General features: G+C 69.0%; 51 protein-coding genes, 3 rRNA genes, 1 pseudogene and 1 riboswitch (1 of these 56 only partly in view). Of the genes and pseudogenes, 19 read left to right on the top strand and 36 right to left on the bottom strand.

Going from position 1 to position 56,005, the window contains the following annotated elements:
- Both K8Z49_RS35910 and K8Z49_RS35905 read right to left on the bottom strand, forming a co-directional pair.
- A protein-coding gene (locus tag K8Z49_RS35910) for a sensor histidine kinase (RefSeq protein WP_412516255.1) crosses the window boundary here: on the bottom strand, window positions 1–790 show its 5' portion. 203 nt of this gene lie to the left of the window's left edge; only the first 790 of its 993 coding nucleotides appear in the window; it begins with the start codon at window positions 788–790; the stop codon falls past the left edge of the window.
- A gap of 155 nt (window positions 791–945) precedes the next feature.
- Window positions 946–1,608, bottom strand: a complete 663-nt coding sequence (locus tag K8Z49_RS35905; RefSeq protein WP_075024723.1) for a response regulator transcription factor — start codon at window positions 1,606–1,608, stop codon at window positions 946–948.
- Between the two features lie 183 nt (window positions 1,609–1,791).
- On the opposite strand from K8Z49_RS35905, the gene K8Z49_RS35900 reads away from it, so the two are divergent.
- Genes K8Z49_RS35900 through K8Z49_RS35885 form a run of 4 tightly spaced genes read left to right on the top strand, consistent with a single transcriptional unit; the run spans window position 1,792 to window position 5,274 of the window.
- Window positions 1,792–2,727 (top strand): ATP-binding cassette domain-containing protein, encoded by a 936-nt coding sequence (locus K8Z49_RS35900; protein ID WP_075024674.1) that lies wholly within the window; start codon window positions 1,792–1,794, stop codon window positions 2,725–2,727.
- Window positions 2,724–4,253 carry an ABC transporter permease subunit gene (locus K8Z49_RS35895; protein ID WP_412516254.1) on the top strand — a complete coding sequence of 510 codons (1,530 nt, stop codon included), beginning with the start codon at window positions 2,724–2,726 and terminating at the stop codon, window positions 4,251–4,253. The genes K8Z49_RS35900 and K8Z49_RS35895 overlap by 4 nt, the downstream gene beginning before the upstream one ends.
- Entirely contained in the window at window positions 4,250–5,008 is a 759-nt protein-coding gene (locus K8Z49_RS35890; RefSeq protein WP_412516253.1) for an ABC transporter permease, read from the top strand. The genes K8Z49_RS35895 and K8Z49_RS35890 overlap by 4 nt, the downstream gene beginning before the upstream one ends.
- A 26-nt stretch (window positions 5,009–5,034) precedes the next feature.
- Window positions 5,035–5,274, top strand: a complete 240-nt coding sequence (locus K8Z49_RS35885) for a hypothetical protein (RefSeq protein WP_412516252.1) — start codon at window positions 5,035–5,037, stop codon at window positions 5,272–5,274.
- 155 nt (window positions 5,275–5,429) lie between these two features.
- Here the strand turns inward: K8Z49_RS35885 and K8Z49_RS35880 are convergent, their stop codons facing one another.
- From K8Z49_RS35880 to K8Z49_RS35865, 4 genes and pseudogenes are all read right to left on the bottom strand, one after another.
- Complete coding sequence (locus K8Z49_RS35880) at window positions 5,430–5,777, bottom strand: Tn3 family transposase (RefSeq protein WP_412521241.1); 348 nt, start codon at window positions 5,775–5,777, stop codon at window positions 5,430–5,432.
- Window positions 5,778–5,817: 40 nt separating this feature from the next.
- Window positions 5,818–5,955 (bottom strand): hypothetical protein, encoded by a 138-nt coding sequence (locus K8Z49_RS35875; protein WP_412521239.1) that lies wholly within the window; start codon window positions 5,953–5,955, stop codon window positions 5,818–5,820.
- A gap of 53 nt (window positions 5,956–6,008) precedes the next feature.
- On the bottom strand, window positions 6,009–6,725 hold the full coding sequence (locus K8Z49_RS35870; protein WP_412516251.1) for a Tn3 family transposase: 717 nt from the start codon (window positions 6,723–6,725) through the stop codon (window positions 6,009–6,011).
- 43 nt (window positions 6,726–6,768) lie between these two features.
- A pseudogene (locus K8Z49_RS35865) lies at window positions 6,769–6,966 on the bottom strand (DUF4158 domain-containing protein); the annotation flags it as partial.
- A 335-nt stretch (window positions 6,967–7,301) separates the two neighbouring features.
- Between K8Z49_RS35865 and K8Z49_RS35860 the strand changes: the two are divergent.
- Entirely contained in the window at window positions 7,302–8,954 is a 1,653-nt protein-coding gene (locus K8Z49_RS35860; RefSeq protein WP_021597756.1) for a DNA repair helicase XPB, read from the top strand.
- Between the two features lie 136 nt (window positions 8,955–9,090).
- Here K8Z49_RS35860 and rrf read toward each other — a convergent pair.
- The 7 genes from rrf to groL all read right to left on the bottom strand — a co-directional run bounded on the left by rrf (window position 9,091) and on the right by groL (window position 18,536).
- Window positions 9,091–9,207, bottom strand: a 5S ribosomal RNA gene (rrf, locus tag K8Z49_RS35855).
- A 154-nt stretch (window positions 9,208–9,361) separates the two neighbouring features.
- Window positions 9,362–12,481, bottom strand: a 23S ribosomal RNA gene (locus K8Z49_RS35850).
- Between the two features lie 434 nt (window positions 12,482–12,915).
- Window positions 12,916–14,431 (bottom strand): 16S ribosomal RNA (locus K8Z49_RS35845).
- The 16S, 23S and 5S rRNA genes sit together here, the layout of an rRNA operon.
- Before the next feature lie 711 nt (window positions 14,432–15,142).
- A complete protein-coding gene (locus K8Z49_RS35840; protein WP_021596197.1) occupies window positions 15,143–15,499 on the bottom strand; it encodes a hypothetical protein in 357 nt (118 codons plus the stop codon).
- A gap of 59 nt (window positions 15,500–15,558) precedes the next feature.
- Window positions 15,559–16,149, bottom strand: coding sequence for a phospholipid scramblase-related protein (locus K8Z49_RS35835; protein WP_021596198.1), 591 nt, complete (start codon window positions 16,147–16,149; stop codon window positions 15,559–15,561).
- A gap of 76 nt (window positions 16,150–16,225) precedes the next feature.
- A complete protein-coding gene (locus K8Z49_RS35830) occupies window positions 16,226–16,810 on the bottom strand; it encodes a phospholipid scramblase-related protein (protein WP_075024963.1) in 585 nt (194 codons plus the stop codon).
- A gap of 94 nt (window positions 16,811–16,904) precedes the next feature.
- Window positions 16,905–18,536 carry a chaperonin GroEL gene (gene groL / locus K8Z49_RS35825; RefSeq protein ID WP_024936450.1) on the bottom strand — a complete coding sequence of 544 codons (1,632 nt, stop codon included), beginning with the start codon at window positions 18,534–18,536 and terminating at the stop codon, window positions 16,905–16,907.
- 677 nt (window positions 18,537–19,213) lie between these two features.
- On the opposite strand from groL, the gene K8Z49_RS35820 reads away from it, so the two are divergent.
- Complete coding sequence (locus K8Z49_RS35820) at window positions 19,214–19,489, top strand: hypothetical protein (protein ID WP_412516250.1); 276 nt, start codon at window positions 19,214–19,216, stop codon at window positions 19,487–19,489.
- A gap of 177 nt (window positions 19,490–19,666) precedes the next feature.
- On the opposite strand, the gene K8Z49_RS35815 is transcribed toward K8Z49_RS35820, so the two are convergent.
- The 3 genes from K8Z49_RS35815 to K8Z49_RS35805 all read right to left on the bottom strand — a co-directional run bounded on the left by K8Z49_RS35815 (window position 19,667) and on the right by K8Z49_RS35805 (window position 22,381).
- On the bottom strand, window positions 19,667–20,230 hold the full coding sequence (locus tag K8Z49_RS35815; protein WP_075024964.1) for a dihydrofolate reductase family protein: 564 nt from the start codon (window positions 20,228–20,230) through the stop codon (window positions 19,667–19,669).
- A 787-nt stretch (window positions 20,231–21,017) separates the two neighbouring features.
- A complete protein-coding gene (locus K8Z49_RS35810; protein WP_152564124.1) occupies window positions 21,018–21,386 on the bottom strand; it encodes a hypothetical protein in 369 nt (122 codons plus the stop codon).
- Between the two features lie 596 nt (window positions 21,387–21,982).
- On the bottom strand, window positions 21,983–22,381 hold the full coding sequence (locus K8Z49_RS35805) for an SgcJ/EcaC family oxidoreductase (RefSeq protein WP_412516249.1): 399 nt from the start codon (window positions 22,379–22,381) through the stop codon (window positions 21,983–21,985).
- A 207-nt stretch (window positions 22,382–22,588) separates the two neighbouring features.
- Here K8Z49_RS35805 and K8Z49_RS35800 point away from each other — a divergent pair, with 207 nt between their 5' ends.
- On the top strand, window positions 22,589–22,720 hold the full coding sequence (locus K8Z49_RS35800) for a hypothetical protein (protein ID WP_276330338.1): 132 nt from the start codon (window positions 22,589–22,591) through the stop codon (window positions 22,718–22,720).
- Window positions 22,721–23,019: 299 nt separating this feature from the next.
- On the opposite strand, the gene K8Z49_RS35795 is transcribed toward K8Z49_RS35800, so the two are convergent.
- The 3 genes from K8Z49_RS35795 to K8Z49_RS35785 all read right to left on the bottom strand — a co-directional run bounded on the left by K8Z49_RS35795 (window position 23,020) and on the right by K8Z49_RS35785 (window position 25,774).
- On the bottom strand, window positions 23,020–23,298 hold the full coding sequence (locus tag K8Z49_RS35795) for a MoaD/ThiS family protein (RefSeq protein WP_021596204.1): 279 nt from the start codon (window positions 23,296–23,298) through the stop codon (window positions 23,020–23,022).
- A 15-nt stretch (window positions 23,299–23,313) separates the two neighbouring features.
- Window positions 23,314–24,558 carry a threonine synthase gene (gene thrC, locus K8Z49_RS35790; protein ID WP_075024967.1) on the bottom strand — a complete coding sequence of 415 codons (1,245 nt, stop codon included), beginning with the start codon at window positions 24,556–24,558 and terminating at the stop codon, window positions 23,314–23,316.
- 16 nt (window positions 24,559–24,574) lie between these two features.
- Window positions 24,575–24,716, bottom strand: a riboswitch (SAM riboswitch).
- 98 nt (window positions 24,717–24,814) lie between these two features.
- Window positions 24,815–25,774, bottom strand: coding sequence for a cation diffusion facilitator family transporter (locus K8Z49_RS35785; RefSeq protein ID WP_075024968.1), 960 nt, complete (start codon window positions 25,772–25,774; stop codon window positions 24,815–24,817).
- 110 nt (window positions 25,775–25,884) lie between these two features.
- Between K8Z49_RS35785 and K8Z49_RS35780 the strand changes: the two genes are divergently transcribed.
- Window positions 25,885–27,387, top strand: a complete 1,503-nt coding sequence (locus K8Z49_RS35780; RefSeq protein WP_033333856.1) for an alpha,alpha-trehalose-phosphate synthase (UDP-forming) — start codon at window positions 25,885–25,887, stop codon at window positions 27,385–27,387.
- Between the two features lie 47 nt (window positions 27,388–27,434).
- Here K8Z49_RS35780 and K8Z49_RS35775 read toward each other — a convergent pair whose 3' ends face one another.
- Window positions 27,435–28,460 carry a sulfotransferase family protein gene (locus K8Z49_RS35775; RefSeq protein WP_412516248.1) on the bottom strand — a complete coding sequence of 342 codons (1,026 nt, stop codon included), beginning with the start codon at window positions 28,458–28,460 and terminating at the stop codon, window positions 27,435–27,437.
- 91 nt (window positions 28,461–28,551) lie between these two features.
- On the bottom strand, window positions 28,552–29,103 hold the full coding sequence (locus tag K8Z49_RS35770; protein ID WP_021596209.1) for an RNA polymerase sigma factor: 552 nt from the start codon (window positions 29,101–29,103) through the stop codon (window positions 28,552–28,554).
- Here K8Z49_RS35770 and K8Z49_RS35765 point away from each other — a divergent pair.
- On the top strand, window positions 29,097–31,136 hold the full coding sequence (locus tag K8Z49_RS35765; RefSeq protein ID WP_412516247.1) for a serine/threonine-protein kinase: 2,040 nt from the start codon (window positions 29,097–29,099) through the stop codon (window positions 31,134–31,136). The two genes, K8Z49_RS35770 and K8Z49_RS35765, sit on opposite strands and share 7 nt — an antisense overlap.
- A 708-nt stretch (window positions 31,137–31,844) precedes the next feature.
- A complete protein-coding gene (locus K8Z49_RS35760; protein WP_021596211.1) occupies window positions 31,845–32,423 on the top strand; it encodes a PadR family transcriptional regulator in 579 nt (192 codons plus the stop codon).
- A gap of 10 nt (window positions 32,424–32,433) precedes the next feature.
- Here K8Z49_RS35760 and K8Z49_RS35755 read toward each other — a convergent pair whose 3' ends face one another.
- From K8Z49_RS35755 to K8Z49_RS35745, 3 genes are all read right to left on the bottom strand, one after another.
- Window positions 32,434–33,177 carry a hypothetical protein gene (locus K8Z49_RS35755; protein WP_075024970.1) on the bottom strand — a complete coding sequence of 248 codons (744 nt, stop codon included), beginning with the start codon at window positions 33,175–33,177 and terminating at the stop codon, window positions 32,434–32,436.
- A gap of 494 nt (window positions 33,178–33,671) precedes the next feature.
- Window positions 33,672–34,505: a trehalose-phosphatase gene (otsB, locus tag K8Z49_RS35750; protein WP_024936447.1), complete on the bottom strand. Its 834-nt coding sequence runs from the start codon at window positions 34,503–34,505 to the stop codon at window positions 33,672–33,674.
- Window positions 34,506–34,524: 19 nt separating this feature from the next.
- Window positions 34,525–34,920, bottom strand: coding sequence for a DUF3263 domain-containing protein (locus K8Z49_RS35745; RefSeq protein WP_021599769.1), 396 nt, complete (start codon window positions 34,918–34,920; stop codon window positions 34,525–34,527).
- A gap of 273 nt (window positions 34,921–35,193) precedes the next feature.
- On the opposite strand from K8Z49_RS35745, the gene K8Z49_RS35740 reads away from it, so the two are divergent.
- Window positions 35,194–35,811: a MarR family winged helix-turn-helix transcriptional regulator gene (locus K8Z49_RS35740; RefSeq protein ID WP_021599770.1), complete on the top strand. Its 618-nt coding sequence runs from the start codon at window positions 35,194–35,196 to the stop codon at window positions 35,809–35,811.
- An 8-nt stretch (window positions 35,812–35,819) separates the two neighbouring features.
- On the opposite strand, the gene K8Z49_RS35735 is transcribed toward K8Z49_RS35740, so the two are convergent.
- The 4 genes from K8Z49_RS35735 to K8Z49_RS35720 form a co-directional block, all read right to left on the bottom strand.
- A complete protein-coding gene (locus K8Z49_RS35735; protein ID WP_218163944.1) occupies window positions 35,820–36,107 on the bottom strand; it encodes an SHOCT domain-containing protein in 288 nt (95 codons plus the stop codon).
- Between the two features lie 118 nt (window positions 36,108–36,225).
- Window positions 36,226–38,421: a S8 family serine peptidase gene (locus tag K8Z49_RS35730; protein ID WP_143118872.1), complete on the bottom strand. Its 2,196-nt coding sequence runs from the start codon at window positions 38,419–38,421 to the stop codon at window positions 36,226–36,228.
- Window positions 38,422–38,654: 233 nt separating this feature from the next.
- Entirely contained in the window at window positions 38,655–38,939 is a 285-nt protein-coding gene (locus K8Z49_RS35725) for a GlsB/YeaQ/YmgE family stress response membrane protein (protein WP_021595539.1), read from the bottom strand.
- A 30-nt stretch (window positions 38,940–38,969) separates the two neighbouring features.
- Window positions 38,970–39,617: a TetR/AcrR family transcriptional regulator gene (locus K8Z49_RS35720; protein ID WP_021595538.1), complete on the bottom strand. Its 648-nt coding sequence runs from the start codon at window positions 39,615–39,617 to the stop codon at window positions 38,970–38,972.
- 94 nt (window positions 39,618–39,711) lie between these two features.
- On the opposite strand from K8Z49_RS35720, the gene K8Z49_RS35715 reads away from it, so the two are divergent.
- On the top strand, window positions 39,712–40,908 hold the full coding sequence (locus K8Z49_RS35715; protein WP_075024973.1) for an FAD-binding oxidoreductase: 1,197 nt from the start codon (window positions 39,712–39,714) through the stop codon (window positions 40,906–40,908).
- A 17-nt stretch (window positions 40,909–40,925) separates the two neighbouring features.
- The gene (locus tag K8Z49_RS35710; protein WP_075024974.1) at window positions 40,926–42,392 is read left to right on the top strand and encodes an MDR family MFS transporter; all 1,467 of its coding nucleotides are present in this window, start codon (window positions 40,926–40,928) and stop codon (window positions 42,390–42,392) included.
- On the opposite strand, the gene K8Z49_RS35705 is transcribed toward K8Z49_RS35710, so the two are convergent.
- Together K8Z49_RS35705 and K8Z49_RS35700 are read right to left on the bottom strand one after the other, a co-directional pair.
- A complete protein-coding gene (locus K8Z49_RS35705) occupies window positions 42,379–43,617 on the bottom strand; it encodes a cytochrome P450 (protein ID WP_412516246.1) in 1,239 nt (412 codons plus the stop codon). The two genes, K8Z49_RS35710 and K8Z49_RS35705, sit on opposite strands and share 14 nt — an antisense overlap.
- A 289-nt stretch (window positions 43,618–43,906) precedes the next feature.
- A complete protein-coding gene (locus K8Z49_RS35700) occupies window positions 43,907–44,587 on the bottom strand; it encodes a hypothetical protein (protein ID WP_021595534.1) in 681 nt (226 codons plus the stop codon).
- Between the two features lie 564 nt (window positions 44,588–45,151).
- On the opposite strand from K8Z49_RS35700, the gene K8Z49_RS35695 reads away from it, so the two are divergent.
- Window positions 45,152–46,285, top strand: coding sequence for a serine hydrolase domain-containing protein (locus tag K8Z49_RS35695; protein WP_412516245.1), 1,134 nt, complete (start codon window positions 45,152–45,154; stop codon window positions 46,283–46,285).
- Window positions 46,286–46,548: 263 nt separating this feature from the next.
- Here K8Z49_RS35695 and K8Z49_RS35690 read toward each other — a convergent pair whose 3' ends face one another.
- Window positions 46,549–47,430, bottom strand: a complete 882-nt coding sequence (locus tag K8Z49_RS35690; RefSeq protein WP_111833615.1) for an NAD(P)-dependent oxidoreductase — start codon at window positions 47,428–47,430, stop codon at window positions 46,549–46,551.
- Between the two features lie 49 nt (window positions 47,431–47,479).
- Between K8Z49_RS35690 and K8Z49_RS35685 the strand changes: the two genes are divergently transcribed.
- Window positions 47,480–47,863, top strand: coding sequence for a MerR family transcriptional regulator (locus K8Z49_RS35685; protein WP_412516244.1), 384 nt, complete (start codon window positions 47,480–47,482; stop codon window positions 47,861–47,863).
- Window positions 47,864–47,916: 53 nt separating this feature from the next.
- Here the strand turns inward: K8Z49_RS35685 and K8Z49_RS35680 are convergent, their stop codons facing one another.
- Together K8Z49_RS35680 and K8Z49_RS35675 are read right to left on the bottom strand one after the other, a co-directional pair.
- Window positions 47,917–48,429 carry a hypothetical protein gene (locus K8Z49_RS35680; protein ID WP_024936441.1) on the bottom strand — a complete coding sequence of 171 codons (513 nt, stop codon included), beginning with the start codon at window positions 48,427–48,429 and terminating at the stop codon, window positions 47,917–47,919.
- Window positions 48,430–48,825: 396 nt separating this feature from the next.
- Window positions 48,826–49,671 (bottom strand): NAD(P)H-binding protein, encoded by an 846-nt coding sequence (locus K8Z49_RS35675; protein WP_412516243.1) that lies wholly within the window; start codon window positions 49,669–49,671, stop codon window positions 48,826–48,828.
- 80 nt (window positions 49,672–49,751) lie between these two features.
- Here K8Z49_RS35675 and K8Z49_RS35670 point away from each other — a divergent pair, with 80 nt between their 5' ends.
- Both K8Z49_RS35670 and K8Z49_RS35665 read left to right on the top strand, forming a co-directional pair.
- On the top strand, window positions 49,752–50,687 hold the full coding sequence (locus K8Z49_RS35670; RefSeq protein WP_412516242.1) for an AraC family transcriptional regulator: 936 nt from the start codon (window positions 49,752–49,754) through the stop codon (window positions 50,685–50,687).
- A gap of 70 nt (window positions 50,688–50,757) precedes the next feature.
- Window positions 50,758–50,991: a hypothetical protein gene (locus K8Z49_RS35665; protein ID WP_412516241.1), complete on the top strand. Its 234-nt coding sequence runs from the start codon at window positions 50,758–50,760 to the stop codon at window positions 50,989–50,991.
- On the opposite strand, the gene K8Z49_RS35660 is transcribed toward K8Z49_RS35665, so the two are convergent.
- Window positions 50,981–51,949, bottom strand: a complete 969-nt coding sequence (locus tag K8Z49_RS35660) for a zinc-dependent alcohol dehydrogenase family protein (protein ID WP_412516240.1) — start codon at window positions 51,947–51,949, stop codon at window positions 50,981–50,983. The two genes, K8Z49_RS35665 and K8Z49_RS35660, sit on opposite strands and share 11 nt — an antisense overlap.
- A gap of 100 nt (window positions 51,950–52,049) precedes the next feature.
- On the opposite strand from K8Z49_RS35660, the gene K8Z49_RS35655 reads away from it, so the two are divergent.
- Complete coding sequence (locus tag K8Z49_RS35655; RefSeq protein WP_111833609.1) at window positions 52,050–52,448, top strand: winged helix-turn-helix transcriptional regulator; 399 nt, start codon at window positions 52,050–52,052, stop codon at window positions 52,446–52,448.
- A 131-nt stretch (window positions 52,449–52,579) separates the two neighbouring features.
- On the opposite strand, the gene K8Z49_RS35650 is transcribed toward K8Z49_RS35655, so the two are convergent.
- Entirely contained in the window at window positions 52,580–53,233 is a 654-nt protein-coding gene (locus tag K8Z49_RS35650) for a helix-hairpin-helix domain-containing protein (RefSeq protein ID WP_111833608.1), read from the bottom strand.
- Between the two features lie 1,142 nt (window positions 53,234–54,375).
- Here K8Z49_RS35650 and K8Z49_RS35645 point away from each other — a divergent pair.
- Window positions 54,376–54,663 carry a DUF6247 family protein gene (locus K8Z49_RS35645; protein WP_412516239.1) on the top strand — a complete coding sequence of 96 codons (288 nt, stop codon included), beginning with the start codon at window positions 54,376–54,378 and terminating at the stop codon, window positions 54,661–54,663.
- Window positions 54,664–54,807: 144 nt separating this feature from the next.
- Here the strand turns inward: K8Z49_RS35645 and K8Z49_RS35640 are convergent, their stop codons facing one another.
- Entirely contained in the window at window positions 54,808–55,284 is a 477-nt protein-coding gene (locus tag K8Z49_RS35640; protein WP_412516238.1) for a hypothetical protein, read from the bottom strand.
- Window positions 55,285–56,005 lie beyond the last annotated feature (721 nt).

Here is a 56,005-nt window from a genome sequence, read left to right as displayed (position 1 = left end):
GTCTTTGGAAGGGGTGAAAGAGGCGCTGGATCTGGTTGCCGGGGATGACCGGCCCGCTGTTGGTGACCGTCAGGACCACCTGCGTGCCGGAGGTCTGAGTTGTGATCTCTACGTGCCCGCCTGCGTGGTTGTGGCGGATGGCGTTGTCCATGAGGTTGGCGACGAGGCTTTCGATCAATTTCGGGTCCCCGGCCGCCACCGCGGGCGTTAGGTGTTCGGCGAGGTCAATGCCTCTCGCCGTTGCTTGGTCGCGGCGGGAGGCGAGCGCTCCTTTGACGACTTGCGCGAGGTCGAGGGTGTCCCAGCGGGTGACGCCGCGCTCGCTGGTGGCCAGAGCGAGCAGTGCTCGGACGAGCCGCTCTTGGTGTTCGCCGAGGGCGAGGGCCTCCTGGCAGGCCGAGCGCAGCGTGTCGGTGTCGGCATTGGGGTCGGCGAGAGCGACTTCGAGGAGGGTGCGCAGCCCGGCGAGGGGGGTGCGCAGCTCGTGGGAGGCGTTGGCGACGAAGTGGCGTTGGGCGTCGAAGGAGGCTTGAAGGCGGGCGAACAGGTCGTCGAGGGTGTGGCCGAGTTCCGTCAGCTCGTCTGTGGGCTCGCCGAGGTCGAGGCGCCGGTGGAGGTTGCCGGTGGAGATGTTCTTGGCGGTGGCGGTGATGGTGCGCAGCGGGTGCAGGAACCGGCCGGCGACGAACCAGCCGAGAGCCAGGGCGACGGGAATCAGGATGACCAGGGCGACGGCGGATCCGGTGAGGAGCTGGGCCAGGCTGATCCCGCGCCCGGCTCCGGTGGTCACGCTCGATGAGGGTCGGCCCTTGGGCGTGGCCGCATCGACGCTGGCGAGTGGGACGAGTACGAGGACGAGCACGAAGACCCCGGCGGCGTAGATGCCCGCCGCGTAGGCGAGCGCGAGCCGTGTTTGCAGGGACCTTCCGGCGGGCTGCTGGGAGGTCATGTCGACCCGATGCGATAGCCGCCTTGGCGGATGGTCTCGATCACGGGCGGGTCGCCGAGTTTGGCCCGCAACCGGTGCATGGTGTGCTTGACGGCGCTGCTGAAGGGGTCGGCGGCCTCGTCCCAGACGCGTTCGAGTAGTTCCTCAGCGGAGATGACCAGGCCGGGTGCGGCGAGCAGGCATTCGAGCAGGGCGAACTCCTTGGGGCTCAGCTCAAGGCGCCGGCCGGCCCGGAACGCGGTGCGGCGGGCCGGATCGAGGGTGATGTCTCTGCATGCCAGGGTGGGCGGTAGCGGCGGGGTGGCGCGGCGCGCCAGAGCACGGACGCGGGCGACCAGTTCGGCGAACGCGAACGGCTTGGGCAGGTAGTCGTCGGCGCCGAGGCCGAGCCCGTCGACGCGGTCCTCGATCGTGCCGGAGGCGGTGAGCATCAGCACGCGGGTCTCGCGGCGGCCGTGGGCGAGTTGCCGGCAGATCTCGTCCCCGTGGACGCCGGGCAGGTCGCGGTCGAGGATCACCACGTCGTAGCGGGTGACGGCCAGGCGGTCGAGGGCGGCGGTTCCGTCCAGGACGACGTCGGCGGCCATGCCCTCGCGGCGCAGCCCGGTTCCGAGGGAGCGGGCGAGGACCTCGAAGTCCTCGACGACGAGGACCCTCACCACCACTCACCGCCGGCCGTCGTGCGGGCGGGGCGGCCGATCCGTCCACGGGGTCGAGGTGCCATTCGTCAACGATGCCAGATCCCCGGTCTCAGCCCGGTCGCAGCCGCTGCGACCGGGCTGGAACCGGGTGCCGCGTACAACCATCGGCATGAATCCATTTCGAACCGTGAGCTCGCTGCGATGAGCGCACCAGGGATCGTCGTCACCGGACTGCGCAAGCGGTACGGGGCCACGCTGGCCCTCGACGGCATGTCCTTTACCGTCCGTCCGGGTGTGGTGACCGGCTTCGTGGGGCCGAACGGGGCCGGGAAGTCCACCACGATGCGGGTGATCCTCGGCCTGGACGCGGTCGAGGAGGGCACCGCGCTCATCGAGGGGAAGCCGTACCACAGTCTTCGGCGGCCGCTGAACCATGTCGGTTCCCTGCTGGACGCGGCGGCGCTGCACCCCGGCCGCAGCGGGCGTAACCACCTGCTGTGGCTGGCGCATTCGCAGGGCCTGGCCGCGCGGCGGGTGGACCAGGTGATCGAGCAGGTCGGCCTGGCCTCGGCGGCCCGGCGCAAGGCCGGCGGCTACTCGCTGGGCATGCGGCAGCGGCTCGGGATCGCCGCGGCCCTGCTGGGCGACCCGCCGATCATCATGCTCGATGAGCCGTTCAACGGCATGGACCCCGACGGCATCGTCTGGATGCGCGGCTTCCTGCGGTCGCTGGCCGCTCAGGGCCGCGCCGTGCTGGTCTCCAGCCACCTGATGAGCGAGGTGCAGGACACCGCCGATCATCTCGTCGTGGTCGGGCGCGGCAAGGCCATCGCCGACGCCGGCGTGGCCGACCTGATCGCGGCCGCCTCCAGGAACCGGGTGGCCGTGCGGACCACGGTCGGGACGCACGCGATGGGGGTGCTCGCGCATGCCGGCGCGACCGCGACGGCCACCGGACGCGACACCATCACCGTTTCGGGCCTGCCTGCGGATCGGATCGTGACGCTGCTCAGCCAGAGCGCGGTGCCGTTCTCCGAGGTATCAGCCCACCGCGCCACCCTTGAGGACGTCTACCTGGAGCTCACCCGCGAGGCGGTCGAGTTCCGCGCCGCGACGCCCACGGAGGTCTCGCGGTGACCCCCACTGTTACGTCTCACCGCTCCAGCCAACGGGTTGGGCGGGACGGCTTCCCCCAGGTGCTGCACGCGGAATGGACCAAGTTCCGAACCGTCCGCGGCTGGCTGATCGGCATGGTGGCCGCGGCGCTGCTGTTGGTGCTGTTCGCCGTGCTCGCCGGGTTCAGCAGCGATCAGAAGGGCGCACCGCCCGTTCCGATCGGGCCGGGCGGTGCGCCGGTCACCGACAGCTTCTATTTCGTGCACCAGCCGCTGGCCGGGAACGGCGGCATCACCGTCTCCGTCTCCGAGCTCAAGAGCAGCATCCCCGAGGGACCCGGGGACCTGCGGCCCGGCACCGTGCCGTGGGCGAAGGCCGGGCTCATCATCAAGGAGAGCACCCGCCAGGGATCACCCTACGCGGCGATCATGGTCACCGGCAGCCACGGCGTGCGGATGCAGGACGCCTACGTCAACGACACGGTCGGCCCTCCCGGCCCGGTCTCCGCCGAGTCCCCCCGCCGGCTGCGGCTGGACCGCTCGGGCGACACGATCACCGGCTATGCCTCCACCGACGGCACGAGCTGGACCAAGGTGGGCACCGCGCGGGTGAGCGGGCTCGGATCGACCGTGCAGGTCGGGCTGTTCGTCGCGTCCCCGCCTGCCGTGGACGGCATGGGCACGCGCGGCAGCGTGTCGACGGCCACCTTCGGGGATCTTCGCGTCCAGGGGGGCTGGGCCGGGGGTAGGTGGACCGGTGACCAGGTGGGAGCGGAGTCCCCCGGCTTCGCCGGCTACCCGGAGAACACATCGGGTTCGTTCACGGGATCCGACGGCAGGTTCACGGTGACCGGTGCCGGCGACATAGCGCCCGCCATCCGCGAGACCCTGCCGACCGGCGGCACCCTCCGGGACATTCTCACCGGCACGTTCGCCGCGCTGATCGCGGTGATCGTCGTGGGGGCGCTGTTCATCACCACGGAGTACGGGAACAAGATGATCCACCTCACCCTGGCCGCGAGTCCGAGGCGGAGCCGGGTGCTGGTGGCCAAGGCGATCGTGCTGGGGGTCGTCACCTTCGTCGCCGGGCTGGCGGGGGCGATCCTCGCGACTCCGCTCGGTGAGCGGCTCGCCCGGGACAACGGCGTCTACATCTTCCCGGTGTCGTCCTCGACCGAACTGCGGGTGGCGCTCGGGACCGCGGCGCTGCTCGCGACCGCCTCGGTCCTGGCCCTCTCCGTCGGCGCCATCTTCCGGCACAGCGCCGGCGCGGTCACCACCGTCATCGTGGCCATCGTGCTGCCCCACATCCTGATGGCCATCCCGTTCATGCCCGCGAGCGTGGCGAACTGGCTGGCCCGGGTGACACCGGGGGCGGCCTTCGCCGTCCAGCAGACGCTCGTGGAGTACGACCAAGTCGCAGCCCATTACACGCCATACAACGGCTACTACCCGCTGGCGCCGTGGGCCGGGTTCGCCGTCTTGGCCGCCTACACGGTGGTGAGCCTGGCCGTGGCCGCCGTCCTGCTCCACAGGAGGGACACGTGAGACTCGCCCTGCACGCGGAATGGACGAAGATGCGGACCGTCGCCGGCCCGCTGTGGCTGCTGCTCGGCACCGTCGCGGCGACGGTGGCCCTGAGCGCCGGGGCGACGTCGGTGGTGAACTGCACGGCCGACGGCTGCGGCGGCGACACGACCGAGCTGACCCTCATGGGCGTCCACCTCGGCCAGGCGCTGGTCGCCGTCCTGGCGGTGCTGATCATCAGCAGGGAATACGGCTCGGGCATGATCCGCACCACCCTGACGGCGGTGCCGCGGCGGGCGACGGTCTTCGCGGCCAAGGCCGTCACTCTCACCGGCGTCGTGGCCGTCGGCGGGACCGTCGCCGTCCTCGGGGCGGTGCTCGCCGGGCGGCTCATCCTGCCCGACCTCGGCGACCGGGCCCTGTCCCTGGCCGACGGGCCGACGCTGCGCGCGGTCGTCGGGACGGTCCTCTACCTGATCCTGATCGGCCTTCTAAGCCTCGGTGTCGCGACCGCGGTGCGGGACTCGGCCACCAGCATCGGCGTCGTCCTCGGCCTGCTCTACATCGTCCCGATCGTCTCCCAGACCATCAGCGACCCGAACTGGCAGCGCCTGCTGGAGAAGATCGCGCCGATGAGCGCCGGGCTCGCCATCCAGGCCACCACCGATCTCGGCAGCCTGCCCATCAGCCCCTGGGCCGGGCTCGGTGTGACCGCCGGGTGGGCCGCCGCGGCGCTGCTGACCGGCGGTCTGCTCCTGTGCACGCGCGACGCCTAGCACCTGGTTGCCAGGCCCCTTGAGGGATGTCTGCGCGGGATGCCGGTGCTGGTCGCGCCGTCATCTGCTGGACCACCGAGTACTGCAGCCTGGCGATCGACGAACTGCGCGGCCAGGGCCGCGACATCCGCGACGAACTCTGTCAGAAAAGGTTCGGCAGCCCCGCCTTCGACCGCCGGCTCCGGCAAGCCCGGGGCGGTGATCTGGCGGGGTGGCATGCCTCCAGCGGAAGGCTTAAGTACGCGCCCACCATGCGCCAGTGGTGAACGTCGCTGTCGACGGCGCATACTGGCGCCTTGCCTCTGGACTGCGGGCTATTGATCCCCTCGGCCGCATTCTGCTTAATTCCATTCAACCTGGCCGTGGACTTTGGCACGGCGAAGCGGTGCCGTTGCCACGGACCGCCGTTGAAGTCTTGAACTCACAGGTTGAGCATGAAGGCGGAGCCGGACTCGTTCACCGACGTTGCGCGCAGGGGCCGCCAGCCGTCGGCAAGTTCGGCTTCGTAGTCGACGTTGATGGTGCCGAAGTTGGTCAGCAGGGTGAGGCACCAGGCCTGCTCGGTCTGGTCGGCCAGGTGGGGCCGGACGATGGTGCCCTGCTGGGCGTAGTGCAGCTCGCGGCGCAGCGCGTGCAGGCTCTCGCCCTTGTTCAGCTGGCGGGAGATCTCCCTGCGGTACAGCGGGTCCGACAGGTAGCGGGCGGCGTGGATCGTGCGTTTGATCATGCCCCACTCCTTGAGCGCGGCGGCGAGGGTGTTCTGCGGAATTCGTCCAGCGTGTAGTGGGCTTCACGGGCGGTCGGCACGATCACCTTCGTCCGTACGTCGACCACTGGTCGGACACGTGCGTGATCGTGGACAGGACCTTGCCGCCGTGGATGTTCGTCTCCCGGGCGGTGTTCGACTTGCCGCGCACCGGGAACCGCTGTCCGTCGCTGGAGGACATGGTGCCGCCGCCGAACTTCTTGGCCAGGCCGAGGGTGTAGTGGCGGTTGACGATCAGGTTGTGACCCCGCGGAGCGTCTCCTCCCGCACGTACCACTCCTGGGTCCAGGCGAGCACGTCGTACGGCACGCCGCAGGCCTCGCTCATTCTTGCCAGGCCCAGGTTGGTGCCGCCTGCGATCAAGACGGCGAGGATGTTGCGTTTCAGCTCCGCCGACTGTTTGGTCTTGCGGCCGCCGCCGTGGGTGAAGGCCTTCAAGAACCCGGTTCGCCCGTCGAGTTCGACCAGCAGCGCTTCTTCGCCCGCTCGACCAGCTCCTCGTCGGTCTTGGCCTTGGCCCGCGACTCGCGCGCCGACACCGCCTGGTCGAACAGAGCGATGACCATCGTCCATCTGGTCGACCGCCGATTGGGCCACCAACGCCAGCAGGATCGGGTAGCGGCGTTCCTCCCGCCGCATCAGCGCCTGCACCGTCGAGCGGCGGCCGACGGTGGCCAGGAAGCGGCGCCGCTCTCGCGGCGGCATCGACAGGTCCAGCTCGTGGGCGTCCATCCGCCGTAGGTACTTCAGCTTCTCGATCCCGGTCTTCACCGACAGCGCGGTCGCCTCGATCGCTGGCCGGGCCAGCCACGCCAGCCGGGTCATCCCGGTCTCGGGGTCGTCGTCCAGCAGCCGGTCGAGGTCGCCGCGCATCTGCCCGCCCAGCAGATGGTCGACCCGTTCCGAGGTGAGTGCGCTGGCGGCGTTGCGGGCTGTGCCGACCATCTCCATCAGCGTGACCGCGCCCGGGCGGATCACCTGCGCGCCGGATCAGATACTCGGCCGCCAGATGGAACAGCAGCGACGGCGAGTCGTGCTCCATCGCCCGGTCCAGCAGGAACTGCTCCAGCTCCTTCAGCTCCTCCGTCCCGGGCGACGCGGTCCTCCACCCCAGGTACTTCATCACCTGCTTCAGGTGGTCACTGACGGTCTGCTGCCGTTTGCCGTAGAAGTCCAGCACTCCCGGATGCACCGCCAGTCATCAGTGAAGAACCGGCTCCCCAACGCCACCAACCCCTACAGACGCACCTGAAGATCGCCAGAGGTCTCAGGAACCTGAATAATCGCAGGTCAGGGGCATCTTCGTCGGATTTTCGCCAAATGCTACGGGGACCCCGGGACGCACCGAGACGCGCCTGCGCGCCGGGAGGCCAGAGCGCGCAATAAAGGCGGCGGGCCGAGCGTTGAACCCTGCGGTCCGGCCCGGAACGCGCGACGCGCCGTCGCGGCTCGGGTAGCGTGCGGCAGCGGATGCCCGGCACCCGGACAAGGCATCGATCACCACTTTCCCGACGGGGGCTTTCTGCTGTGACCGACGGTCCGCTCATCGTCCAGTCCGACAAGACGCTGCTGCTGGAGGTCGACCACGACCTGGCCGACGCCTGCCGCAAGGAGATCGCCCCGTTCGCCGAGCTCGAACGGGCGCCCGAGCACGTCCACACCTACCGGGTGACGCCGCTCGCGCTGTGGAACGCGCGGGCCGCCGGGCACGACGCCGAGCAGGTCGTCGACACGCTGATCCGGTACTCCCGCTACCCCGTCCCGCACGCCCTGCTCGTGGACGTCGCCGACACGATGGCGCGGTACGGGCGGCTGCGGCTGGAGAAGGACCCCGCGCACGGGCTCATCCTGTCGTCCTCGGACCGCTCGGTCCTGGAGGAGGTGCTGCGCGCCAAGAAGATCAAGGGCATGATCGGCGACCGGGTCGGCGCGGACGCCGTCGCCGTCCACCCGAGCGAGCGCGGCGCCCTCAAGCAGGCACTGCTCAAGCTCGGCTGGCCCGCCGAGGACCTCGCCGGATACGTGGACGGCGAGGCGCACGCCATCTCCCTCGCCGAGGACGGCTGGGCCTTGCGCTCCTACCAGCGGGACGCCGCCGAGACGTTCTGGCACGGCGGGTCCGGCGTCGTCGTCCTGCCCTGCGGCGCCGGCAAGACCATCGTGGGGGCCGCCGCCATGGCCCGCGCCCAGGCCACCACGCTGATCCTCGTCACCAACACCGTCTCGGCGCACCAGTGGAAGCAGGAGCTCCTGCGCCGCACGTCCCTCACCGAGGATGAGATCGGCGAGTACACCGGCACGAAGAAGGAGATCCGGCCGGTCACCATCGCCACCTACCAGATCATGACGACGCGCCGGAAGGGCGCCTACACGCACCTGGAGCTCTTCGACGCCCGCGACTGGGGCCTGGTCGTGTACGACGAGGTCCACCTGCTGCCCGCGCCGATCTTCCGGATGACCGCCGACCTGCAGGCCCGCCGCCGCCTCGGCCTCACCGCCACCCTCATCCGGGAGGACGGCCGGGAAGGCGACGTGTTCTCCCTCATCGGCCCGAAGCGCTACGACGCGCCCTGGAAGGACATGGAGGCGCAGGGCTGGATCGCGCCGGCCGACTGCGTCGAGGTACGCGTCACGCTCACCGACTCGGAACGCCTGGCGTACGCGACCGCCGAACCCGAAGAGCGCTACCGGTTCTGCGCGACCACCGACACCAAGACCAAGCTCATCCAGGCGCTCGTCGACCGGCACCGCGGCGAGCAGACGCTGGTCATCGGCCAGTACATCGACCAGCTTGACGAACTGGGCGCCCTGCTGGACGCGCCCGTCATCAAGGGCGAGACGCGGGTGCGGGAACGGGAGCGCCTGTTCGACGCGTTCCGCTCCGGCGAGATCGACGTCCTGGTCGTGTCGAAGGTGGCGAACTTCTCCATCGACCTGCCCGAAGCGTCGGTCGCCGTACAGGTGTCGGGGGCCTTCGGGTCACGGCAGGAAGAGGCTCAGCGGCTGGGACGTCTGCTGCGTCCCAAGGCGTCCGGCGCGGGGGCTCGCTTCTACGCCGTCGTCGCCCGCGACACCCTGGACCAGGACTACGCCGCCCACCGCCAGCGCTTCCTCGCCGAACAGGGCTACGCCTACCGCATCGTCGACGCCGACACCGTCCTCGCCGGCGACGACTTCTGACCCCCGGCATTCCCGCGACCACACGACTTCGGCAGGGCAGGCTGCGCTACAAGCCGGCTGCCCGGACTTGGGGTTGCGGGGCATGAGAAATGAGAAAAGGGCCCCGCCGTGATGGCGGAGCCCTTTTCTAATATAGGTCCGGCGGTGTCCTACTCTCCCACACAGTCTCCCATGCAGTACCATCGGCGCTGAGAGGCTTAACTTCCGGGTTCGGAATGGGACCGGGTGTTTCCCCCTCGCCAAAACCACCGAACGCCTCAACGCACCACCCCCAGCGGGGGTGTGCAAGCCTCAACGTCCGAGCCAGGCTCGGTATTCACTTGATTAATGCGGGTTCCCGGTTGTTTTCCAGGAACCACACAGGGACGCGAACAACTCACAACAGCGATTCGGTTTGAACGTCATGTGTGTTCAAGCCACTCGGCCTATTAGTACCGGTCGACTCCACACGTCACCGCGCTTCCATCTCCGGCCTATCAACCCGATCGTCTACCGGGGGCCTTACACCCACAAAGGGGTGGGAGAACTCATCTCGAGGAAGGCTTCCCGCTTAGATGCTTTCAGCGGTTATCCCGACCGAACGTAGCCAACCAGCCGTGCCCCTGGCGGGACAACTGGCACACCAGAGGTTCGTCCGTCCCGGTCCTCTCGTACTAGGGACAGACCCTCTCAATTCTCCTACGCGCACAGCGGATAGGGACCGAACTGTCTCGCGACGTTCTAAACCCAGCTCGCGTGCCGCTTTAATGGGCGAACAGCCCAACCCTTGGGACCTACTCCAGCCCCAGGATGCGACGAGCCGACATCGAGGTGCCAAACCATCCCGTCGATATGGACTCTTGGGGAAGATCAGCCTGTTATCCCCGGGGTACCTTTTAGCCGTTGAGCGACACCACTTCCACACGTAGGTGCCGGATCACTAGGCCCTGCTTTCGCACCTGCTCGACACGTCCGTCTCACAGTCAAGCTCCCTTGTGCCCTTGCACTCGCCACCTGATTGCCAACCAGGCTGAGGGAACCTTTGGGCGCCTCCGTTACACTTTAGGAGGCAACCGCCCCAGTTAAACTACCCACCAGGCACTGTCCCCCACCCGGATCCACGGGTGCGGGTTAGACGCTCAAAACGACCAGAGTGGTATTTCACCAACGACTCCACCGACACTGGCGTGCCGGCTTCACAGTCTCCCACCTATCCTACACAAGACGCTTCAGGCGCCAATGCCAAGCTGTAGTGAAGGTCCCGGGGTCTTTCCGTCCTGCTGCGCGAAACGAGCATCTTTACTCGTACTGCAATTTCACCGGGCCTGTGGTTGAGACAGCGGGGAAGTCGTTACGCCATTCGTGCAGGTCGGAACTTACCCGACAAGGAATTTCGCTACCTTAGGATGGTTATAGTTACCACCGCCGTTTACCGGCGCTTAGATTCTCAGCTTCGAGAAACAAAGTTCCTCTAACCGGTCCTCTTAACGTTCCGGCACCGGGCAGGCGTCAGTCCGTATACAGCGTCTTACGACTTCGCACGGACCTGTGTTTTTAGTAAACAGTCGCTTCCCCCTGGCCTCTGCGACCCCACCCAGCTCCCCGTGCAAGACGGTTCACCAGACGTGGTCCCCCTTCTCCCAAAGTTACGGGGGCAATTTGCCGAGTTCCTTAACCACAGTTCACCCGATCGCCTTGGTATTCTCTACCTGACCACCTGAGTCGGTTTAGGGTACGGGCCGCCAGTACACTCGCTAGAGGCTTTTCTCGACAGCATGGGATCACTCACTTCACCTAAAACGGCTCGGCATCACATCTCACCCTTCACACGCCACGGATTTACCTATGGCGCGGGCTACATGCTTACCCCAGGACAACCATCGCCTGGGCTGAGCTACCCTCCTGCGTCACCCCATCACTCACCTACTACCCCCTCGGGTCCCACGCTCGCCGAGCAACAGGCCCGAAGGCCCACAACCCGGTTCAGGTGGTTAGCATCAGAGGGTTCAGCGTTGGCGCATACCAGCGGGTACGGGAATATCAACCCGTTGTCCATCGACTACGCCTGTCGGCCTCGCCTTAGGTCCCGACTTACCCTGGGCGGATTAGCCTGCCCCAGGAACCCTTGGTCATCCGGCGCACACGTTTCTCACGTGTGATTCGCTACTCATGCCTGCATTCTCACTCCCGCAGCCTCCACCACTCGATCACTCGGCGGCTTCGCCGGCTACAGGACGCTCCCCTACCCATCACACCCCCCGAAAGGGATGCAATGCCACGGCTTCGGCGGTGTGCTTGAGCCCCGCTACATTGTCGGCGCGGAATCACTTGACCAGTGAGCTATTACGCACTCTTTCAAGGATGGCTGCTTCTAAGCCAACCTCCTGGTTGTCACGGCAACTCCACATCCTTTCCCACTTAGCACACGCTTAGGGGCCTTAGCCGATGATCTGGGCTGTTTCCCTCTCGACTACGAAGCTTATCCCCCGCAGTCTCACTGCCACGCTCTCACTTACCGGCATTCGGAGTTTGGCTGACGTCAGTAACCTTGTAGGGCCCATCAGCCATCCAGTAGCTCTACCTCCGGCAAGAAACACGCAACGCTGCACCTAAATGCATTTCGGGGAGAACCAGCTATCACGGAGTTTGATTGGCCTTTCACCCCTAACCACAGGTCATCCCCCAGGTTTTCAACCCTGGTGGGTTCGGGCCTCCACACCGTCTTACCGGCGCTTCACCCTGCCCATGGCTAGATCACCCCGCTTCGGGTCTACAGCATGCGACTAAAACGCCCTATTCAGACTCGCTTTCGCTACGGCTACCCGCCACCGGTTAACCTCGCCACACACCATAACTCGCAGGCTCATTCTTCAAAAGGCACGCCATCACGAACAAAGGAAAAACAAGTTTCCCCTTGAGGACGCTCTGACGGCTTGTAGGCACACGGTTTCAGGTACTATTTCACGACCCCTCACCGGGGCACTTTTCACCTTTCCCTCACGGTACTAGTCCGCTATCGGTCACCAGGAAGTATTCAGCCTTACCACGTGGTCGTGGCAGATTCACACGGGATTTCACGGGCCCCGTGCTACTCGGGAACACACCCAGAAGCCACTCGAATTTCGTCTACCGGACTCTCACCGTCTACGGTCGGCCATCCCAAGCCGTTCAACTATCCGAGCAGTTTGTAACTCCTCGCCAGCGCGGCAGCACTGACCGGATGGTCCCACAACCCCGCACACGCAACGCCTGCCGGCTATCACACGCGCACGGTTTAGGCTCCTCCGCTTTCGCTCACCACTACTCACGGAATCACTATTGTTTTCTCTTCCTGCGGGTACTGAGATGTTTCACTTCCCCGCGTCCCCACCAACCTGCCTATACATTCAGCAGGCGGCGACACCCCATGACGAGTGCCAGGTTTCCCCATTCGGAAATCCCCGGATCAAAGTCTGGTTGCCGACTCCCCGAGGCATATCGCAGGCTCCCACGTCCTTCATCGGCTCCTGATGCCAAGGCATCCACCGTATGCCCTTAAAAACTTGAACACACAAAACGATCAAAACAAATCGCAGATAAGAGACACAACCCCAAAAGAGGCCATATCCCTCACCAGAGATGCTCGCGTCCACTGTGCAGTTCTCAAAAAACAACCGGGCCCACCAAAACCACACCCCCGACAAAGGAATGTGGTCCTGGTCCCGCGATCCAGAGGTCACCCGGGCTTGCGCCCGTTCCCTCAGGACCCAACAGCGTGTCCAACCCACCACCCGCCCGACACCGCCGTTCCCACTCCCCCCAACACCCTCACGGGTCTGGGAGGCGGTACTTGCCGGCTCACACGAGCGGTGAGCTGAGTAGCCAGTGCTCCACATCTATGAGCAGCCACCTGACAGACATCCGCTGTCAACAGTGGCCACCGACCTGCGCACCCGCCCCCCGAGGGGGTTGGGTCCACGCGGGCCAGTTGTGTGCTCCTTAGAAAGGAGGTGATCCAGCCGCACCTTCCGGTACGGCTACCTTGTTACGACTTCGTCCCAATCGCCGGCCCCACCTTCGACCGCTCCCCCCACAAGGGTTGGGCCACGGGCTTCGGGTGTTGCCGACTTTCGTGACGTGACGGGCGGTGTGTACAAGGCCCGGGAACGTATTCACCGCAGCGTTGCTGATCTGCGATTACTAGCGACTCCGACTTCACGAAGTCGAGTTGCAGACTTCGATCCGAACTGAGACCGGCTTTAAGGGATTCGCTCCACCTCACGGTATCGCAGCCCTCTGTACCGGCCATTGTAGCATGTTTGCAGCCCAAGACATAAGGGGCATGATGACTTGACGTCATCCCCACCTTCCTCCGAGTTGACCCCGGCGGTCTCCCATGAGTCCCCACCCGAAGTGCTGGCAACATGGAACGAGGGTTGCGCTCGTTGCGGGACTTAACCCAACATCTCACGACACGAGCTGACGACAGCCATGCACCACCTGTCACCGGCCCAAAAAGGACCCCACATCTCTGCAGGTTTTCCGGCAATGTCAAGCCTTGGTAAGGTTCTTCGCGTTGCGTCGAATTAAGCAACATGCTCCGCCGCTTGTGCGGGCCCCCGTCAATTCCTTTGAGTTTTAGCCTTGCGGCCGTACTCCCCAGGCGGGGCGCTTAATGCGTTAGCTACGGCGCGGAATCCGTGGAAGAACCCCACACCTAGCGCCCAACGTTTACGGCGTGGACTACCAGGGTATCTAATCCTGTTCGCTCCCCACGCTTTCGCTCCTCAGCGTCAGTACAGGCCCAGAGAACCGCCTTCGCCACCGGTGTTCCTCCCGATATCTGCGCATTTCACCGCTACACCGGGAATTCCATTCTCCCCTACCTGCCTCTAGTCTGCCCGTATCCACCGCAGACCCACGGTTAAGCCGTGGGCTTTCACGACAGACGCGACAAACCGCCTACGAGCTCTTTACGCCCAATAATTCCGGACAACGCTTGCGCCCTACGTATTACCGCGGCTGCTGGCACGTAGTTAGCCGGCGCTTCTTCTGCAGGTACCGTCACGTTAGCTTCGTCCCTGCTGAAAGAGGTTTACAACCCGAAGGCCGTCATCCCTCACGCGGCGTCGCTGCGTCAGGCTTCCGCCCATTGCGCAATATTCCCCACTGCTGCCTCCCGTAGGAGTCTGGGCCGTGTCTCAGTCCCAGTGTGACCGGTCGCCCTCTCAGGCCGGTTACCCGTCGTCGCCTTGGTAGGCCATCACCCCACCAACAAGCTGATAGGCCGCGAGCCCATCCCCAACCGAAAAACTTTCCACCACCAGACCATGCGACCAGTGGTTACATCCGGTATTAGACCCAGTTTCCCGGGCTTATCCCAGAGTCAGGGGCAGGTTGCTCACGTGTTACTCACCCGTTCGCCGCTCGAGTACCCCGAAGGGGCCTTTCCGCTCGACTTGCATGTGTTAAGCACGCCGCCAGCGTTCGTCCTGAGCCAGGATCAAACTCTCCATTAAGGCCTAACGACCAACCAAGGCGCGAACCCCAGCCGGCCAAACCTCGAAGAAAATCCCAGCACCACCACCCCCAGAAAACCAGGGACAGCATTGCCTCAAAGAAATCCCAGACCACCCCCACACGGGGACGGTCACGGGGCGGTCCAGCCACAACAGGCCGAACCGATAAAGGCACTGGCTTTTAACACGCTGTTGAGTTCTCAAGAAACGGACACCCACCGCGCTGGATTCGCTTTCGCGTTTCCCGCTCCGGGGCGACTCGCCTTACTTTATCGGATTCTTCCGGGCTGTCAATTTCCCGGCTTCTCCGATACGCCTTTCCGTTGCCGCTTGCGCGGCGCCTTCCGGGCGGTGGAGCTATTTCATCAGATCCGGCCCGATTGTCAAAACGAGCCTTTTCCGCCCCACCATGACTGAGCCGACGCGACGATGCCGCGTCAGTTGGTCGGTTGGTGGTTCCCCGCGAGCCGGCCGCCGTGAGGCGTCCCGCACTCCTGTGGGGCGAAGTGAACAGTATGCCCAAGACGAGGGAACGTCAAACCGGCGCGCCCGCACGAATGTTGCGCTGCTCGTCCTCCGGCTCAAGCCGCACGCGCATCGGCACGCCGTCTACCTTGGGTTTTGTCCGGCTATCGCCCGTCCGAACATCATGTGCAACGCATACCGCACGACAAATGTTTCGGTTCGGCAACGCCGATTCGGCGGCGTGCCTCACGGCTTGGCGAGGTACCCGCCGATGAACAGGACGCCCTCGGCCAGCACCCAGATGAACGCCGCGGCGGTGAGGAGGAGGTCCAGCCGGTCGGGCCTGCGCCGGACACCGGGCATCGACCACGCGGTCACCGCGACCGCCGCGGCGATGACGGCCACCGGTGCCGAAAGGCGGACGGCGTCGTCGAATCCCGCGGCGCACCCGGGATCGCGCAGCTCGCCCTCGCCGCAGAAGGCGGCGTCGCCCCAGCCGCCGAGGGCCGAGAAGCCCCACAGCACGGCCAGCGCGCAGTTCGCGATCGTCGGAATGGCCGGCGATATCCACCAGCCGTTCGGACGTCCGGGCATGGCCTGCACGCACGGAAGGTACCTCGCCGCGCCGGAGCCGGGAAGTCCCAACGCGGGCGATGGCCAGGTCAGGTGATCTCTTTCGCCTCGTGCAGGTTCATGTCCATCACGATCGCCGTCATGACCGCCAGCGTCCGCAGCGGTTCCCGGACCGGATCGGAGATCTCCACGGCGTACTTGTCGGCCGTCGTCAGCAGATGCGTGGCGAGACCCGCCCATTTCTTGCGGACATGGGCGACCTTGTCGCCGTCGGCGTCCTTGACTTCGAAGTTGTTGCGCGGCACGTCCACGTCCACGGCGCCGATGAGGGTTCCGTCGTCGTCGTAGAGGACGTACCGGCGGCCGACCCTTTCGGTGACGAACGAGCCGACGCGCTCCCCGTCCGGACGGAGGACTTCGGTGTACTCCCGGCCGCTTTCCTTGTCCACGACCAGGAGCGGATCTCCGTCCGGCGTCGTCAGCAGGACGGCCCGTGCGTCGAGATTCGACTTGCCCGGAAACAGCCCGCGCATGACCGCGCTGTCCCCCTGGTCCTCGGTCGGTGCGGCGATCGCGACGACGGTTCCGTCACCGTCCAGCACCTTGTACCGCGACTTGGCGAACGGTCCCCGGCGAGGCTGTTCGACCCTGAGTACGGAGGAACTGAAAGGGTCGGTCATGCATTCTCCTAGCCTTGTCTCGTCAGGCACCCGTTCTGCACGGCCCACGGTACGCGAAAGTCCCTACGCGGACGGGCTATCCGACAGGCCAGTCCTTGCCCTCGTACAACATCAGATCGATCGCGAGCGGCGCCGAGACCACCAGGACCCGGAGCGGATCGGGCAGGGGTTGAAAGATCTCGACCGAGTACCTGTCGGCGGTGGTCAGCAGCTCGGTGGCGGCGCCCTTCCATTTCTTGTCGATTCGGGCGACATGGTTCCCGTAGCCGTCGAGCACGCGAAACTTGCGGCCGGTGCGGTTGCCGTCCAGCCCGCCGACCTGACGCTCCGCCGCGTCCAGGAGCGCGTATTCGTATAGCCGGACGTTCCGCAATGACCCGTACAAATGCCCGTCGGGCGTGCTCACCCGGGTACTGCGCGCGTTCTGTTTCTCCACCGTGAGCAGCGGCGTGCCCTGCCCGTTCTCGACATGGACGGTGCGGGCGGCGTCGCTGCCGCCGAAAGCGGTCCTGACGGTCTGGCGGGCCAGCGAGACGTCACGTTCTTCGCCAGTAGCGAGCAGCGTCCCGTGCCCGTCGTACACCCTGTACCGGGACCGGGCGGCGGGGGCGCCGCGGGGCTGATCGACTCGCAGCACCGGGGAGCTGAACAGATCGCTCATGGATCGGCATGATGGCAGGTGCCCCGGACAGTGGGCACGCGAAAGGGGCGGCCCCGAAGGACCGCCCCTTGGATTGTGCCGCGATGGACTTCGCTCAGAAGTCCATGCCGCCCATGCCGCCGGACGGGTCGCCCGCCGGGGCCGGGGTCTTCTCCGGCTTCTCGGCGATGACGGCCTCGGTGGTCAGGAACAGCGCGGCGATCGACGAGGCGTTCTGCAGCGCGGACCGGGTCACCTTGGCCGGGTCGAGGATCCCGGAGTCGAACATGTTGACGTAGTCGCCGGTGGCGGCGTTCAGGCCCTCACCCGGGGTCAGGTTGCGGACCCGCTCCACCACGACGCCGCCCTCAAGGCCGGCGTTCACGGCGATCTGCTTCAGCGGCTCCTCCAGAGCACGCTTGACGATGTTGGCACCGGTGGCCTCGTCGCCCGCGAGCTCCAGCTTGTCGAACGCCTTGGTGCCGGCCTGCAGCAGCGCGACGCCACCACCGGGGACGATGCCCTCCTCGACGGCCGCCTTGGCGTTGCGGACGGCGTCCTCGATGCGGTGCTTGCGCTCCTTGAGCTCGACCTCCGTCGCGGCGCCGGCCTTGATGACCGCGACACCGCCCGCGAGCTTCGCCAGGCGCTCCTGGAGCTTCTCGCGGTCGTAGTCGGAGTCGGTGTTGTCGATCTCGGTGCGGATCTGGTTGACCCGTCCCGCGATCTCGTTGGCGTCACCGGCGCCGTCCACGATGGTGGTCTCGTCCTTGGTGATGACGACCTTGCGGGCGCGGCCCAGCATGTCGGTCGTGGTGTTCTCCAGCTTGAGACCCACGTCCTCGCTGATGACCTGGCCGCCGGTCAGCGTGGCGATGTCGCCCAGCATGGCCTTGCGGCGGTCGCCGAAGCCCGGCGCCTTCACGGCCACGGACTTGAAGATGCCGCGGATCTTGTTGACGACCAGGGTGGCCAGGGCCTCGCCCTCGACGTCCTCCGCGATGATCAGCAGCGGCTTGCCGGACTGCATGACACCCTCGAGGACGGGCAGCAGGTCCTTGTTGGCCGACGCCTTGCCCTGAACGATCAGGATGTACGGGTCCTCGAGGGTCGCCTCCATCCGCTCGGGGTCGGTCACGAAGTAGTGCGAGATGTAGCCCTTGTCGAAGCGCATCCCCTCGGTCAGCTCGAGCTCCAGACCGAAGGTCTGGCTCTCCTCGACCGTGATGACGCCTTCCTTGCCGACCTTGTCCATCGCCTCGGCGATCATCTCGCCGATCTGCGGGTCGCCCGCGGAGATGGACGCCGTGGAGGCGATCTGCTCCTTGGTCTCCACGTCCTTGGCGAGCTTGGACAGCTCCTCGCTCACCCGCTCGACCGCGGCCTCGATGCCCCTCTTCAGCGACATCGGGTTCGCGCCGGCCGCCACGTTGCGCAGGCCCTCGCGCACCAGCGCCTGGGCCAGCACGGTCGCGGTGGTGGTGCCGTCACCCGCGACGTCGTCGGTCTTCTTCGCTACTTCCTTGACGAGCTCCGCGCCGATCTTCTCCCACGCGTCCTCGAGCTCGATCTCCTTGGCGATCGACACGCCGTCGTTGGTGATCGTGGGGGCGCCCCACTTCTTCTCCAGCACGACGTTGCGGCCCTTGGGACCAAGGGTCACCTTCACGGCGTCGGCGAGCTGGTTCATGCCGCGCTCGAGACCGCGGCGGGCCTCCTCGTCGAACGCGATCATCTTTGCAGCCATAGGCTCCAGTCCTCCCGGAACAAGGTGGCTTAAACGGATCGAGCCGACGCCCGCGACGGACGGCCACCGCCGACGACTGCCATTCCGCCGCCGGACTGAGGCCTCATCGCCCCGACCCAGACTGTGTGAAGTTGTCACTCTCCACAGCAGAGTGCCAACCGTTTGTTTAGCACTCTACCCCGCCGAGTGCAAGCGCCACACATCCTCACCCACCCCCGCCTCCCCCGCTCCCCCAACCAGTCCTGACCAGGCGCAGGACGTCCAGACGAACTGTGCCAGCGCAACCCACCACGCGCGCCCAAACTCCGACGTTCACAGCACAAGGCCACGTGGGTGAAGGTTCAGCGAAGAAACCTGCACACGGCCGCGACACCGGCAAGAGCACCCGCCCGCCCACAACGTCACAGCACGGACGGCCTCGGCCATACGCACCTGACCGAGCTGCTGGGCACCCCGCTCGCCGGGCCGGCCGCCGCGCAGCGTTCGCGTGGCAAGCAACACCAGCCGCCACTCCGCCAGCCGGCCATCGCCGTCGATGGAGTGAGCACACGTGCCCAGGTCCAAGCCACCGAGTACCCGACACGACCTGCCGCAAGAACGCGCCGCTCAGTCAGAGCGCGAGGCAGGTCGCAGGGCCGTTCCGCCAAGGGCGTAGCGAGCTGGGCAGCGCTCAGAACATGTTCACGCGCCCGCCGCCAAACCGACTCGTAACTGACAGGCGCCAGCCGGTTGCCGCGCTGCCTGCGGAACTGACGACCATCGTCAGCCGTGCCGAACCGGTCGACATGCGCGCGAAGGATGGCAGCCAACTCAGGGCAGGCCGAAACCGGCCGCTTCACGCTCTCAGCGCGAGCCTTGAGGCTCCGAGGCTGGTGGTGCTGGCCGTCATCCGTCCATTGCTTGCCGGCAGCCGGGCTCGAACCGGCCAGCAGCAGACGACACCGGCCAACTGAGCGCCCGCGTCGTTGGCACGCCCAGCCGTCTGCACGGCGGCACATCGGCGACGCTCGCCCCGAGGCGCACGGTGAACGGCCGTCACCGGATCGCGCAGCTGTATCGCGATCGCCCCGGAACACAGCGCCGCGAGATCCTTGGGTGGCCTAAAGCACGGGCCGATCCGAGGTTGGTACTCAGCGCTTGGTCTCGTACCTGGTCAGGAGTACGCCGTCGGGGAACGTCCGGGTCTCCACCAGGGTCAGGTTCACCCAGTTGTCCAGGGCTGTGAAGAACGGCTTGCCGCCGCCCAGCAGGACCGGCACGGTGACCAGTATGTACTCGTCGATCAGTCCGGCCCGCATCGCCGCTGCGGCGAGTGTGGCGCCGGCGATGTCCATGGGGCCGCCGTCCTCGGCCTTGAGCCGGGTGATCTCGGTGACCGCGTCGCCGGTGACCAGGCGGGCGTTCCAGTCGACCGTGCTGATCGTGGAGGAGAACACCACCTTCGGCATGTCCCGCCAGCGGCGGGCGAACTCGATGTGCGCCGGTGTGACGCCGGGCTGCTGGTCGGCGGTCGGCCAGTGGGAGCTCATCTCCTCCCACAATCTGCGCCCGTACAGCGCCAGGCCGGTCGCCCCCACCCGGTCGGACCAAAACTGGAACAGCTCGTCGCTCGGCAGGCTCCAGTCGAGATCGTCGCCGGGCGCGGCGACGTAACCGTCCAGGCTCAGGTTCATGCCGTACGTCAGTTTCCGCATGGCGTCAGCCTCCTGTGGGTCGGTGCTCGGCCTACAGACCAGCACGGCGCGGAAGAATCATCGGTCACGCCACACCGAGATGCAGGCGGTGACTATTCGAACGTCTGCCTTATCCGGGATCGCCCCGCCCGTCGCGTCAGGGCGCAGCCGCCCCGGCTGTGGTGCGGAGAACGTACTTCCCCCGGATTCCGTGGTCTGATCCAGTTCCGGTCACTGGGAACGCCGTCTGGGGTGTGCGCGAAGCACCTCTACAGCCGCCCTGAGAGGTCTTCGCGGAACAATCACGGAACGGACACCCCCGTTCGGGCGTGGTGACGCTGTCCGGCAAGCGCCGTACATCGCGGCCCGGAAGAGCAGGCGCGCGACGATGCAGGCTCACGCGCCGCCCACGCACGTTCCACGACGCCGGCACGAGCACCCGGCCACCAGAACGTCACGGCACGGGCGGCCACGCGTCCGGGCGAGTCAGCCGGGTGCCCCGCTCCCCAACCTGGCCGCGGCGCAGACCGCCCGGTTCTCCAGGTCGCGCAGCTTCTGCGCAGCGAGCGACCCCCGGCACTCCCCCAATGGAGTGAGCACATGTACTCGGGTGCAGGGCCGCCAAGTATCCGACGCAAACGCCACGGGAGCGCCACCGCTCGGCCAGAACACGGCGCACGTCGTAGAGCCGCCGCCGTGGGCGTAGGACAGCGGCGGGCAGGCCGTTGCCCCGGCCTTTCGCCTTACCACCAGGAACGTCCCGCGTGGGCCATGGCGGCTCCCCTGCCCGCCCCTTAGTCGCCTGTGGTCACGGAGACGCGACGTTGCCCGGCGGAGATGGAGCGCCAGAACTCCCGCTCTGTCCCAGCTCAGTTTTCAATCCGACCGCCAGCTCATCAATCTTGTCGCTGATCTTCCGCAATTCGTCGACCAGATCCTTGGCTCTGCCCTGGTGTGGCTCCGGCATCTGTGAAGCGACAGCGTCGAGGATCGGTCCTCCCAACCAGCCGACGCAGGCGTCCAGCATGAACACGATCCGGTGTGTCTCCTGCGGGTCAGGCGGAGGTAGTTCTCCGTGTCTCACCTGATTGGCCCAGGTAGTCGCTTCGCGGATCACATCCTTAATGCGCTGTACCTGATCGACCAGCCGGTGTGCTGACGGCTCAATTTCGTTCACCGTGCTCCAATCCGCTCACAAGGGGTCGTAAGGCATCTCTGCCAGAGGCGTTGTGAGTTGGCGACGTTGGAGTCACCACGGGGGCCGGGGTGTCATTTCCTCGGTGGTGGGTTCCTCATTCGGGCCGCTGCTTGGGCTTGCTCAGGGTAGGGCCGAGGTACACGCCGGACGGCCTGACCGCGAAGGCGACCCGACGGCGCATGATGAACCACGTACGGCGAAAGAACTCCCTGCTCAGGAACCGCTCAGCTCGCCGGTCAGTAGCACACCGATGACGGCAATCACGGTGGTGATGGCGATCGGCACAATGACGGGGGGGGATCGAAACGCGCGACGTAGTCGCTCTCAGTGGCGATGTCAGATTCCTGGCCTCCCACGCTGATTGGACGCCTGCCGTCGAGGCCGGGTTGTCGCGAAGGGCTGACAGCGCGGACAGCGGCCCCGTCCAGCACTCGTCCTTCGGTCACTCCAGCTGCCCTGTTGAGCGTGGTGACATTCTCCGTCGAGGTGGCGCCCTGGCAGTAATTCGTCGTGGCCGGGTTGTGCGGGCTCGGGGTGATCGCGGTGAGCCGGGTGTGGAGAAGGCTTCGCAGACGCTAATCGCCGGGACTGGGGTGGACCGTGGTGTTCTGGCAGGCGGTCAGGTGCCAGTGGTCGTCTTCCTTGGCCATGACGAACAGTGGTGTGCCCACTTCTTCGCCGTTGGGGGTCCGGTATGTCTGGAGGACCTTGACGGCGGCGACGTCGGGGCGGATGAACAGGACGTGTTCCACCTCGAAGGTGACCGTGGTCTCGCGCATCGCGCCGGGGAGGACCTGGTGGGTGAAGGCGGAGATCGCGTCGCGCCCGTAGAGGCGCTTGCCGCCGCCCGTCGTCCAGATGGCGTCGGCTCGGAACAGGGCCGCGAACTCGTCCGGTAGCTCGTTGTTCTGGGAGTGCTCGACCGTGGCGACCACCTGCTCTATCGCCTCGATCTCGACGTTCGGTGCGCTCATGAGGGTCAGCGTGCATCCTCAAGGAAGCTTGAGGTCAAGGACGGCGCTGTAGTCGGGAACGCCGACTAGGTTGTCCGGATGACGCTTGCATACACCTTCTCGGCTCTGGCGGGGCTTCTGGCCGCCGTTTGCCTTTTGCAGGTCATCACCGGTCGCGAAGTCGTCAGGCCTTCGAGGACGAGGCATCCACCTGGCCGGGTGAGGCGCATGTACGCCGGCCCGACGCTGATCGGGGTCGGTGGTGTGCTCTTGGGCGCGGGCATCGTCATGTGGGTGGGGATGGGGCTGCTCTGGGGCGGGCTCATCCTGGCGGTGGCCACGACGGCCCGGCGCTCCTGACCTGGGTCGAGCCGACGCCGCAGGGTGGGCTCCGGGCGCTGGATATGTCGGGGCCGGGGAAGCTGAGGTGGTCGAGGGTCTTCACGCCCGCGGGGAAGAGGGCGAGGACGGCCGGCGCCGACGTGGAGGCAGTCGAGTTGGCGTGCCCGGTGGCGCGGGCCTGCGAGGCGGACATGGTCCAGAAGCCGAGGAGCACAGGTAGGTGAGGGTGGGAGTGAGGGCGCCGAGCCAGCGCCATGTCGTTCGTCGGTGGATGGCGCAGGCGGGCCCGGTGGGGGCCGGGCCCGCCCAGGACGTCGTCAGCCGCCGGCCACGGCGGGGATGATGGAGATCTGGGCGCCCTCGGGGGTGGGGGTGTCCAGGCCGTCGGCGAAGCGGACGTCCTCGTCGCCCACGTAGACGTTGACGAAGCGGCGGATCTTGCCCGCGTCGTCGAGGATGCGGGCGGAGATGCCGGAGTAGCTGGCCTCCAGGTCGGCGACGACGGCGCGGAGGGTGGCGCCCTCGGCCTTCACCTCCGCCTCGCCGCCGGTGTAGGTCCGCAGGATCGTCGGGATACGGACGGACACGCTGCTCATGCTGCTCCTTCGTTCTCAGGCGAGGCCCGCGGCGCGGAACGCTTCCAGGGACGGGGCGATGTTCGCGGACGGGGCGACGACGGGTGCGACGGCGTCCAGGGTCTTCAGGCCGTCCCCGGAGTTGATGATCACGGTTTCGGCGGACGGGTCGAGGGTGCCGCCCTCGATGAGCTTGCGGAGCGTCGCCACGGTGACGCCGCCGGCGGTCTCGCCGAAGATCCCCTCGGTGCGGGCCAGGAGGCGGATGCCCTCGACGATCTCGGCGTCGGTGACGTCCTCGACGGCGCCGCCGGTGCGGCGGGCGACGTCCAGGACGTACGGGCCGTCGGCGGGGTTGCCGATGGCGAGGGACTTGGCGATCGTGTCGGGCTTCACCGGGCGGACGACGTCGTGACCGGCCTTGAACGCGGCGGCGACGGGGTCGCAGCCGGCGGCCTGGGCGCCGAACACGCGGTACGGCCGGTCCTCGACCAGGCCGAGCTTGATCAGCTCCTGGAAGGCCTTGTCGATCTTGGTGAGCTGGGAGCCGGACGCGACCGGCACGACGATCTGGTCCGGCAGCCGCCAGCCGAGCTGCTCGGCGATCTCGTAGCCGAGCGTCTTGGAGCCCTCGGCGTAGTAGGGCCGGACGTTGACGTTCACGAACGCCCAGTCGTCCTGCTCGCCGGCGATCTCGGACGCGAGCCGGTTCACGTCGTCGTAGTTGCCGTCGACCGTCACGAACGTCCCGCCGTACACGGCCGTCGTGATGATCTTCTGGGATTCGAGGTTGGACGGGACGAACACCGCGCTGCGGATCCCGGCGCGGGCCGCGGCGGCGGCAACGGCGTTGGCGAGGTTCCCGGTGGACGGGCAGGCCAGCACCTTGAAGCCCAGCTCGCGGGCGGCGGCGAGCGCGACGGCGACGACCCGGTCCTTGAAGGAGTGGGTCGGGTTGCCGCTGTCGTCCTTCACCCACAGGCTCTGCAGGCCGAGGCTCTCGGCGAGGTTGTCGGCGCGGACGAGCCGCGTCAGGCCGGGCTCGGTGTTGGGCGTGTCCGCGACCGTGGACGGGACGGGCAGCAGCCCGCGGTACCGCCAGATGTTGCGCGGCCCGGACTCGATGCGCGCGCGGGTGACTCCCCCGAAGTCGTAGGCGATCTCCAGGGGGCCGAAACACTCCTCGCAGGCGTAGAACGGCCCGAGATCGCGAGTGGAGCCGCATTCGCGGCAGACGAGGGCGGTAGCCGGTCCGAGGTCTGTGGCAGGCGTGAGTGCCATGAGGGCGAGGCCTTTCTCCCCATCTTTCCTGCGCCACCTTGGTCGCAGGCCGGAGTTGGCACCATCTCCCGGCCGGCCTCGCAGGATCGCGAGTGCGCCTCAGCCGGGTGGTTGCCGGGGCTTCGCAGGGCCGGTCCCTCCACCCCTCTGGATGAGCGGTATTCAGTTGTCGAGAACCGCGAGCGGTTTGAACTCGTATGCGTGACTTTACATGAGCTGACCGGATGCCAGACAGGTGGGTCCGCCGATTGAGACGTTACCCGGACGAGTTCTTGATCACGCGGCCGGTCTCCGGCGGGACGGTCCGCTGCGTGGGGTCGAGGAACACGTGCCGGACGACCGGGACCCGTTCCCGGAGCCGCCGGTCGATCTCGCCGGCGACGTCCTCGGCCTGGTCGGCGCTGATGTCGTCGGAGAAGTGGACCTTGGCGGCGACGAGGAGCTGCTCGGGGCCGAAGTGCATGGTGAGCAGCTCGTCCACGCCGGTGACGCCGGGCGCGCCGAGGATCTCCGCGCGGATCTCGCGCTGCGCCGCCGGGTCGGCGGCCTGGCCGATGAGCAGGCGCACGCTCTCCCGTCCGATCGAGAACGCGAGGACGACGAGGAGGAGGCCGATGAGGACGGACGCGAGCCCGTCCCAGAAGTCCGAGCCGGTGATCTGCCGCAGCACCAGGCCGGCGGCGGCGAGCGCCAGCCCGATCATCGCGGCGGTGTCCTCTAACAGGGCGGTCTTGAACGTCACGTCGGGCGACTTGCGGACGTGCTCGACGAGGTCGCGCCCGTTGTCGCGGGTCTCCTTGCGGGCCTGGTAGTAGGCGCGGACCCAGGACGTCCCCTCCAGCACCGCCGCGAGGGCGAGGACGGCGTAGGCGAGCCACACGGCCGTCCCGGTGCCGCCGTGGCCGGTCATGGTCAGGATGCCCTCGAAGATCGAGAACCCGGCACCGGCCACGAAGATCCCGAACGCGGCGAGCAGCGACCACACGTACCGCTCGTTGCCGTATCCGAAGGGGTGGTGCCGGTCGGGGGGCCGTTCGCTGCGCCGCAGCGAGGCGAGGAGAAAGCCCTGGTTGAGGGTGTCCGCCACGGAGTGCGCGCTCTCCGCGAGCATCGCGCTGGAGCCGGCCAGCAGGCCGGCGATCAGCTTGGTGATCGCAAGGATGAGGTTCGCGGCACCGGCGACGAGCACGGTCTTCGTCGTCTCGGACCTGCTCATGCCGCTCGATTACCCGGCGCTTCGCGGGCTAACCGGCGGCGGGCCGCGCGGTGACGCATGCCACGCGGGTCACTTTGAAGGCGCTCGGCCACAACTGAGACCCTGCCGTCATGAGCCAAGTGCTGGTGGCATCGAACCGGGGGCCGGTCTCGTTCTCGCTGTCGGAGGACGGGGAGCTCACCATGCGGCGCGGGGGCGGGGGGCTGGTGTCGGGGCTCGCCGCCGTCACGGGCGCGCCGCGCGACCCCGGACCGCCGCGCCCGGCCGGAACGCACGCGGAGCCGGCCGGCCAGGACCCGGACGTGCTCTGGGTGTGCGCGAGCCTCGGAGAGGCCGACCGGACGGCCGCTCGCCGGTCACCGGACGGCCGCATAGACCTCGCGGGTTACGAGACCGGCGGCGCCGCGGTGCGGATGCTCGACATCCCCGCGGCGACGTTCCACCGTGCGTACAACGCCGTCGCCAACTCGACGCTGTGGTTCGTCCACCACCTTCTCTACGACACGCCGCGCAGCCCGCATTTCGATGCTCGCTCACGACGTGACTGGCAGTCCTACGAGGCGTACAACGCAGCCTTCGCGGACGCCCTCGCACGGGACGCCTCCCAGGGCGCGAAGGCGGCCGTGCAGGACTATCACCTGTCGCTGGCACCGAGGATGTTGCGTGACCGCCGTCCCGATCTGAGGATCGTCCACTTCTCCCACACGCCGTGGGCGCCGCCTGAGTACTACAGCCTTCTCCCGGACGACATCGGTACGCAGATCCTTCAAGGCATTCTCGGCGCCGACCACGCAGGGTTCCTCACCGAGCGGTGGGCATCGGCGTTCCTTGACTGCTGCGAGCTCCTACCTGGGGCACGCGTCGATCGGTCTGCCCGCACGGTCACCTGCGCAGGGCACACCACGCGCATAGGTGTGCATGGTCTCGGAGTGGACGGGACGGCGTTGCGCCAGCGTGCGGCAGAACAGGACGTCACCGAGCGGGCGCGCGCGCTGCGCGAGCAGGTGGGCGACCGGCAGCTCATCGTCCGGATCGACAGGACGGAGCTGTCCAAGAACATCGTGCGGGGGCTCGCCGCGTACCGCGAACTGCTCGTCAACCATCCGGAGTGGCGCGGCCGCGTGGTCCATCTGGCGTTCGCGTACCCGTCCCGCTACGACCTGCCCGAGTACCGGGAGTACACGGCGGCCGTCCAGCGGATGGCGAAGCAGATCTCCGACGAGTTCGGCACCGCCGACTGGGAGCCGCTGATCCTGCAGGTGAACGACGACTACCCGCGTTCCCTCGCCGCCTACGGCCTGGCGGACGTCCTGCTCGTCAACCCGATCCGCGACGGCATGAACCTCGTCGCGAAGGAGGGGCCCGTCCTGTCGCGGCACGGCTGCGCGCTGGTGCTGTCCCGGGAGGCGGGCGCGGCGGCGGAGCTGTCCGAGGACGCGCTGATGGTCAACCCGTACGACGTGTCGCAGACGGCGGAGACCCTCCATCAGGCCCTGCTCATGCCGCGCGCCAGGCGGGCCGAACGCTGCGCCCGGCTCGCGGCGGCGGCGACGGCGCTGCCTCCGCAACGCTGGTTCGCCGACCAGCTCGCGGCCCTCGACCCGGCCGGATAGCGGCGCGCCGTCCCCCGGGCGACGGGTCCGGCGCGCCGCGGGTCATATCAGGGCGCGCTGCTGGTGGACGGTTCGACGGCCAGGAGGGACGCGACCGGGTTGGGCTCGTGGTGCTGCTTCCAGCGTTCGCGCAACGCGGCCTTGCTCTGCGCCATGCGGCGGTGGGCGGCGGTCCGGGTGAAGCGGGCGAGCTGGGCCGCGGGCGGCTTCGGCAGGCCGCTCGGCTCGTAGCCGTACTCGGCGAGACGCTCGCCGAACGCCACCTCGGCCAGGCTGATCTCCCAGGGGTCGAGCCGCTCCGCCCACGCCCCGACACGGCTGGTGGTGACGGCCTCGTGAGTCCGCTCGTGCCATCGCTTGCGGGACGGGACGATCTGCTTCGCGAGGCCCTCGGGGTGCGTCATCGCCGGGTCGAAGTCCTCGTCGAGGAACCCGCAGAGCCGGGTCAGCTCGTCGGCCGGGTCGGTGACGAGCCGCTCGTACTGCAGTTCGTAGTAGGTGTCGGGGCCGAGGCGCTCGGCGAGCCGCCGGCCCCGGTCGATCGTCTCCCGCCACGCGCACACGGCGTGGTGGAGGTCCCCGTCGAACCAGGGCATCTCCAGCAGCGACGCGACGCAGTCCCGCCCGTCCCGGACGAGGTGGACGAACTGCGCGTCGGGGAACAGGCGCAGCAGCGTCGGGACGTGCTGGGAGTAGCTCGGGCGCTTGTCGCCCCAGCGCTGCTTGCCGTGCAGGCGGGCATAGGCGCGGAACACGATGCCGATCGCCGAGCCGAGCGTCGGCGGCCCGGCGACTACCTCGTCGACGAGCCGGTCGGGGTCCATGCCGAGCGCGTGCACCTTGGTGGACCGGTCGCCGATGATCCATTCGGCGAGCCGCCGCCTGTTCTTGCTCTCCTGGAGGTCACCGAACTCGCACCGTGCCGTATAGGCGGGCAGGACGAACTTCGTCTCCGCGGGGATCGCGACGCGGGGATGCGAGTGGAGCATCAGCCGCAGCAGCGTCGTCCCCGAGCGGGGGCAGCCGAAGATGAAGATCGGGCGGTCGTGGCGGGGCGCCTGTCCAGGTGACATGCACCGCATGCTGGTGCAGACACCCAGCTCACAGCCCCGGTCCTGGACGCACCGTTGCCGCCCGATGACCGACCTTTGACGGGGCGCCCGGTCAGGTGTAGGACTCGCCGAGCGTCTGCCGGACCTGCTTGCGGGCCTCGTGGATGCGGGACTTGACCGTGCCGAGCGGGAGCTTCAGCTGCTCGGCGATCTCGGCGTACTCCAGCTGGGAGACGTCCCGCAGCACGAGGGCCTGGATGAGGTCGGGCTTGCGGGCCTCCAGGTCCTCCATGGCGTCCAGGATGTCGACCCGGGACCCGGCGATGACGCTGGTCCGGCGCGGGTCGGGGCGCTGCTGCGGAAGCTCGCCGGCCTGCTCCACCGAGCGGCGCTTCAGCGACCGGTAGGTGGAGCGGGCGGAGTTGGCGACGACGACGTGCAGCCAGGTACTGAACCGCGACCTGCCCTCGAACCGGTGGATGTTCCGTGCGACCTGCAGTAGCGCGTCCTGGCAGGCCTCTTCCGCGTCCTGCCGGCAGGGCAGGAACCGGGAGCTGTGCCGCAGCACGTCAGGCTCGATCCTGCGGAGGAGCTCGTTGAGGGCACCCTGGTCGCCCTGGGCCGCCCGAACCGCCAGCTCCTCTGTCCTTTCGTCGAATGCCATGCCGCCTCAATGCTCGTTCGCGCGCTCACCCCGTTTGCTGGGATGATACGGGAGTGTCGTTCCCACCTTCAGTAGGCCGCTACCGAATCGATCGCGTCCTGGGTTCGGGTGCGTTCGCCTCTGTGTGGCTGGGCCACGATGACGCCCTGGAGTCCCAGGTCGCCATAAAGGTCCTGAACGAGAGCCTGATCGACGATCTCGACGTGCGCAACCGTTTCCTGGAGGAGGCCCGGATCCTGCGCCGCGCCGACTCCGAGCGGCTGGTCCGCGTCCACGACATCGGCGAGCTGCCCGACGGGCGCCCCTACTTCGTGATGTCCTACGCGGACCGCGGCACGCTCGGCGACCGCATGCGCGAACGGCCACTTCCGGTCAACGAGGCCATCGCGCTCGCCGAGCAGATCGCCTACGGCGTCGAGGTGATCAACACCCTCGGCGTGATCCACCGGGACCTCAAGCCCTCCAACGTGCTGTTCCAGTCGACGCCCGACGGCGGCGAGAAGCTCCTCATCGCCGACCTCGGCCTCGCCAAGGCGCTCGCGCACGCGTCCGGGGCCTTCACCCTCCCGGTCGGCACGCCCGGATACATGTCGCCGGAGCAGGCGCGGTTCGGCGGCGGGCTGGACGTCCGCGCCGACGTGTACGGGCTCGGCGCGCTGACGTACCACATGGTCACCGGGCGTCCCCCGGGCCCGGCGCCGGTGAAGAAGGCGCCGAGCGAGATGCGCGAGGGGCTGTCCCCGGCGTTCGACCAGGTAGTCCTGCGGGCGCTGGAGGTCGAGCGGGAGAAGCGGTGGCCGACCGCCGAGGCGTTCGCCGAGGCGCTGTCCACCCTGCGTCCGACGTCCGCGCCGTCCCCCGCAGCGCCGTCCCCCGCAGCGCAGGGCCCGGCCGCGCCGGCGCCGGTGCCCGCGTACACGCCGCAGATCGACGCGGACGCGACCGTCCAGGACTTCTACCGCGACGGCGGCGGGACCCAGCCGCCGAGGCCCGCGCCGCAGCCGGGCCCCGGCCCGGGCGTCCCGCCGGCCACGCGGTTCGACCCTCCCGGCGAGGACGACGTCCACACCTCCGAGATGCGCGTCCCGCCGAGGCCGCAGGACGGCGAGGCCACGATCGTGGACGGCCCGAGCGGGCGCGCCACGCCGTTCGGCCAGGCGGAGCAGCCCACCGCCCCCGACAACGACAATGACCGCACGATGGCCTACCAGGCCCAGCCGCAGCCGCCGGTGTCGGGCGACGACAAGACCTCCGTGTTCCCGACCCAGCCGCCTCCGCAGAACGGCGCCCCGCAGGGCGTCCCGATGCAGCAGCCGATGGGTCAGGGCGGCGGCCGGCCCTACGGCCCGCCGCCCACCGGCTTCCAGCCGCCGCCTCCCGGCCCCGCCCAGGGCGGCGGCCGGCAGGGCGGCGGAGCGCCGAAGAAGTTCGTCACACCGCTGATCATCACGGTCGTCGTGCTGGTGGTCGCGCTGATCGGCGGGCTGACCCTCGGCATGCTGTTCTCCGGCGACGACGGCAAGAAGGAAGAGAAGAAGAAGACGCCCGCGATCCCGAAGGACTTCGTGGCCGTCTCCGACGCCGCGGGGAAGATCAAGACGGCGGTGCCGAAGGTCTGGCCGAAGCAGAACCAGGAGCAGACGTGGACCCCGTCCACCGTCAACCTGAACGACGCCCAGCCGCGGCCCGTCCTGCGCGCGACACCGAACAAGGCCACGTTCCTGGGCGACGGCAAGGGCCCCGGCGTCTTCATCGGCGTGACCACGGACGTGCGCCCCAACCAGCTGCCCCCGCCGAGCGCCGCCCAGCACCCCCAGTGCACGAAGGCCGCCCCGGAGAACTACACCACCCCCGACGGCGCCCTCAGCGGAACGATCAGCCGCTTCACCGCCTGCAAGACCGGCACCCCCTCGGTCACCGAGGTCGGCCTCAAGGACAAGTCCGGCAAGTTCGGCCTGTGGATCCGCGTCAAGGAAACCGACGACCGAGACGCCACCAAGGACATCCTGGACAACCTCAAGGCAAGCCTGTAACTCCCAGGGGGGCGACCCCCTGGAACCCCCGTTGCGGGCGGGCGACCTCCGGGCGCCAGAGCGACCTCCGGCCATCCGACCCGCGAGTCACGGGCTGAGCCCCGCGCCAAAGCTCAGCACCACTCCAAGCGCCCAAAGGCCGTGCACCACCCAAGAGCGCTCTCACACGAGCCCGTTGCCCACGCCCCGACCCAAACCCGCCCCACGGCCACTTAGGAACCTGCCCACCCGTGAACGTGACGGTCCCAGCGGGCCGTGCACTCCCGACCACCCGAGCCCGCGGCCGCCTGGGACAGGTATCACCCCTGAGCGTGACGGTGTCGAAGGGGCGAGAACCTGCGGACGCGACGGCCCGGCAGCGGCCAGGGTGTGCAACATCCAAGAGCGCTTTCTGGATGTGAACGATCCGCGCGCTCTTGGGTTTGAAGCCCAGCCGGGGTCACGGGCAGGCGCGTGGAGCGAGTGCAGCGAGCGGAGGGCGCATGCCCGTCGAGCCGGGCGACCGCAGCGACACGTCGCGAACCCGCACGGTCACGGCACACCCGCACCGTGGCGTGAGGATCGACCGGCTCGCAACGGGGGTTCCAGGGGGTCGCCCCCCTGGGCCAACACCTCCCCCCTGGGCCAACACCTCCCCCTGGGTAGACAACGACATGTTAGCGATATATCGTTGATGCGTCGCAACCGATCGATGTTAAGGAGACTGCGATGCATGAGCACATGATGAGTGGGCGCCGCGGCGGGGTTCGCGGGCCCAAGGAGCGTGGGCGGCGCGGGGATCCGTTCGGAGGCTGGGGCCCCGGTGGGCCCGGTCATCGCGGGCGCGGTGGGCGCGGGCGGCGGACCCGGCGCGGGAACGTCCGGGCGGCCCTGCTCGCCCTGCTCGCCGAGCGGGCCATGCACGGCTACGAGATGATCCAGGAGTTGGACGCGCGCACCGGTGGTGTCTGGCGGCCGAGCCCGGGGTCTGTCTACCCGACCCTGCAGATGCTGGAGGACGAGGGCCTCGTCAGCAGCGAGGAAGAGGGCGGCAAGCGGCTGTTCTCCCTCACCGATGCGGGTCGCGAGGAGGCGTCGGCGCAGACCACCGCCCCCTGGGACGAGGTCACCGAGGCCGCCGGCGAGAACGTCCTGCGGGGACGTGAGGCGATCGGGCAGCTGATGGTCGCTCTCCAGCAGGTGATGGCCGTCGGCAGCGAGGCGCAGAAGGCGCGGGCGCTGGAGGTCGTCAACGACTCCCGCCGCCGCCTGTACGGGATCCTCGCCGACGATCCCGAGGCGGAGTGAAGCGGCGGTCTCACCTTCCGTTCGGGAAGGGGGCCTGCTTGGCGAGCTGGTCGGCCATGTAGAGCTGCTTCCACACGTAGAGGGCCATGTCCGAGCGCTTGATGTTCTGGTCGACGGGGACGTCGACCGTGGCGCGCACCAGGTACGCGGCGCCCGGCGGGATGTACTTGTCGCCGCCCTCGCCCGGGATGAGCGCGCCGCCGGAAAGGCGCCGGACGACCTGGCTCCTGGTCGGCGGCGTGCACATGGCCTCGGGGACGCCGGCCTGCGGCATGCAGCGTCCGCGCGCGTTCGGGGCGACGAGGTCGCCCTTGACGAACACGTCGCCGGGGAAGTCGAGGAGGACCTTCTGGTCCGACGGGTTGCTGAGGATGTACTCGATGTAGGGGAACGACGTCCCGGACGGCGGGGTGGACTGGAACGTCGTCACGACGCCCTCGCTGACCCCGGACGTCACGGTCGCGATCCGGTACTCGGAGCCGTCGGCCGTGCCGATGGTGATCGGCGGTCCCGCGGGGGGCAGCTCGCCGCCGGCGCCGGCCGGCTGCCCGCCGGCGGCCGCGGCGTCCGATCCCGAGTCGCCGCCGGAGCCGGGGGTCAGCACGAGCCCGGCCGTGACCAGGCCGGCCAGGGCGAGCACGCCCGCCGCGACGAGACCGCCGCGGCGCCCCGCGCGCCGGCGCGCCTGGCGCTGCCGCTCGCGCTCCCGCGACCCCAGACGCACCTGGACGCCGCTGGTCTCGTGAACCCCCATCGGTCCCGTCGTGGAGTTGCGTTCTCCTCGTTCGGGCCGGGCGTCCCTCACGGTGGCCCTCGGGTCGTGCTCGGGCGGTGACTGCGGAGGCGTCCCCCAGACGCGCGGCGGCGTCTGCGGGGCCGGCGCCCCGTGGACGATCGGGCGCTGCGGGGCGTCCGGCGGGATCGGGGCGCCCGGCGGGCGTACGGGGGTCCCCTCCCGCGGCGTCGCCTTCGGTATGCCCTGGGAAGGCGTGTGCCTGATCTCGCCTGGACGGCGCGGAAGTCCCGCCTGGGTGTCCACCGTCTAGCCTCCCCATGTCGTCAGTGTGGCTTCCCCGTCACACCACACTTACCGCAATTCACCATATTTTGGCTCAATTAGACCCGTGGTCCACCGCCGCCCCCAGAGTCGCGCGAGATGCGACAAGTGCGATCACGACTCTTGTCACTCGGCCAACAATCCAGGCGGGGCCGCGCGGCCGAGTCAGGCCGTGCGGTAAGGCCCGCCCTTCAGGAGAGGGAGCCGGCGAGCGTCTCCAGGAGCTCGACCATCCCCGCCGGGCCGTCGGTCACCACGTCCGCCCGCTCGGCGAGCGCGGTCACCTCGGCCGAGCCGCTGCAGACCAGGACGCCGGGGACGCCCTCCGCGCGCAGCGCGTCGACGGCGTCGAAGGCGGCCAGGTCTCCCAGGTCGTCGCCCGCGAACAGCACGGCGGACGGGCGGGCGCCCCGCGCGCCGGTGAACTCGTCGACAAACGAGCGCAGCGCCTTGCCCTTGTCCATGCCGTGCGGGCGCAGTTCGAGGACGAGCCGTCCGGGCTCCACGGTGAGCCCGGTGCGTTCGGCGAGCGCGGCGATGATGCCGCGCAGCCGTTCGAGCGCGACCTCCGGTTCGGCGCACCGCCGGGTGTGCACGGCGAGCGCCTGCCCCTTGTCCTCGACGAACGTCTCCGGCGGGGCGCCCGCCGCGGCGAGGACGCCGGGCAGCTTGGCGCGGGCCTCGGCGACGCCCGGGGGCGGCTCGGGCTCGGTCAGCACGCCGGACTCCCACCGTTCGAGCCCGTACTGCCCGAGGACCACGAGCCCGTCGATGCCCTCGAACCCGCCGTACTCGACGGCCACCGCGGCGGGACGTCCGGTGACGATCACCAGCGAGCCGACCAGCGGGGCCAGCCGGGCCAGGGCCGGGGCGGCGCCCGGATGGGCCCTGGCGGACGCCGGATCGGCCACGATCGGCGCCAGCGTGCCGTCGAAGTCGAAGCCGAGCACGGCCCCGGCCGGATTCTTACCGATCGCGTCAAGGCCGTCCGCGCCGGCGGCCGTCACAGAGCGGGGAGAGTTCACGTGACCAGTGTCGGTCAGATCAGGGCCGGATTCCGAGTCGGCGCGCGGCGCGGCTCCGCTGCCGCTGTGTCCGCATCCGGCGGAGGCGCTTGACGAGCATGGGGTCGCACTCGAGCGCCTCGGGTCGGTCGATCAGGATGTTGAGGAGCTGGTAGTACCGCGTCGCCGACATGTCGAACTTCTCGCGGATGGCCTGCTCCTTGGCTCCGGCGTACTTCCACCACTGCCGCTCGAAGGCGAGGATCTGGCGGTCGCGCTCGGACAGCCGGCCGGCACTGAAGGCGGCGTCGTCCGCACCGCCCTCGTCGTCGCCGATGCCGGGTCCGGCCGGGGGTCTCGGGGGTGCGTGGTCCGTGGATCCGTCCCGCGGGGGGACGTCACCAGGGGGGCCACCGGGGGCGTTCGCCGCTCGCATCAGGTCCCCTCTGTGGTTACTGATCCCGGGTCGTCCGGGTTCGGGCGGGTGCCATGCTACGCGTCCGGGCCGACAAGTACCGGCGTTCGCCGGGAACCGGAACCGGTGGTTCAGTGCATCACATCCCTGCTCACCTGGGGCTCTTTCGCGTCGTGTGTCTCGAGGGGAAGGAGCGTCCCGGCGGTGCACAATAATGTGCACACTACATGCGTTAGAGTGGGGGGTCCGCGGCGTCCGGCGCCCGGCACGGCGACCACGGAACGGAGACCTGACATGGCGACGGAGACCCCCGCCACGGGACGGCCCGCCGAGCCGGACGCGCCGCGCGACGGGAACCCTCCCGACCCCGACCTCTCCGACATCGCCACCGCGCTGTTCCGGCTCCGCCGCGTCTGGGCCAAGCCCGACCTCGTCAAGCGGATCCGCGCGCAGACCTCCGCCTGCGCCGACGGGCGCCCGCTGCAGCTGTCGAACCTCATGGTGGTGAACGCCGTCGCCGCGCTCGGCGCCGGCGCCCACGCGGACGCCGAGCAGGCGGGCGAGCCGCCCGCCGAGATCACCGTCGGCGCCGTCGCGGAACGGCTGGAGATCGACCCGTCCACCGCGAGCCGGCTCGTCGGGCACGCCATCGACGCCGGCCTGGTGTCGCGGCGCCCCTCCCCCGTGGACGCGCGCCGCGCCAACCTCGGGCTGACCGAGGCCGGGCGGCGCGTCAAGCAGGTCTCCGACCGGTTCCGCCGCGCCTACCTCGACGAGCTCATGGCGGGCTGGCCGGCGCGGGACCGGGCGGAGTTCGCGCGGCTGCTCACCCGCTTCGCCGACGCGGCCGTCCGGGCACCGATGTACCCGGACGGCGTCGACCGGATCTTCCAGGAGGCGGGCGCCGAGTAGGCGCCGCGTCAGTCCCCGTTCCGCAGCGCCGACATGCGCATCAGGTACTCGTCCTCGTCGATCTCGCCGCGGGCGAACCGCTCGGCGAGCACCGACCGCGCCTTGGCCATCGGGTCCGCCGCCGCGGCGGCGGCCGTGGCGGTCGTGTTCATCCTGCGGCGGATGAAGTAGAACGCGGTCCCCAGCACGGCCAGCCAGAACAGGCCGAACGTGATCGGGAAGACCGGCCAGAACGCCGGGGCGTCCCCGTCGTGCCAACCGCCCGGACCCATCTCCGTCACCTGCGTCGCCAACATCGTCAACATGGTTCATCGACCCTTCCTGTGTTCGGATACGTCGATGCTCGGCGACGGGTACGGGACCCCGCATCGTCTGCCCGGAGGCACCCGCGCTACGCCCGCCGGAGTACCGCGGTCACCACCAGGGCGGCCGGTAGTCCTCGTCGTCGGCGGGACGCGGACCGCGCGAGTGCCGGCCGCGCGGCTCGTCGCCGGCCTGGTCCGGCGGCGGGACGGGCCCGTCCGGCGGCCCGTGGTCGGCGGCACCGGGCGGCGGGACGGCGGGGAACGCCCCGGTGGACGGCTCGTCCGCCGGAAGTACGGGCGGGGGCGGCGGCTCGTCGGCCGGCTCCGGGGATACCGCGGAGAGCGGAGCGGTCGTGCCGCCCTCCGGAACGTCCGGTAGGTCGAGGGCGCCGCGGCGGAACGACTCCCAGTCGTCGTCATCGAGCGGCGACGGCTCGCCCCGCGCCGGGGAGCCGTTCAGTCCGGCACCGTTCAGGGCGGCGCCGCCGTCGCCGTTCCCGTTGTGGCTGTTGCCGTTGAGGACGTCGTGACCGTTCAGGGTCCCGTTCCCGTTCCCGCCGTTCACCGCGAACTCGCCAGGGTCGAACGGGCGCAGCTCGCCCGGCATCACCGGTGGCCGCTTCGGCTCGATAACCGAGGGCGGCTCCTCCCCGTCCCACGGGGAACCGCCCGGGTCGGGATCGGCCAGGGCGGGATCGGCGGGGGCCGGAGCGGGGTCGGCCGGGGCGTCCCAGAGCGGCACGTCCAGCGGGCTGGGGGCGGGCTGGGGCGCCTCCCACGCCTCCGGCGACGGGGCGTCCTCGCCGAAGGCGGGCCCCGGGTACACCTCGTTGTTCTGGAACAGCGGCGCGTTGACGGGCGCGACGGCGGGCGCCGGGCGGGACGCCGCCGGCGTGTACGCCCCGGACGGGACGGCGGACGCGGGCTCGCGCGGAGCGGACGGCAGCCCGTAGTCGGCGACGGCGTCGGTGTCGCCGGTGTCCTCCTCCGGGCGGCGCCGCTGCCGCCACCCGAGCACCAGCCCGAGGACGATCAGCAGCCCCCCGCCGCCGAGGACGAGCGGGAGCAGCACGCCGGAGTCGCGCACCGGCGACGCCGCCGCGGGCTCCGGCGTGACGGCCGCGGGCGGCGGCGTCTCCACCGGCCCGCTGGAGGTCTTGTTGATCTCGTTGGCGGCGACGAGCGTGCGCACGGCGTCGACCGTCCCGCGGCAGGTGGCCGAGCCGGTCGGGCGGCCGGCGCGGGCCGGGGACCCCTGGACGAGCGCCCGCCTGACCTCGTCCGGGCTGAGCCGCGGGTAGCGGGCGCGGACCAGGGCGGCGACCCCGGCGACCATCGCGGACGAGGCGCTGGTGCCCGTCCCGACGACGTAGCCGTTGCTGGCGTCGGCGCTGACGATCTCGACGCCGGGCGCGCAGACGGCCGCGTTGGAGCGCCGGTTGCTGTCCTTCCAGAGGCGCAGCCTGCGGTCGAGCGCCCCGACGGCGATCACGCCCGGGTAGGCGGCGGGGAAGTTGCGGCGGTTCGCGCCGGAGCCGTCGTTGCCCGCCGAGGCGATCAGCACGACGCCCTTGCCGAGCGCGTACCTGATCGCCTTCTCCTGGGACGGCGTGCCGTTGTAGGACTGCCGCCCGCCGCCGAGGGACATGTTGATGATCTCGGCGCCGTGGTCGACGGCGTACCGGATGCCCTGCGCGACGGCGTCGCGGTCGCCGGTGCCGGCCTGCTGGCCGTTGTCGCGCCGCAGCGGGTCGTCGTTCTCCAGCGTGACGCGGATGGACAGGACGCGGCTGAGCGGCGCGACGCCCATCATGCCCTGCGTCAGGCCGGGTCCATGGCCGTGGCCGGAGATGATGCTCGCCATCGACGTCCCGTGCAGGCCCCAGTAGCGGCTGCCGGGCTTGCGCAGGCCGCCGGTGAGGTCGGGCCCGTTGATCACATGCCCGGTGAGGTCGGGGTGGCGCCGGTCGACGCCGGTGTCGAGGACGGCGACGGTGACGCCGCGCCCCCGGGAGTACCGCCACGCCTTCTGGGCGCGCAGAGCGTCCAGGTGCCATTCGCGGGAGCGGATCTGGTCGGTCGGCGCGGCGCGCAGCGGTGCGGCGGCACCGGCCGCGGCCCCGCGGACGGCCTGCCCTCCCGCCGGGGCGCCGGGGACCATCGCCGCCGGCACCGCCACGGCGGCGCCGAGCGTGACGGCGGTCAGCGCCGCGGTCGCGCGGGATCCGAGCCGGAGCGCCGGACGTGCAGGGCGCGGGTGCGCCCGCCGGATACGCGCAGGACGGCGTCGACCGGCTCCGGACACGCCGCCGCACCTCCCTCCGGCAGACCGCCGCGCTCCACGGCGGGTGACATTCTGCCACGCGAACCGCCCACGGCCCGGGCACTCGGCACATTAGGGCACGGTCCGGGACAGCCCGCATCGTCCCGCTCACCCTGGCCTTCCGGGCATCTCGCTACCCGCCGGTAACCCGGTCCGCGAGGGAATGTTAACCCGCCCACACCGGCGTGTCGGCGCGTCCCCGCCCGGACCGGGGTTCAGCGTTCGTAGCGGCGGTGCCTGCGGCGCGCCCGGAAGCCCGCCACGAGCGCGACGCCGATCATGGCCAGGCCGACCTGGAAGACCAGCTCGATCCAGTCGATCCCGTCGGTGGTGTCCACGCCGACCTGCTGCGCGATGGCCGTCCCGGCGATGGCGGCGACGATGCCGACGATCACGGTCATGATGACGCCGATGGGCTGGCGGCCGGGCAGCAGCAGCCGGCCGAGCGCGCCGATGATCGCGCCGATGACGATCGCGGTGATGATGCCAGTGATGTTCATGCCCTGCCTGTGCCCAATCCAGGCGGGTCGTCACGTGGCCGGTTCGTCCCGCATGGATCGCAGGTCATCGAAGGTCAGGGCGGGTCCGCCGAGCTCGGACGGCCGTCCGGCGCGCAGCCCGTCGACGACCAGATCGAGGTGCCGGTGCGCCAGCTCCGCGCCCGTCTCCGGCGGCATCGGGCCGGGCATCGGGCGCGACAGCCGGACGAGCATCATCCCGACGTCGGCGTGGGTGACGTCCGGGCGCAGGTCGCCGTCATCCTGGGCCGTGGTGACGAGCTCGCGCATGATGGCGACGCCCTCGTCGCGGACGGCCGCGATCTCCTCGTCGTCGAACGGGATCTCGTTGAGCAGGACGGGGAAGACGGCGCCGATGCGGATGTCCAGGACGCGGTGCATGTACCGGACGAGGGCGGCGAAGGCGGTCGCCTCCTCGTCCCGGGCGCGCAGAACCTCCTCGGTCGTGCGCCGCAGGGCGTCCAGCGCGACCGCCCTGATCAGCGCCTGCCGGTCGGGGAAGCGCCGGTAGAGGGTGGCGATGCCGGTGCCGGCGCGCCGCGAGACGTCCTCCAGGGGCGCGCCCGGCCCCTGCTCGACGAACACCTCCCGGGCGGCGGCGAGGATCCGTTCACGGTTGTCGCGCGCGTCGGCCCGCAGCGGCCGCTCCTTCGTTGCCATGCGCCGAGCCTAGCAAATAAGTGGAGACAAATCCTCCGGACCGTGTTACGGTGCTTGCAAGTGGAGAAAAATCCTCCGGAAGGAAGCCGTCATCATGAGCACCGCCACCGCCGGAACCACCATCGGCAGCACCCTCGGAACCGCCGCCCGCTCCGCCGGCCCGCTGGTCGTCGAGGCGACCGGGCCCGCCGACGTCCGCGCCGCGGTCCTCGCGTCCCGCGAGCTGGGCGTCCCGCTCACCGTCCAGGCCACCGGGCACGGCACGGTCGTCCCGCCGGACGAGGGGATGCTGCTGAAGACGTCCCGCATGTCCCGGGTGCTGGTCGACCCGTCCCGCCGCGTCGCCCGCGCCGGGGCCGGCGCCCGCTGGAGCGACGTGATCGCCGCCGCCGCGCCGCTCGGGCTCTCCCCGCTGTCGGGCTCGCACGCGTCGGTCGGCGTCACCGGCTTCACCCTCGGCGGCGGCGTCGGCTGGCTGTCCCGCCGGTACGGGTTCGCCGCCGACCACCTGCTGCGCGCCGAGATCGTCACCGCCGACGGCCGGCACCTGACGGCCGACGCCGCCCACCACGCCGACCTGTTCTGGGCGCTGCGCGGCGGCAGCGGCAACTTCGGCGTCGTGACGTCGCTGGAGTTCCGGCTCCAGCCCGTCTCGGCGGTCTACGCGGGGGTCGCGCTCTACCCGGCCGAGCGGGCCGCCGCCGTCCTCACCCGGTTCCGGGACGAGGCGGACCTCCGCCCGGACGCCCTGTCCGTCTCGATCGCGCTGGCCGACCACCCCGCGCACGGCCGGGTCGTCGCCGTCCGCGGCGTGTACGCGGGGTCCGCGGCGGACGGCGCGCGGGCGCTGCGATCACTGCGGAACGCCGCCGGACCGCCCCTGGAGGACACCTTCCGGACGATGCCGTACGCCGAGACCGAGTCGCTCGGCGGCACCCCGCCGCACCACTTCCACCTGTACGCCGACCTGCCCGACGCGCTGATCGGCGCGATCGCCTCCAGCGACGCGGCCGGGATCGAGGTCAAGCACTGGGGCGGCGCGATGGCCCGTCCGGGCGCGGACGCCGGTCCCGTCGGGCACCGCGACGTCCCCTTCTCCCTCACCATCGACGGCTCCGACGCGGCACTCGCCCCGTACGCGACCGGCGGCTCGTTCCTGAACTTCCTGCACGACACGTCCAGGACGGCCAGCGCCTACACCCCGGAGAACCTCCGGCGGCTGCGCGAGGTCAAGCGCGCCTACGACCCGCAGAACGTGTTCCACCGCAACCACAACATCCAGCCCGCCTGAAATGCGAGGAACCTGCCATGACCACGCTCACCTCGGCCCCCGCGCCGTCCCAGAAGCTCGACCGCGGGCTCGTCACGATCGGCCTGGTCGTCGTGCTCGGCGCGATCATGTCGGTGATCGACGCGACCGCCGTCAACGTCGCGACCCGCACGCTCGCCGAGGACTTCGGCGCCTCGATCACGTCCGTCCAATGGGTCCTGACCGGCTACATGCTGGGCCTGGCCGCCGTCATCCCGGTCACCGGCTGGGCCACCGAGCGGTTCGGGGCCCGCCGCGTCTGGATCAGTGCGCTGGCGCTGTTCCTCCTCGGCTCCGCGCTGGCCGGCCTCGCCTGGTCGATGCCCGCCCTGATCGCCTTCCGCGTGCTGCAGGGCATCGGCGGCGGCATGATCATCCCGGTCGCGCAGACGATCCTCGCGCAGGCCGCCGGCCCCTCCCGGATGGGCCGCATGATGGGCTTCATCGGCCTGCCCATGCTGCTCGGCTCCGTCGCCGGCCCGATCGTCGGCGGCCTGATCATCTCGACGGCCGGCTGGCGCTGGATCTTCCTCGTCAACCTGCCGCTCGGGGCCGCCGCCATCGCCGCCGCCCTGCGCCTGCTGCCCGCCTCCCCGAGGCGGCCCGCCCGCCTGGACGTCCGGGGCCTGATCCTGCTGTGCGGCGGCGTCACCGCGTTCGTCTACGGCACCACCGAGGCCGGACGTCCCGGCGCCCTCGACGCCCTGCGCACCTGGACGATCCTCGGCGCCGCCGCCGCGCTCGTCGTCCTGTACGTCCTGCACGCGCGGGGCCGGTCCGCCCTGATCGACATCGCGCTGTTCCGCGAGCGGGGCTTCGCCGCGGCCGCCGCCACCAACGTCGTCGTCGCGGTCGCGCTGTTCGGCGTCCTCGTCCTGCTGCCGCTGTACTGGCAGGTCGTCCGCGGCCACGGCCCGCTGGCCACCGGCCTGCTCCTCGCGCCGCAGGCGCTGGGCGCGGCCGTCGCCATGCCGCTGGCCGGACGGGTGACCGACCGCCTCGGCGCCGGCCTCGTCGTCCCCGCGGGGATCGTCCTCGGCCTGGTGGGCACCGCCGCGTACACGCGGATCCACGCGGACACCTCGCCGGTCCTGCTGGCCGCGGCCCTGTTCGTCATCGGCCTCGGCCTCGGCGCGACGATCATGCCGTCGATGGCGGCCGCCTACCAGGCCCTGCCGCCGGCGATGATCCCGCGCGCGACCAGCGCGATCAACACCCTGCAGCGGATGGGCGCGTCCGTCGGGACCACCGCCCTCGCCGTGATCCTGCAGCACGAGATCACGGCTCAGGCTCCCGCGACGGCGGGCGCCGCCCTGGCGCCGCTGCCCGACGCGGCCCGGACCGCCGTCGCCCCGCTCCTCGCGACCGCCTTCGGGCACGCCTTCTGGGTCGCCCTCGCGATCGGGGCCCTGGCCGTCGTCCCGGCGCTGCTGCTGCCGCGGCGCGCGGCGCCTACCTCCGGATGACCCGCATGGGAACCGGCCCGGCCGGGCGGAACGTGATCTCCGCCCGGCCGGGCACGCGCACGCCGGGCAGCAGGTCGAGCCGGTGCGTCCGGCTGATCGTGGCGAGCACCAGGGTCGCCTCCAGCATCGCGAAACCGGCGCCCACACAGATGCGCCGCCCGCCTCCGAACGGCAGATACGCGTAGCGGGAACGCCGCTGCTCGCCCATGAACCGTTCCGGCTGGAAGCCCTCGGGGTTGGGCCAGACGTCGGGGTTGCGATGGATCAGATAGGGCGGGACGGCCAAGGTCGCTCCGGCCGGGATCGGCACCCCGGCGACCTCGTCGTCGCCGACGGCATCGCGCTCGATGGTCCAGGCGGGCGGGCACAGGCGCATGGCCTCCGACAGGACGGCCTTCGTCCACGGCAGTTGATCGACGTCCTCGGCTTTCGGCTCCCTGCCGCCGAGAACGTCATCGACCTCGCTCTCCAGCCGTTCCCTGGCGGCCGGATACTTCGACAACAGCATGAACGTCCAGGCCAGCGAGGCCGCCGTCGTTTCGTGGCCCGCCAGGAGGAGTGTCAGGACCTCGTCCCGCAATTCCTCCTCGCTGAATTGCCCGCTTTCCTTGAGCAGGTTCAGCAGTTCTCCGCCGTACGATCCCCGGACGACCCGCTGCACCATCTCCTCAAGATGGCCGAGAGCACCGCCGAGGCCGGGCACCCGCTGGTAGATGCTCCGCTTCGCGGCCGCTCCGGGCAGGAACGTCCCGACGACGGCTGCTCGTTGAAGGGCCTCAAGGGCACGGCCCGTCCGGTTGGCCTCACCACTCAACTCACTTCCGAACAGGGCGCGGCCGACGATTCCCAGCGTCAGTTTCCGCATTTCAGCCGCTGCGTCGAGCGCCACTCCGTCCGGCCATCGCCGCACGATCTGCTCGGTCGTCTCCACCATCTGCGGCGCGAACCCGAGGACGTGCCGGTGCGAGAAGACCGGCTGCACGACGCGCCGATGCCGGCGCCACGTCTCCCCTTCGCTCGTCAGCAGGCCGTCCCCGAGAACGGCGCGCAGGGGCCGATACGTGAACGCCTTCACGTAGTTGTCCTGATTGGCGACGAGAATCCGCTCGGCGTGCTCGGGCCGCGACAACAGGTAGAACGCCCGCTTCACCCCGAACGGCACCCGGACGGCGTCCCCGTACCGGCCCGAAAGGCCGACATACGTCCGCAGCGGATCCCGGGCCATCCGCCCCCACCACCGAAGTGCGTCAACGCCCGCGGCCGGCCCCGCAACACCCGTCTGCCCCATGCCCCAACCGTAGAAAGCGCCCCAGCCGCCGACAACCCCGGGTTTGCCGGGCATTGGCTCCCGCACGCTACCGAGCCGCGGCGCCCGGCTCGGCGTCCGCTGCCTACGCGCTCGACAATCTGGAGGCGCGCGTCAGGAAGACCGGCCGCCAGTTCATGCTGGCACTCCGGTTTTACCGCCCGAGAGGGCGGCGACCCCGGAACGCGCCCGGGTCGGCGGCTTGGGATCAGCGGAGAAGGGTGTTGCGCAGCGTGATGCCGTGCAGGAGTCGCAGCCTGCGCATTTCGTAATAGGCGAGCGCGGACACCGTCAGTGGCGCGCCCAGCAACAGGGCTGTGGCCAGGGTGGTCGGCACGCCCTCATAGGCGTCGGTGAACAGGTTGACGACGGCCATCACCCAGGACGCCGACACGCTCACCAGCGGTGGGACCACCTCGTGAATGTCGGCCGTCCGGAACACGTTCGTCAGCGACAGGACGATTCCGTACAGCGCGAAAGGCGCCATCCACAGAACCAGGATCACGCCTCCGGGGATCAGGACGATCGGCCCGGCCGCGTCTCGCAGGCCTTTGAAGGTGGGCGCCGCCGCGAGCACGAAGGTGAACATGGAGCCGAACATCGCCCCGACCGCGATCAGCGGGTAGCGGAGCCTGCGCGCGAACGCGCCCCGGCTCGGCGGCCGGGCGGCCATGATGAAGGCGCCCACCACCAGCGGCAGCGCGCAGGTGAGGATCAGGACGTTGAGCCAGGCGTCGTTGAACCGGTCGCTCGCCAGCGCCTCGGGAGCGGTGGCCTTGTAGACCACGGCCACGCCGAGCGTCACGACGATGCCCGCCCAGGCGCGGGCGACCTGGAGCTTCCGGACACGCGCATCGGTGATCAGGTCCGGCCGCGAGGGCCGGAACACCGCCCGCGCCGCGAGAAAGGGATTCAGCCTCCGGATGCCTCGCACGTTGCGGGACGGCGGAGGTGGCGGCGGATAGGGCCCTTGAGGACGCGGCGGAAGCGGCGGGGGTGGCGGGTGCGGGCCCTCCTGCCAGGGCGGCGCCCCGTAGGGCCCGCGCGGGGGCGGCGGAAGCGGCGGCGGGACGGGCGGCGGCCGTCGTCCGCCCTGGCCCCCGGGCGGCGGACCGGCGGGACCTGTCACAGAAACTCCTCCGGCGGGTGTCGTCACAGACTCCCGGAGGACACCCCCGGAAAAGCGACTCGGGAATATTTTGCATGATCCCGAGCGGTAAACGTACTCAGATTGTGGGAGTAGCCGTGCTCACGGACCGCGCCCGCCACCTTGCGAGCCCGCGGGTTCGTCCTGGGTAGGTGCTCAAGGCTGCCGTTGGAGGGGCGCTCCGGACTAACTCCATGGTGGCCGTCCCACTCCCCTTCGGGTGTGAGCGAGCGGATGGCTCACGCGATGGATGTGCGGCCGATGCGCCGATACATAGCGTGACACTCCATGATCACAAGGAAAGTCATGCTCCGGAGTACGGCGGCGGCGGCGCTGGCCCTGGCGGTGACGGCCTCGACCGTCATGGCGGAAACGTCCTCCCCGGCGAAGGCGTCCGGCCATTCGAAGCTGCGGCAGGCGGTGCACCGGCTCACCGGACCGGACGGAGCACCCGGCGCGCTCGCACAGGTCAACGACCGGAACCACGAGCTGGTGATCACCAGCGGCGTCTCCGACATCGAAACGAACGCGCCGGTGGATCCCGGCAGCCATTTCCGGCTCGGAAGCCTGACCAAACCGTTCACGGCCACCGTGGTGCTCCAGCTCGTCGGCGAGGGCCTGATCGATCTCGACGCACCGGTGGAGCGCTACCTGCCCGGGGTGGTGCGCGGCGCCGACAACGACGGGCGGGAGATCACCGTCCGCCAGCTGCTCCAGCACAGGAGCGGGCTGCCGGACGTCCTGAAGTACATGTCCCCGCTGGACGTCCTCAAGGACCCGCTCCGGCACTGGGAGGCACGCGAGCTCATCGACATCGCCCTGCCCCACCCCCGGAACTTCCGCCCGGGCGAGAAGTTCGGCTACTCCAACACCAACTACCTCCTGGCCGGCATGATCATCGAGAAGGTCACCGGGAACACCTACGGCGAGGAGATCCGGCGGCGCATCATCGTCCCGCTCGAACTGGGCAACACCTACACGCCGACCGACGATCCCGACCTGCCCCGCCCCCACCCCGAGGGGTACGTGCGCCCCGAGTCCGACCTCGTGAACATCAGCCGCCTCAACCCGACCGTCGGCGGAGCCGCCGGCGGAATGATCTCCAGCGCATCGGACATCAACCGCTTCATGGCGGCTCTGCTACACGGAGACCTCCTGAAGCCGGCGCAACTCCACGAAATGTTGGACGCCCTCCCCACAGGACGCACATCGGGCTCGAAGTACGGGCTGGGCCTTGAATGGTTCCCGGTCAAGGGCTCCGCGAAGTGCAAGAAGGGCTTCTGGGGCCACGACGGCGACATGCTCGGATTCAGCGTCCGCGCGGGCGCCATCAAGCACCGCAAGCAGGCCACGGTGATGGTCAACCTGAAGCCGGGCGGCGGCCCGGCCTTGGACAACGCCCTGGAGAAGGTGCTTCCCACCGCCCTCTGCGACGATTGACCGACCAGCCTTCCGTCCGGAGGCACCATGGCGGAGATCGAGGTCAAAAGGTGGCAGGCCGACCACTACACCTTTGACGGCGTCCGACCGCGACACTTCGCGTCTTGACCGGGGGTGCCCAGTTCACCGCTCACCGCGCAGCGCCCGGCCGTCCGGCCAACGGCACGAGGCCAGGGAGGCCCCGGCCTCGTGCCGTTGGCCGAGGCCGGGGCTCGCGCTCGGAAGCACAACATCGGCTCGAAGGGTTTAGCCAGGCGGTGAACTCAGGTGTCGCGGGGCTTGCGGAACTCTTCGATCAGCACGGGGTACTGCTCGCCACCGTGTCCGGCGACGATCGAGCGGTCGGCGATCGCTTTGAACAGCCTCGGCATCTCGGCGTTGACGCCCACCGCCTCGCTCTCCTCGATCAGGTGCGTCATTGCCCGCACGTCCGTCTCCAGAGCCGACACCTCCGCCGGGAAGGAGCCGCTGTCGACCTGCTCGGCATATCCGGGGAGCCACTCGACCACAACGGAAGCGAGCTGCTGGGCGAAGGGCGTGAACGTCGCGGCGTCGACGTCGGCCGTCCCGACCAAGGCGGTTCCCTGGAGCCAGGCGTTCAGAATGCTCCACATCATGGCAAGTCCGGCCACGTCGTAGAGAGACGCCAACCCATGGTCGGCCCCGAGGTAGGTGGTGCCACCGAGCGCGCCGAGCATGGCCTTGTGCGACTCGAAGTCCGATTGCGGGCCGCTGAGCAGGATCATCGCCTCGGCGGTTCCGATCGCCGGTGGGACGGCCATGATGGCGCCGTCCAGGTAACGGGCGCCACGCTGTTCGGCCCACCGGGCGGCCTCCCGGGCCTGGGTTGAGTCGCCCGAGGTCAGGTTGATCAGAAGCGTCCCGTCCAGCTTGATTTCGCCGGCGCCGAGCAATTCGTGGACGACCTCGTAATCGGTGAGGCAGACGATCGCCACGGAACTCGCCTCAAGCGCATCGCCGACCGTCGGCGCCAGCCGCGCGCCCTCGGCAACCAACTGCTCCGCCTTCGATGCCGTCCGGTTCCACACGGTCGTGGGATGCCCGGCTCTCAGAAACGCGCCGGCGAGCGCGCGGCCCATCAGCCCGAGTCCGATGACCGTCACAGGTGCGGTTTCGTTGTCCATGGCAGCATCGTCAACGTTGATACCGGTGTGAAGGTCAAGTGAGGTTCGGATGCGGATCGGGGAGCTGAGCCACCGGACGGGCGTCAGGGCTCATCAGTTGCGCTACTACGAGGCCCAGGGTCTGCTGGACGCGGACCGCGGTGCCAACGGTTACCGCGAGTACGACGAGGACGCGGTAATGCGGGTGAAGCAGATCCGGCATCTGCTCGATGCGGGCTTGTCCTCCGAGGACATCGCGTATCTGCTGCCCTGTGCGGTCGGAGAGGCCCCGGGCCTGCTCGGGTGTCCCGAACTGTTGACCGCGATGCGGTCACGACTGCGGCGACTGGACGACCAGATGCACAGACTCGCCCAATCACGCGAAGCCCTCGCCGACTACATCAACGCAGCCGAGCAAACAGGCTATGAGGGCCGGGTCCCCTGCGAGGCATAGAAACTGCGAGACGAGAACACCGCCCGCCGTCCGACCGTGACGGCACGGTGTGCTCATTGCCTCGCGCGAGTCCGACGCCGGTAGTAAGCGACGGTGACGGCGGCGAGGAGAGGACCCCAAGCAACCAGCGGCAGGTAGGCGACGATGGCCAGAATCCCCTGCCAGGTGTCGGCGTTGAGAGGATCGTCGGCAGTCAGTGGACGTCCCGTCATATTCCGTCCGAGCATCAACGCGACCGCTGACCACGTCCACAAGGCGGTCAGGATGGTCGCGCCGAGAGCTGCCGGCACCACGGCCACGGGCGTCGGCACCCGACGTCCACGCAGGAAGGGAATCCACCGGGGGAACACCTCGCCCCAAGTCGCGACGAGCCCGACGGCGGTGAACGCCAGCAGCTCCGAGAACACCGAGAGCAGCACCACGTACAGCTCCAGCGGCATCCACGACGGCAGGTCGCCACTGGCGTCCGGCCCCACGTCCCGCATGATCGGCAAGTGCAGGGTGACGGCCGAGATCCGCCACAGGCTGGACGGCAACACCGTGAGCGGCACGAGCAGCGCAGCCACCCGCGCCCAACGCGGCACCCCGGCGACAGGTGCATGCGCACCAGCCCAGACAGCCCGCGACCGAGGAAACCACGGCTTACGAGAAGCGACAGCAAAATCAGTCATGCCTAGAAGATCGCGTGCAAGGCCCGGCCCTCACCTCCCCCACCGGCGCCACCGACATCCCCCGCCAGGGGGAGATCTCCGCGGCACGCGACGTCAACGCCTCCGGCCGAGGTCAGCATCGGCGTGTACCGGGTGCGGGGGTCAGGTCGGCCCGTCCACCTGCTCGGCGACCGTCGCCGCCAAAGCATCGATCGTGATCTCTGCTTGGCGGCGCCGTTCATCCGGGTGGGCCGCGGTGGTGTTGGAGGCCGGGCGGTGCTTGACGACCGACGGTCGTTTCAGTTCAGGCGATCAGACCTGCCAACCGCCTGCGGCGCCAGTGGACGTGGCGAACTCGGCGAAGGTCCGTGGCGGGCGGCCGAGGGCGCGCTGCACGCCGTCGGAGACGTGTTCGTCCTTTCCCTCCCGCAAGGGCTCGATGACGTCCGCGAAGCTTTCGGCGTCCGCGGGCGGCCACCCCTGCTGGACGAGTTCGGCGACGTAGTCCCGGACGGCGAGCGGCACGTAGCGGACTTCGCGGCCGGCGGCGTCGGAGATCGTGGCAACCGCCTCGGTCAGCGTCACCGCCCCAGGGCCGGACAGCTCATAGATCTGGCCCGCGTGCCGGTCCTCGGTCAGCGCGGCGACCACCACCGCGGCGATGTCCTCTGCGTCGACGAAGGCGGCCGCCCCGTCGCCGGCGGGCAGCCGCAGTTCACCGGCACGGACGGCATCCTCGAAGAAGCCCTCGCTGAAATTCTGCGCGAACCAGCCCGGCCGGCTGATCGTCCACTCCAGGCCGCTGTCGCGTACGGCGGCCTCGCTGTCGAGCATGCCTTCCAGGACGCCGTTGTTGTCCTTGACGTAGTCGGGCCGGTCGATCCCGCGCCCGGAGGCCAGCACGATCCGCCGGGCCCCGTGCCTCACCGCCCGCTCGACGAAGGGGCGTACGAACTCTGTGCCGTCCAGTTGCACGATGTAGGCGGCGCGCACGCCCTCAAGTGCTGCATCCCAAGTGCCGCGGTTTGTCCAGTCGAAGGGGTGCTCGCCGTTGCGGGCCGCCGCGCGGACCGGTAGGCCCTTGGCCCGCAACTGGTTGACGACGCGGCGGCCGGACTTCCCCGTCGCCCCGGTGACCAGGATCGGATGTTCAGTCATGGCCCCAGCCAATCGGCTACCTCTGAGACGTTCCATGGCCAGAAAGCTCAGCTCGATGTCTAGGCGTCTACCTTGGGTCTGTGGACGCGGTGTCAGAGCTCTTGGCCGAGGTACGAGCGCGCGGCGCGGTCTTCCGGCGGACCATCATGCGACCGCCCTGGGCTCTGCGGATGGCCGGCGGCGCCCCGCTGACGCTGGCCACGATGCTGAACGGCCATGCCTGGATCGTTCCCGACCAGCACGAACCGGTGCCCATCGGCGTCGGAGACATCGCCGTCGTCCGCGGCGATGTGCCCTACACCGTGGCCGACGACCCCGCGACCACCCCCTCGCTGGTGGTGACCAGCGCCGACTACTGCCCGGGCGCCGAAGGCGTCGAGCACACCTCCGGACCGGCCCGGACCTGTGGAACGCTCACCGACGGGGCGCCCGTACTGGTCAGCGGGGCTTTCGAGCGTCGGGGAGAACTCAGCGACCGGCTGCTACGGGTCCTGCCCGACGTGCTCATGGTGCCGGCCGAGCAAAGCCGCAACCCACCGGTGGAGATGGTGGCCACGGAGGTCATCAGAGACCGTCCAGGACAGCAGCTGGTGCTGGACCGGCTGCTGGACCTGATGCTGGTCTCCGCGCTGCGCACCTGGTTCGACAGCCCCGACTCCAACGCCCCGGCGTGGTGCCGCGCACTGGACGACCCGGTCGCAGGCACCGCGCTCCGGCTGTTGCACGACTCCCCCGCCCACCCGTGGACGGTGGCGGACCTGGCCACCAAGGTGGGCGTGTCCCGCGCGGCGCTCGCCCGCCGGTTCACCGCGCTGGTTGGCGAACCGCCGATGTCCTACCTCGCGAGCTGGCGGATCGCCCTGGCCGCCGACCTGCTGCGCGAGACCGACCAAACAGTAGACGCGATCGCAAGGAAGGTGGGCTACGCCAACGCCTTCGCATTGAGCGTGGCGTTCAAACGACTACGCGGCACGCGCCCCAGCGACCATCGGGACCGCGCGCGGCGGTCCCGATGAGACCCCGAGTTCGATAGATCGGGGTCGGGGGAGCCCCGCGCCTTTCCAGCTCAGCCCCAGCCCTGGTGGGATGCAGCAGGAGCACGCCGGTTACCTCCTCAACCAGCTCTCCGACGCGGACAAGCAGCGCGTTGCTGACGAGCTGGCAGTCCTGGCGGCGGGTGAGACGGACCCGGCGTACCGAGTGTTCCTGGAGACGTTCGCCTTCGCCATGGGCCTGGTGGAACCGGAGGATGGCCGAAGCGGCGCCGCAGCCGGGACAAGCGGTCGGGATGGGGAGCCCGGCCGCCGGGTCAAACCGTGACGACGATCTTCCTTCCGGCATGGAGACCGTTCTCGAGGTGGCGATGCGCCTCGACGATGTCGTCAAGGACGAACACCTTGTCGATCGCGGGTGCCAGCGCACCGAGGCGTACACCGGCGTTCAAGAAGGCCGCCATGCGCTTCACCACTACGGGGTCGAGGGTGTGCTCGAAGCTCCGGTAGCCGAAAATGGTGAGCGGCGTGCTTGCCGGGAAGGATGTGGGCCGAGGGTCCAGGAAGCCCGCAGCGACCAGTGTTCCGCCGGGGCGGGCCGCCTTCAGGAGATCCTGCTGGCCAGGGCCCATGACGACGTCGAGGACGATGTCGGCGCCGGTCCCGCCGGTGTGGTGGCGGACGGCTTCGACAACGTCCATGTGGTCGGTCGCGATGACCGCGGCCGCACCGGCTGCGCTCAACTCGTCCTTCTTGGCAGTGTGCCGGGTAATGGCGATGGGCACGGCGCCGATCTGGTTGGCGATCTGCATCGCCGCCCGGCCGACGCCGCCGGACGCCGCGGTGATGAGGACGTGGTCGCCGGGACGCATCCTCGCCTTCTCGATGAGCGCGCCGTAGGCGGTCGAGTAGGCGACCCAGATCGCCGCCGCCTCCGTGATTACGAGCCCGGCAGGCCGGGCGACGACCCGGCTCGCGGGGAGCGTGGTGTATTCGGCGTAGCTACCCCTTACGCTCGCGTCCGGGATCGCCGCAATGATGACCGGATCGCCGATCCGCAGCCCGGCGACCTCGGCGCCCACCGCATCGATGACGCCGGTCCCTTCGACGCCGAGGCGAGCGTGCGGCAGCGGAACGATCGCGGGCGAACTGCCGGAGCGCATCATCTGGTCGAGCGGGTTGACGGCGAACGCTTCGATCCTGACCCGTACCTCACCCGCCGCGGGCTCGACGACCTGCTCCTCCACCACGTGCATGACTTCCGGCCCGCCGAACTCGTCGAACACAACGACTCGTGGCATGGTGACTCCTCCGCATCGTGCGCTTAATTCGTGCTCGCCGAAGACGCTACGGAGCCGTCGGTTACCTCCTGGTACCTTCGATTTCATGCAGAACCCGGCTGGACCGGTCTTCCTCGCCGACTGCCCCACACGACTCGCGGTCGAGATCATCTCCGACAAATGGGCCGTGCTCGTGCTCTTCGGGCTTAGCCAGCAGCCGCGCAGGCACGGCGAACTCGTCGACCTCATCGGCGGCGTCTCGCGCAAGGTCCTCACCCAGACACTGCGCCGACTCCAGCAGTACGGTCTGGTCGAACGCCATGCCGAAGCGCCCCGACGGGTCGAGTACAGCCTCACCGACCTCGGCCAGACCCTCGTGGAGCCCATCGAGGTCCTCACGAACTGGGCAAGGGACTACGGCGGCGCCATAGTCGCCTTCCAGGAGGCGCAGGCACCCGCCGCTCCCGCTCGGACTCCCCAGGAAGCGACAGAACGACTCGCGTGAACTTGCGGACGACCGAACCGGCGCGACGAGCGGCCTCAATAAAGCCGGCGCAGCTTGAGCAGGCGGACCTCACCGCCCGGCGCCGTCCAGGCATCGAAAGACGACGGGGCGCTCCCGGCAAAGCATGATGGTTACTGCTTGGGGAGGAACACGCCGTACTCGGCGAACCGAGGGGTGAGTTCCGGAGGCAATGCCGTCAGCGCGGCGACCTCCTCGGGTGAGACGAAACCACCGGTCTGGCTTCGGACGTCGACGATGATGTTCGCCTGTTCGGCCGTGAGGCCCAGGATGGCGGCCAGAGCCGGGGCCGGGGCATTGTTGATGTCCACAAGGCCGCCGTCATCGTAGGTCCGGGGCAGGTCAGGACGTCCGATGTGCATCTCCCTGGCGAGCTCAGGGTCACTTCGAGCGGTCTCGGCCGCCATAGCGCGCAGCTGACGGCGCTGCCGCGCGTCCTCCTGCGCCCTCTCAAAGGCGCTTCTCCGGGCTCCTGACCCGCCGAAGACTCGGGGTCGGATCAAAAGAGCGTGAATGGTCCCACCCAACGCCAAGAGGAGAAACGCGATGAAGTTAACGGCGAAACCAACACCCTCCTCGGCTGCAAACGTGGCGAAGAAGGTCACCCAGAGCGCGAAGTAGACGCCCGTCGACAGGATGTACGGCAAGGACTTCATTCGGACGGCCGCATAGCCGAAAGTGAGCGGCGTCCCCAAGCCCAATGTGATCACAGGGCTCAGCGCCCACGCGACACCTGCGACAGTGCGCCCCTTTCCCCCGTTTGTCATGTCTCATTCCTCCTCGTCCTATCAATCAGACGCTGAGGAGCCGGAGCCGGTAACACCAGGCCGATGGCCACATACGGACCGCCCAGCCCTTGTGCCCTGCCCCCGGGGGGCACGTAGGTCGAACGGCAAGGTCAGAGACCTGAACACAGAGGACCGCACCGGTGCGGCTACCGCCCTTGAGGTGTTCTGCCTGGTGAGGCTCGGCAGGAGGACAGGAGATTCGATCTCCTGACGGGTTGCCTCCAACACCCTTCCCTGACAGCCACGGACAGAGGCGACACGGCGACAAAAGCCGAAAGAAGGAAGTAATCCCCGGGACACATGGGAGTTGTGAGGTGTTGACGAACGGACGCGAGGTCGACACTACGCCGCTGTGCAAGGAAATCGAACAGCTGCCCCCGCGCGGTGGCGTCGTTCAGACCGCACACGTTCCGGCAGCAGCCGGGAACATGCCAGCCTGTGGAAACTCCACCCCCGCGACCTGCCGACCGCTACCCAGCCGAGGCGCTCTACACCTCCGGCCGCGGTCGGTGAAGCCGCAAGACCGCCGACGCACTGACGATAGGGACCAGATGCCGACGCCGATCCCCGCACATAGCTCGGCGAGCTAGGCAAAAGCGTGACAGGACGCCTGCGAGGTCGATCCGCCAGGCGCGAGGCTGGATACGCCGCGAACTCCCCCCGAAACATGCTGAACGCTCTGCGGCGAGCACTCACGCAGGCAGAACGAGAGGGACTCGTCAACGCTGAGCAGCGCCCTGTTCGGTGGCTGATTCCGTGGCTCCCGCAGTGGCTCCACGGTGGAGCAAAAGGCCCTCACGATGATCGCGAGGGCCTTTGAGCTGGGAGCCGGCGAGGGGACTTGAACCCTAACCTTCTGTTCACAAGAACCCAGCCTGCCCATGATCGTCTACGTTTCCGCAGGTAGACCTGTGCGCGCGTGGTCGTGGCTGTCAGCAGTCGTAAGCCTCTGTTGCGGTACTTCCGTGCTGTACTTTCCGGCCCCATGACGGAGACTGTCCGACGACCGTCCACCGGCGGCGCCACAGCTTCGAAGGCCCAACTCGCGCCCTCTACCTGACGGCACACTCGTAGACTCATGATGAGGGCTGGCAGGACAGCGAGTGCTGAGGAGGGGCGTCATGATGACTGAACCACTCAATCACGATCATGGCTCCCTCGATCCCGAGGACATCCTCCGTCGACTGCCCCACGACGAGCGAGACCGGTTCATCCGGGACTACCGCAGCGCCCTCGACGCCGCACACGAACTCTGGCGCTACCGCCAACTCCAAGAGGTCCTCCGCCTCTGGCACATGCGAGCTACCGCTTACGCCCGCCCAGACTTCACCGACCGAGCAGAGCAGGCACGCACAGGCGACCCGGCCGTCTTCACTGCCGCTACAGAAACGATCCCCGGGGTGATCTGAGCGCACGGATGGCGCTCGCCCAGATCGGCGATCTCCCCCGCGCTGTACTTCGAGCTCCTCGCACGCAATTGGGCGACGCCCTCTCCCGAAGTGAGATGACTGCTCCGAGTGCACAACTTCCGGCCACTGGTGGATCCGGAGGATTTAGTCTGATCTTAAGTCATTACGGATACGTGCGCGGAGATCGGCGAAGGCCGCTTCCCAGATGTCCCGCTGTCTTATGTAGCGCTCGTCGGTATGCAAAGCTCCACTCTCAACGATATCTCGCAGCTCACGAAGAACTCTAAAAGCGTAATCAGAAACAGCAATTATCTCGCATGGAGCTACAACGGAAACCTGATAGCGCAATTCATAAGCTCGTCCATCTTTGAATGCTTCTACCGCACGTTCGGCTCTCCGATGTGGTGGCATAGCAGAAGTCCGCGCTGCAATTCTCAACTCATCGCGCGTTCTCGACAAGGCTGCAAGATACTCCACATAGAGGTTCCGTTTAGATTCTTGAACCTTGTCTACATGACCGCGTTTCCAGCGCAGCCTTTCAACAGCTAACGTCGAGGAAACACCAAGCAGCGCACCGAGGGCGGTACTCGCGGGGGCCAGCCAATCCACGCGGAAAAGCATGCCATACATGGAGCTGCGCAGCCCACCCTTATCATCTAGCCCGTGTTAGGCGGCACCGTCGCCACCGCAGCGTTCCGGAGGGTGCGCGGCCCCGACCGGCGAGACCACCAACTACACGTCGGCATGCCTTCGGCCCGGGCCAGGGGCTGGATGCTGCGAAGTCTCCGGTTCACGCTCGCACAGTTGGTGAAGTTCCCTGTCGACTCCCGCTTCGCGGGCCTGATGGCGCATTAGGGCTGACGCCTACTTGTCGGACTTCCGCTCGCACTCAGCACAGGCACGCGGGCGCCTGTGAAGTTGTTTGAGGTCGTAGAGGATGTTCCACAGTTTGGAGCGTTCATCGTCACTGAGGTGGCTCATCTTCTGCCTGATCCGGTCCGTCTCATGAGTGAGAGCGCGGCTGAGTTGCTTGTTGCCTAGTGGGTCACTGCTGGAGCGCATGCTCACCTGATGCCCTGCATAGTGATCAAAAATCACAACGTGCCAGATATGGACAGGAGTGAAGCTCCACACAGCCAGGCGTCGACCGTCTAATTACAAGAAACCGGCCGCCCCAAGATCGTCACCATCACCGCAGGTGGGACCGTGTGCGCCCGGCCGTCCATGCCAGCAGTCGTAAGCCTCCGTTGCGGTACTTCCGTGCTGTACTTCCCCCGTCAGCAGGTCGCCCAGCCAGCGCCAGTTGAGCAGGCACCGACCTGGGATCCCACGGCGAGAAGCC

Source organism: Actinomadura madurae (genome assembly GCF_047130825.1).
GTDB classification, from domain to species: Bacteria; Actinomycetota; Actinomycetes; order Streptosporangiales; family Streptosporangiaceae; genus Spirillospora; species Spirillospora madurae.
Note: the sequence above shows the minus strand (reverse complement) of the source record. Positions and strands in the feature narration are given on the sequence as shown.

Coding starts and splice junctions, on each gene's coding strand:
- K8Z49_RS35900 (WP_075024674.1), top strand. CDS start 1,792: ATGAGCGCACCAGGGATCGTCGTCACCGGACTGCGCAAGCGGTACGGG.
- K8Z49_RS35885 (WP_412516252.1), top strand. CDS start 5,035: ATGTCTGCGCGGGATGCCGGTGCTGGTCGCGCCGTCATCTGCTGGACC.
- K8Z49_RS35875 (WP_412521239.1), bottom strand. CDS start 5,955: ATGTCCTCCAGCGACGGACAGCGGTTCCCGGTGCGCGGCAAGTCGAAC.
- K8Z49_RS35870 (WP_412516251.1), bottom strand. CDS start 6,725: ATGGAGATGGTCGGCACAGCCCGCAACGCCGCCAGCGCACTCACCTCG.
- K8Z49_RS35835 (WP_021596198.1), bottom strand. CDS start 16,149: ATGACCGACCCTTTCAGTTCCTCCGTACTCAGGGTCGAACAGCCTCGC.
- K8Z49_RS35830 (WP_075024963.1), bottom strand. CDS start 16,810: ATGAGCGATCTGTTCAGCTCCCCGGTGCTGCGAGTCGATCAGCCCCGC.
- groL (WP_024936450.1), bottom strand. CDS start 18,536: ATGGCTGCAAAGATGATCGCGTTCGACGAGGAGGCCCGCCGCGGTCTC.
- K8Z49_RS35820 (WP_412516250.1), top strand. CDS start 19,214: ATGTTCACGCGCCCGCCGCCAAACCGACTCGTAACTGACAGGCGCCAG.
- K8Z49_RS35815 (WP_075024964.1), bottom strand. CDS start 20,230: ATGCGGAAACTGACGTACGGCATGAACCTGAGCCTGGACGGTTACGTC.
- K8Z49_RS35805 (WP_412516249.1), bottom strand. CDS start 22,381: ATGAGCGCACCGAACGTCGAGATCGAGGCGATAGAGCAGGTGGTCGCC.
- K8Z49_RS35800 (WP_276330338.1), top strand. CDS start 22,589: ATGTACGCCGGCCCGACGCTGATCGGGGTCGGTGGTGTGCTCTTGGGC.
- K8Z49_RS35795 (WP_021596204.1), bottom strand. CDS start 23,298: ATGAGCAGCGTGTCCGTCCGTATCCCGACGATCCTGCGGACCTACACC.
- thrC (WP_075024967.1), bottom strand. CDS start 24,558: ATGGCACTCACGCCTGCCACAGACCTCGGACCGGCTACCGCCCTCGTC.
- K8Z49_RS35785 (WP_075024968.1), bottom strand. CDS start 25,774: ATGAGCAGGTCCGAGACGACGAAGACCGTGCTCGTCGCCGGTGCCGCG.
- K8Z49_RS35780 (WP_033333856.1), top strand. CDS start 25,885: ATGAGCCAAGTGCTGGTGGCATCGAACCGGGGGCCGGTCTCGTTCTCG.
- K8Z49_RS35775 (WP_412516248.1), bottom strand. CDS start 28,460: ATGTCACCTGGACAGGCGCCCCGCCACGACCGCCCGATCTTCATCTTC.
- K8Z49_RS35765 (WP_412516247.1), top strand. CDS start 29,097: ATGCCATGCCGCCTCAATGCTCGTTCGCGCGCTCACCCCGTTTGCTGG.
- K8Z49_RS35770 (WP_021596209.1), bottom strand. CDS start 29,103: ATGGCATTCGACGAAAGGACAGAGGAGCTGGCGGTTCGGGCGGCCCAG.
- K8Z49_RS35760 (WP_021596211.1), top strand. CDS start 31,845: ATGCATGAGCACATGATGAGTGGGCGCCGCGGCGGGGTTCGCGGGCCC.
- K8Z49_RS35755 (WP_075024970.1), bottom strand. CDS start 33,177: ATGGGGGTTCACGAGACCAGCGGCGTCCAGGTGCGTCTGGGGTCGCGG.
- K8Z49_RS35745 (WP_021599769.1), bottom strand. CDS start 34,920: ATGCGAGCGGCGAACGCCCCCGGTGGCCCCCCTGGTGACGTCCCCCCG.
- K8Z49_RS35740 (WP_021599770.1), top strand. CDS start 35,194: ATGGCGACGGAGACCCCCGCCACGGGACGGCCCGCCGAGCCGGACGCG.
- K8Z49_RS35735 (WP_218163944.1), bottom strand. CDS start 36,107: ATGTTGGCGACGCAGGTGACGGAGATGGGTCCGGGCGGTTGGCACGAC.
- K8Z49_RS35725 (WP_021595539.1), bottom strand. CDS start 38,939: ATGAACATCACTGGCATCATCACCGCGATCGTCATCGGCGCGATCATC.
- K8Z49_RS35720 (WP_021595538.1), bottom strand. CDS start 39,617: ATGGCAACGAAGGAGCGGCCGCTGCGGGCCGACGCGCGCGACAACCGT.
- K8Z49_RS35715 (WP_075024973.1), top strand. CDS start 39,712: ATGAGCACCGCCACCGCCGGAACCACCATCGGCAGCACCCTCGGAACC.
- K8Z49_RS35710 (WP_075024974.1), top strand. CDS start 40,926: ATGACCACGCTCACCTCGGCCCCCGCGCCGTCCCAGAAGCTCGACCGC.
- K8Z49_RS35705 (WP_412516246.1), bottom strand. CDS start 43,617: ATGGCCCGGGATCCGCTGCGGACGTATGTCGGCCTTTCGGGCCGGTAC.
- K8Z49_RS35695 (WP_412516245.1), top strand. CDS start 45,152: ATGCTCCGGAGTACGGCGGCGGCGGCGCTGGCCCTGGCGGTGACGGCC.
- K8Z49_RS35690 (WP_111833615.1), bottom strand. CDS start 47,430: ATGGACAACGAAACCGCACCTGTGACGGTCATCGGACTCGGGCTGATG.
- K8Z49_RS35685 (WP_412516244.1), top strand. CDS start 47,480: ATGCGGATCGGGGAGCTGAGCCACCGGACGGGCGTCAGGGCTCATCAG.
- K8Z49_RS35675 (WP_412516243.1), bottom strand. CDS start 49,671: ATGACTGAACATCCGATCCTGGTCACCGGGGCGACGGGGAAGTCCGGC.
- K8Z49_RS35665 (WP_412516241.1), top strand. CDS start 50,758: ATGCAGCAGGAGCACGCCGGTTACCTCCTCAACCAGCTCTCCGACGCG.
- K8Z49_RS35655 (WP_111833609.1), top strand. CDS start 52,050: ATGCAGAACCCGGCTGGACCGGTCTTCCTCGCCGACTGCCCCACACGA.
- K8Z49_RS35650 (WP_111833608.1), bottom strand. CDS start 53,233: ATGACAAACGGGGGAAAGGGGCGCACTGTCGCAGGTGTCGCGTGGGCG.
- K8Z49_RS35645 (WP_412516239.1), top strand. CDS start 54,376: ATGATGACTGAACCACTCAATCACGATCATGGCTCCCTCGATCCCGAG.
- K8Z49_RS35640 (WP_412516238.1), bottom strand. CDS start 55,284: ATGCTTTTCCGCGTGGATTGGCTGGCCCCCGCGAGTACCGCCCTCGGT.